This is a genomic window from Roseomonas sp. KE2513 (assembly GCF_016107305.1).
Classification (GTDB): Bacteria; Pseudomonadota; Alphaproteobacteria; order Acetobacterales; family Acetobacteraceae; genus Roseomonas.
The window spans coordinates 1-55,292 of sequence record NZ_RCVR01000028.1 but is presented as its reverse complement, the minus strand read 5'-3'; the positions used below and the strand labels follow the sequence as shown (position 1 = coordinate 55,292).

Genomic DNA, 55,292 nt, shown 5'->3' with positions numbered 1-55,292 from the left:
AGATTGTATGATTGCGTCGAGGAGCCCCAGCGTCACCATGTCGCCGGAGCCGCAGGTGTCACGGACTTGGTCAGCGAACCAGGCCTTGCAGTGATGCACATCGCCCTTGTGGCGAACCTCCAGACCTAAACTGCCGGCCGTCACAATGCTGAACGCCTCCGGTCGGAGCCAAGTCGCGATGTCCATGGGTAGGCGTTCCACCGAGTATTTGAAGATGTGTGCAACTGATAGTGCACGCCGAAACAACATCTGGTCGGCGATGCTCGACGGCTCGAAGTGGATGATCGCTCCGCCATCGGCAGCTTCCTCCATTGCATCGCAGATCGTCGACGACAACCGGTCGGCATAGAAGATGGTGCAGGCGGATAGCGTAGTCCTGGCAGGCTCAAGCTCGCAGCGCGTGATCGGCTGGTAGGTGCCGAAGCGTTCGGACGACTGAGGACACGTGAACGAGAAGCTATGCTCGTTTGAAACGGGATCAAGTAGCTCAACGATGACCGGCGAGCGTACCTCGCCGCGCCGCCAAACTAGGCGGGTGTCAGCACCCGCCAGTCGCAGGTCCTGCTCGAGCCGCGCACCAACGGGATCGGTGCCAAGGCGGAGGAGCGGCGTGACGGAGCGGCCCAGCATCGCAAGCGAGATAAGGACGTTCCCGCAGGACCCGCCGAGCTCTTCGAATAGCGGTTGCGGGCTGCCGACGTGGATGCGATCCAGCGCCACTAAGCCGGTGCCCACCACATGGCCGTGGCGGCGGGATGGGGAGCGCGCGTAGCTGCTCATGCGGGTCTCTTGCCAAGAGAATTGAGGTCGAGGCGACCATGCCCGTTTTCCAACCGCAGTGCGCGCAGAATCCGCAGCAGCGCTGCGGGACCCGAGGGGGTACGACCGAAAAGCGACCAAGAGCCTTGCAAGTGGCCGCAGACGCTATCCACGCTGACACTCGGCGGGCTTGCCAAAAGTTCCGTGTCGTTGCCACCCGGCTCCCCGCTGTCGCCAATGGATAGGACTCGCGCGTCGTCCGACATGGTCACGCGCATATGCGCTATGACCGCAGTCTTGCTGGTCGCGGTGGGCAGCAGGTCGAAACTGTGGTGCGAACTAACCGCCCTCACCCTCCCGTCCGCGACGGCCGGGAGGGTAGTCAACGAGGCGTTGAAAGTCGCTGGCGCCAAGACGTCTGAATGATTGATAGTGATTTGAACGCGGCTTCGCTTGAGCCTCACGCCAGGCCTGAGCAAACACTGGTCTTCGATCCACATTGCCGTCGAGGCTATATCGGGATTGGGATCCGGCTGATCGTTCTCGATATCCACGCTGAGCGGGCGGATGTGCCCTCCATTGTAGTATCCGACCGTTACCAAGGGGTGCAGGCGTTCCGGGAGCGTCTTGCGTAGCGCCTCGCCGGCAGAGCCGCCCCGGCCTGTCGCAAAGCCGATGGCGATCCCAGAGTCCGCTAGCCGCGTTAGCTCTGCGATGATCTGGTCGTCGGGTGGATCGAGGCGCGCCACGGTGGTGACCACTGTCCCGTCGTAATCGAGGACAACGCCGCCGATACGCGCGCCCGAGATTGCGCTTAGCCACTGATCTCGCGCCAGCCCGGCGCTCGTCGTGGGGCAGCTGGGATCATCGTAGAGGTGCACTGCCTCAAGCTTGTGGCGTATCGCCGGGTCGAGGCTATCGGCGAGGCGGGCGAGGCCCGGGTCGCCGTAGATGGCCTCGGCGAACTTCCCCCTACCTGGCTTGCCTGGGTCAGTGCCGGTCGCCTTTCCGAGGCTCTGCACCGTCGTCAGCCCCTCTACCACCGAAATTGCGGTGCGGAAGCGCGTGGCATGGCCGAGATCTATATCGGTGGATCGGATGGAGGAAGGGAGCGCCAATCGTATCGCCTGCCAGATGTCGCGTGACATGGCAGCGGTGACGGCAATGACGAACGTGCTCTCCGGGTGGCGGGCCGCCCAGACGTGGCGGCCGTGAGCGAAGTTGCGGAAGTCAGCTCTTTGGACAGGCGCGATGCCCGTCTCCCAAAGCGATGTCTCGATGAGGGTGGCCAAGGTCCGGCACTGCGGATCATGGAGGACGACTACGGTGTCACCCGAACGGAAGTTGCTGAGCGGGGAGCCCTCAGGAGCGACGGTCGCAGCGACCTCAGCGGCGTAACGGTCGACAACGTCGCGACCAGAGCGCCGGGTTATGACTTCGCAGGCGGCGAGTAGGCAGGTCACCATCGCGACCAAGGAGTGGGTCGCAAGGAACCCGTCCTTCCGGTCTGCGACCGGAGCGACAATGACCTGCACTCGATCAGAGCCGCCGGCGGCCAGCGAGGTTTCGCCTTGCGGGTTGACGGTAAGCAGGCGCACAGCCGCTGCAGCGGACCCTAGCGCTGCCGTGAACGCGCCGGCGATGTCCGGGTTGTTCGCGCCAGCGCTGAACAGCCAGATGTCGAAGCCGGAGAGGTCGTCTTGTGATACGACGAGGTCCATTGGCGTCTGCACGATCGTCGTTCCGTACCCGAGCGTCGAGCGGCACCGGGCGAAGAACTCGGCCGCGATAGCCGATCCTCCCGATCCGACGGCGATCGCAGGCCGACCCGCGCCCGCCAGCAGCGCCGCGTTCACCTCGTCGAACGGGCCGTCAGCGCCGAGGCGTACGGTCATGCTGAGCGTCGCCAGCTTCTCGTCGAAAATCGTCATCGGGTTGATCTTATCAGGAACGGAAAACGATCGGCCATTAGATAAGTCCGCAGGCTCAGCAGGAAGTCAGTCTAATTTCGGCCAAGCCACGCTACTGAGCCCCATGTCAGACAGGCTGGTTCGATGTCTGATTGGCGAGGTTGGCCGGACTTTGAGCGACTCGCTTTCAAGAGCCGCCTTCCACCCTTCTCGGCGGTAGCTGTGGCAGTGGGCGCCGCAGCTAGTGGAGCGAGGTCAGCTAACCTGCCCTACATTCCTGGCCCTGAAGAAGGAGGCTTCGGCGGGGTAGCGGCCTGTTCGATGGCTCGACGGGATGCTTCAGCTTCCACCCGCAGCCCTCGCAGATGCTGCTCAGCCGCTGTCGCCGGCCCGCCACGGAACTCCCGGATTACTGCGTCGAGCGCCTCCGTAAGCCGCGGAAGTTCCGACCTAACGGCTTCGGCCTGCCGCCTCATTCGGAACTCTCGCCCAAGGTCCCGTCCCCGCAGTTCGTCCATCTGTACCCGCTGCTCGAAGCGGATGAAGGTGTCGATTGCCGCCTCCCGAGCCTTGCGAGCCTCTCCCAGAAGATCCACTCCCAGCGGCTTGTAGGGCTTCTGTGAAAGGTCCTCGCCCACCTTGCGCCACAGATCCTGGCTGGTGATCGGCGTGGCATCGCCCAACGCCTTGGTGCGCTTGATGGCCTCGAAGGTAGCAGCCTCGGCCACCATGGTCCAGCTGGTGCCTCGGGCCCGGCTCTCGGCCACATACCCCTTGAAGGCAGTCACGCCGCCCGTCCCCCTGGGCAAAGCGTTTATGTGCTCCTGCGAGGTGATGCCCTGGGCAGCGTCGATGGTCAGGGCATGCCCGTGCCCCAGCAGCAGTCGGCCAGTCGCGTTGTCGCTCAGCCGGCGCCACTCCACAAAGCCCGTGGTGCCGTCCTTGTCGCGGAGCGTCAGACCATCGGCGCGTCGCTCAACGATCGTTACGACATCGCCGTTAGCACCGATGAAGCCGCCCTTCTCGCCGATCGTGGCCCAGGTCCGTCGGAACAGGCGCACCTTGTCGCCGGTCGCCAGGGGTAGGTCGTAGGTCTGCCCACGCTGATCCACCGCGGGTAGCACCTCCTCATCGGAGCCGATCTCGCCCCGTGCCTTCATCCGCGCCCGGACGGCACGGCTGATGTCAGCCACGTCCTCGTTGGTCGGGGCCGAGATGGTGATGCCCAGCTTCGAGCCGCTGGCGGTGAGCACGTCGCGACGCGCCATGTAGAAGTCGGCGATCTGCTCCACGACCTGGTCCTGATCACCGCCGAGCAGCCGTGCCGAGCCGTCGCTCCGCTCGCGCTTCAGGACCAGGGCCTCCTCGGCCTTCCCCTCGCGGAACAGGCCGGCAATGCGCCGATCCTCGGCGCTGGTCTGGCGCACGGTGCTCAGCAGCTCGGTCTGCTCGGACGCTGGCAGGGCCCGGCGCATCAGCTCCACGGCGTCGCCGGCTTCCACCGACTGTGCCTGCTCCCGGTCGCCCAGGACCTTGAGGGTCATCCCGGTTCGGGCCTGTACCTCCAGCAGCGTGAGCATGGCACGGGGGGCGACCTGGCTGATCTCGTCCACCACCAGCACGGTGTTGCGGGTGGGCACGAACTCGCCCGAAGCGATGGAGTCCAACAGGGGTGACATCGCCACGGTGCGGCGGATGCCGGCGTCCTTCAGGGCTTCCGCCTGCCGCCAAGCGGTAGCCGCGCCAATCACCTCCCGGCCGCCCGCCTCGAGGCGGGTGTCGGCGTGCCATGCGGCGACCAGGGGCTGCAGCAGGGTGGTCTTCCCCGAGCCCGCGACGCCGGTGAGCATGGACAGGGCGCCCCCCTGCCCCAGAGCGTAGATCGCGGCACGCTGGGCGGCGCCGTGCTCGGGATCACGGTCGAAGTCCAGGCCGGAGGTCCGAATGGCGGCGGTGATAGCCTCGGCCGACAGAACACCCGAGCGGTCACGAGCGGCGCGGTGAGCCTCGGTCTGCAGGGTGTCCTCGATCCGGACCTGGGCCGAGTTGGTCACTCGCACCTTGTCGCCGGACAAGCCGGTGACCAGGGCGACGTGCTCACCGCGGAGCTGGATGCCCCGCTTCTCGATCAGCCCCACCACAGCGTCGATGTCGTCGGTGCCACCGGAGATGCCGGTGCCGATGAGGCCACGGGCGGCATAGAGGCGCAGTTTGTCATGGTCGATAACCGCAGCGGTGTGGAACTCAGTGGCCAAGTGCTTGGCGGCAAAGGCGTAGGCACGGTCGAAGCGCTCGGCATCGGTCAGCGGAGGATGTTCTACCCCTTCCATGACGGTGGTGTGCTTCCAGCCGATCTCCTCGGCCTGGGCCTTCCAGACCTCCTGATCCGTGGCCTTGCCAGTTTTCGCCAGCCGGGCCGCCAGCCCGGTGACGGCGAGGATCTTGAACTTGCCCTCGGCCGACATGGCATCCCACTCCAGCCCCTGGCTCTCGGCATAGGCCCTGGCCGAGCGCTCGACCTGCCGGCGACCCTTGGAGAACGTGTCGGAAGCCTCCTGAGGGATGGCGTCGAGGACCACGGCCTGCTGCTGGCTGTCGTAGGAGGTCCGGGCGCCGAGGTCGCGCAGGTAATCGGCCAGACGGGCCTGGAAGTAGGCCCCGAATTCGTGGACGCGGGCGTGCAGGCGCTGGGTGTCGAGCGAGCCGACGCGACCCTCCTCGGTGACGACGGCGTTGAACAGGGCGTTGTGGATGTGGGCGTGGGGGTCACCAGCCACCGGGACTTCCGCCAGATAGGTGGCACCCTGGGTGCCATCGCGGACCGTCACGGTGGGTCGGGCAGTGTGGTGGCGGAAGCTGACCCAGCCCACTGCGCCTGGGTCGGCACCCTCAGCTCCTCCTCTACCCTTGCGAGCCCAGCCGAGCTCGCGGGCGACGTAGCGCATCGTGGCATCGTTGGCGCGGTCGATGGCGTGCCAGATGGCAGCCCCCTCGGCCGGAGAGGCGGCGAACTCGGCGGCCAAGGTGATCGACTTATGAGGCGCAAGGGTCAGGTCATAGGCGCTTACCTCGCGCTTCTGGTCCGACCATGCTGCCCCGCTATCGGCCCGCTTGGCCTCGAACAGGCGATCGAGGGCTTCGTCCTTGGGCATGCGGGTGGTGTCGATGCCGAGGGTAGCGGCGATCGAGGCGGGCATGTCGGGACGCCAGACCGCCCGCCCGTCGCGGCCGGTGTAGTAGGCCGTGAGCCGCCCACCCGGGTCCAGGGGTCGGCCGGGGGAAATGGCCGGATCGTGCTGCGTCTCCGGGGTGCCCTCGGTGAAGTAGGCCCGGAGCAGCTTGCCGGCGCTGGCCGCGGCAAGCTTGCGGAAGGTCATCACGAGTGGAGGTCCTTGTCCCGCTGGGCGCGAAGCACGGCGCGGGCCACCTCGGGCGGCAGGTCGGTGCCGAGGGCGAGGGTACGGCCGTCCACGCGGGACAGGACCATGCCGTGCTCCCGAAGCAGGGTGATGATGGCCAGGAGCATCTCGTCCAGCGTCGGCCCCTCCTTCTCGGGCGGGGTGACGGCCTTGGTGAGGGCGGCCAGCTGCTCGCCGATCGCCCTCAGCATGGCGGAGTGGGAGAGAAGAATTTCGCGGATCGACGGATCGTCGCTCTCCGTTCGCGCCGAATGAGGGTGAGTTGAGCCGTCCATGGGGGACCTCCGGGTTGTGGAGGGACCCTCTCACCGGGCGGCGCGAACGGAGAGCGAGAGATGCAAGAAAGACGGCCGGGCCGCAGATCCGCGCACATCGGGTGCAATGGTGTATGGACCCTACCCTTTGACGTCCCACCCCAGTCCTCATCGCGTCCCGTCAGGGTCCCGATCATGTCCCGTGGACGGCCCGCCAGGGTCCCGGTAGCGTCCCGCACGGGTCCCGCAAGGATCCCGGTCGCATCCCACTCAGGTCCCGGTGCGGTCCCGTTCACGTCCCAAGTGCCCCATCGCCGCCCCGCAGCTGAGGCCGCTGGCCATGCGCTAACGCCATGACAGGAGGGGCTATCGACCGCCTCCAGAGAAGGGCCAAGAGCGCCGGGCCGGTCGGCTCGTCGGAGATTTACCAGTATTTGAAGAAGCACCACGCTAGGCTTCTGCCTCTCGTCGAGAAGCGGCAGTGCTCCTGGACAGAGATCGCTGCCGAGATGGGCGTGGACGGACTACGCGGCGCAACAGGCAATGCTCCGGAGCGCAGTGCGGTCCGCAAAGTCTGGGTCCGAGTGTGCCGCGACCTCAGCGACAGCGGCGGTCACGTACCTCCGACAGCCGTAAGTAAGAAGCCAAACCGATCACCGCGGAGGGGCACGATCGAGGCTATCCGCGCGTCGGCAGGGCCACCGGAAGAAGCTGTCAAAGCGCCCACGCCGTTCGCGCCGCTTCCAGCGACACCTTCGAGCCCAGACCGGCGGCCGATGACCCCTCAAGAGGTGAGGGACACCTTCCGCCGTGGACTGGAGAACCGAAGCAGGCCGGTAGGGCCGAGGAGCACATCTTGAACAAGGCAGCCAATCCGAAGAAGGAAGGCACCGAGCCGCTGGCCACTGCAGTTCCGGCTGCTGTGAGCCCGATACAGTCGCTGGTGGTACGTCAAGGACGGGGTAGGCTCGGAGGGTCCACGCTGCTTGAGTACCTCGTCCTCCGAGCGAGGCGCGAGGGTCGTCCCGTTATCGTGGGAGATGGCGACGTCGATCACGCGTCCCTGTCCCAGGTCTTTCCGCCCGGAACCAGCGAAGGTGCCGTCCCACCTGTCAGCGCCCAGCCTGCGGATCTGAAGCAGTGGGTGACCGACCTGATCGGCCGCGCGGTGGACGAGCACTCCTCGCTGGTACTCGACCTCGGCGGCGGCGAAGCGATCCTTCGAGATTACAACGAGGACACGTCACTGGTGGAGTTCTGCGGCGAAGTTGGGATTGAGTCTGTCGGGCTCTTCATGTGTGGCGCGGACCCGGCCGACTTCGATCATGTCGTCGGCATCTGGGACAGCGCTCACTTCCGGCCCCGTCAGTCCATCCTGGTGTTCAACGAGTTCCTTGCTCCCCCAGGCCGCTCAGCGCTCGGCGCCTTCGACTTTGTCACGAAGAGGCCAGAGTTCGAGCGTCTGACGGATGAGGGGATGAACTGTCTCACCATCCCCCGGCTGGTGCCTATGCCGTCGATGCGGAACGCCGGCCTCTCCTTTCACGAAGCGATTGAGGGGAAGCCCGGGCGGAGTGGCAAGCCGCTAGGGCCGATGGAACGGCATCAAGTCCGAAAGTGGGTGGAGCGGCTGGAGGATGGGCTGAGCACGATACAGGCGGAAAGGTGGCTTCCGTGAATGCGGTAACGCCGATCTCCGCCGAGCCAGCGGAGATCAACATCGCCCTCCGGCAGGCGCTTGACGACATGGAGGCGGCGGCTTGGGATGCTGGAGTAAGCCCGGTGGAGCCGCTGGGCGTCCTTTACCGGGCCCAGCGCGCCGTCCTGACAGCGTTCGCCAAGTTGGCAACAGAACAGCAGCGAGCCGTCGAGACCACGATCCAAGACATGCGGGCCGTCATGGATGCGGAGGTGGAGCGGCTACACCGTGCCAACATGCTGGCCGAAGCCACGATCCAGCAGCTCAAGGCGGCCGGCACCGCAGGCGAAGCGGATGCTGAAAAGGTGTTGGCCAGGGTCGTGGAGTTCATCGCGCCGGAGGTCGCGGTCGCTCTGCGAGATACGGTGGTGGTGCGGGAGCACGTCCACAACAAGCGGGCACTTCGTTGGCACTACCTGAAGGGGGCCGGACTGGTCCTAGCGTTTCTCGTAATGGGCTACTCAGTTCACGCTTGGCAAACCTGGGGCGCGACTACTGCGGTTCAGCGTTGCCTCGAAAACGTGGTCCTGGACGCCTCAGGCAAGGGCTACTGCGCGGTGGATCGCATCTTCGCTGATCGGGCACAGCCGCAGCAGGGCGCGGTGGCATCGCAGAGCCGATCTCCAGCTGCTTCGCAGCCGGTACGCTGAGGCATGGAGCCGGTCCCGACAGGGTCCGGCTCCATTCGCGTCGATCGCTGGGAGAGTGGCGGAAGTCGCGAAGGAGGCGACCACAATGACGAAGAACCGAAACAATAGAGTGCTGCGGGAATTACCGGCGTGGGGCTTGGCTCTATCCCTGGGGGTCTTGCCTGCCCTGGCGCTGGCGCAAGCTGGTCCGATCACGATGAACGGGGTTCCAGAGCAGGTGATCCCGAGGGTGTTCGACGTTGGGCTAGGGTCGTTCACGATCGTGCCCGGCACAGGCGTTCCGAACACGACGGTAGGGGGTGGAACCGGCGGCACCGGCGAGACAGGGGGTGGAGTAGAGGCCGGAGCTAGCGTAGCGCTCGACACCATGACGTCGCGCAGTTGGGGTATTGCGGCGAGCGAGGCGGCCACCTCGGTGGGTGTGAACCCATCAGCTCTGGCGGCGACCTGCATGGTGGAGAGCGGATGCCAGAATGTCGCGGCGCGCTCGGGCAGCCAAATCCGAGGTGCATTCCAGATGCTCGATAGTACCTTCGAGAGCGGCCTGACACAGGCAGTCCGGTACAACCCCAACTTGGCCGGCACAGTTCAGCGAGGGGTTGCTGGGTCGATGGACCCTGGGAATCAGGCCATTTCAGCTGCGGCAACACTCCGGACCGACGCCACGAGGCTTCAGGCTGCCGGGGTGAGCAATCCGACAGTTCTTGATGTCCGAGGCGGCTACAATTTCGGGAGCGCGTATACAGTTTCGCTCGCGAGAGCCGACAACTCCGAGCTCATGAGTGGGGTGCTGAGTGGATATACGGCTCAGCAATTGGCTGGAAATGGCGTCACGGCAACCACCACTGTCGGCCAGTGGCGAGCAGCCGTCGCCGCCAAGATGGGCGAAGCAGCCTATCAACCTGTTTTGACCGGCATTTAGGGAACGGAAGACATGAAAACCGCAATCGGCGCAATGGCCGGCACCTTCCTCGTGACACTCACCATCATGGCGGCCGCACAGCCTTCCCGGCCAACTCCGACAGTGACCGGGCACATTCAGGGTTACACCTGCATGATGCTGAATCTGACCAATGAGCAGATGAGAGATTTCGACAACCTCCCGCCTGTCATGGAGCAGCCGTCGCCGACGGCTCAGCGGATCGGGGTGGCATCGGCTAATATGATCGGTGCTACACCTCGCCGAGAAGCGAACGGCTATCTGCAGGTCCTACATCTCGATGGCCGTCCAGGCTGGGTCGAAGCACGCATGCTGAAGCCCTGGGTGAATGCGAGCCAGCCGACAATGCGGTGCATTCCAGCCATGATGTCCGACAACAAGCCCGGCTTCACGTTCCAGCGTCCAAACGGCTGAAGCTGAAATCTGCGGCATCTACGGCCGAATGACAAATTCAGCGTTGCACGCAGCACCTGGAAAGGTCTTGTTTCCGCTCCCCTGCTAAGGTCTCCTCGTCAGTGCTCTACACCGTTGACGAGGAGGATCCTGGTGCTTGCGAAGCTCGTATCTAAAGCTCCGCCCGGGTCACTGTGGTTCGCGGCCGGGGCTGTGTTTTGTGTCCTCGGCGCTCTGCTCGCGTCCGGTCCACAGGCTCACGAGGTTGCCCAGGTCGGGTGGTGTGCAGCAATTGGCTTCGTGGTGCTGATCCTGGCGTTCAGCGACCGGAAGCATCCCGACCGGGGCTGACGATGCGCGGTCCCGGGTGGGCCGCGACAAAGGCCGCAAGCATGGCGAGCCAAGCGGCCACATCCGGGTCGATCGGGCTGCGACCGTTGATCCAACGGCGGATGGTGGTTTGGTGACGGCCAGTGCGTCGGGCCAGCTCGCGCTCAGTCCATCCGAGGGTGATGAGCCAAGCCAATAGGCGGCTGCCCGAGACGGGCGAGTGAGGAAGCGGGGAAGTGTGTTCGCTTTGAACACACTCGCCGACTTCCGCGACGATGAATCGAGAGTCTGACAGAGCATCGGGCATCTGTGAAGGGTGCTCCGGGTCGGCGCGAACGGGATGCGCTTTGAGGAGGACGGCGCGCCAGTTGTCGCCATGCGCCCTGGCGGGGCCGGGTTGCGCCGGGCGCGGCGTCGCGAAGCGGCGTTGCGACCGGGGCGGCCCGGCCCCGCCTGAGGGGGCATGGCCCGCGCGCGAGTGCAGCCTGTGCATCACCGTGGCCCCGAAGGGGCCGCCGCTAAAAAGCCCCGGCGCGAAGCGCCGTCCGCAGATCCGCGGCTGGGCGCTGTGCTGACCTGGTGGAGGCCGGGTGAAGTGCGGGGGGTCCAGGGGGGCAGAGCCCGGAGGGCGGCGCCCCCCTGGCCGGCGTTGGCAAAAAGGCGGGGACCGAAGCCCCCGCCCGGTGTGCCTACTTGTTGAAGGCGTCCATTTCCTCGACGGCGGAGCGGCGGGAAACGGTGCGGGTGTTGTCCGGGCGGCGGGTGTCGTAGGGCTTCCACGTCTCGCCCGTGAGGTGTTCGTAGGCGTCAAGCGCACCCTCGGCGGCGGCCAGGAGGGTTGCGGCCTGGATGCCCATTTCCCCGGCGAACTGGCGGGCGCGAGTGGCGCGGCTATCGAAGCCGGAAACCCCCTCGCGGTCCTCGTCGCGGTCCTCGTTGGCGATCTTGGCGGTAAGGTCGCGGGCCTGCGTCACCTTGTCGCTGTAGAACTTCCCGGCCCCGTAGGCGGAGCCGACGAAGGCGCCGACGATCCGCTGAAGGTGCATCGCCAGGGCGCGCTCGTTGAGGGTGTCGGTGAGGGCAGCGGCGCCGTCGCGGATGCTCTGGTCCGTGGTGGTGCGGACGTGGAGCATGTCCACGCTCTCAAGGGCGAAGGTGCGGGCGAGGTTGTTGGCAAGGCCCTGGTGGGGGCAGAGGGCCACGGCGTCGGCCATGGTGATGGGGCCGCGCTGCTCGGGAGCCGGACGCCGGGCGGGCTGCTGGGCGGGGGTGGAAGCCGGGGCGGCCGGGGCAGCCTTGGCGTCGGGCTTTGCCTTGCCCTTGGCAGCCTTGCGGGGGGCGGCGGCCTTGATGGCCTGACCCATGGTGGTATCGGTGGCGGCGCCCTTGTCGGAAGCGGCGGCGGTGGCGATGTTCTGGATAGCCTGGGACATGATCGAGGTTCCTGTCTCTGGTGAGGCCGGGGGGTGGGGTAGCAGCCCCGCCTTCCGGCCGTTCCCTCTCTCGGGAACAAGAGAACCTTATAAGTATTCGTGGCCGGTGTCCATAGCAATATCTGCCGCCAAGACTGCCGGCTCCAAGTATTAGGTAAATAATCAGACTTTCCTGAGCGCCCAGAGTGCAGAGGGCGGAGCCCTTTGCCCGCCGGCGGCCCACGCGTCCGACGCCCCCCTTCAGGGGGGTTGAGGTCGCGTGGCTCCCAGTAGTGCAGGCGCGCCACCCGGTTTGTGTGGATCAGCCTTTCCCTCGCGCAGCTCTCAGGTAGTAGGAGCGGGTTCCGTCTTGGTGCGCGGGCGTGGGTGGCTGCCCCGCGACGATGGCGTGGCGGGGGCAAAGCGCTGTTGTTGCTGCAAGTATTCGTGCTTAGGAATACTTTGTCTCCCGCGTTCATGCCCAGCGACTACTCGCCATGCCAGCGGCGCGGGGTCGCCACCCTAAGCCGGCGTGCCTGGGCGGGGCCCGGTCCTACTACCGCCCGGAGAGATGGGCGAGGGAAAGGCTGATCCACACACGGCGCGCCGGAGCGGGCCACCCGCACCCCGCGAGCCATCTCAGCGCCAGTCCGTTGCCATCAGCACGCCGTTTGGACCTTGGGCACGCCGAGTGCCTTCCAGACCGCGCGAGGGATCGTGACCCGCAGGGCCGAGACCCCGCTTGGGGGCTCGGGGAGGCCGCTCTTCGCGGCCGAGTAGAGCCCGGTCCCCGCTCTTGCGGGGACGCGCCCAGACCTCGCGGCAGCCCGAAGGTGTTCAGCCGGCAGAGGTGACGAGCCCGCCCGCAGCCTTCCAGCGCCGTTCGCCCACTCCTCTGTGCTCGTCGCAGTACCAGACGCCCGGGGTGCCCTTGATGAGATCACCACCGAACTTGAAGGCGCCCCATCGGCCACATTCGGGGCAGTAGTGCTTGAAGGGCTGGCCCGGCTTGACGCGCACGACGCCGTGCCGCCGCTCGTCGGGCTGGTCGGCGGGCGTGTCCGTCAGGGGTCGGTAGGGAGGGCGGTTCTCATCCACGACAGGCAGTCCTTCGATCCGCGCGAGATCTCGCGCCCGCGGAGAAATAATCGTTCAGCATCAATGATTTATCTTGGAGGAGCTCTGCGGGGTCAATTAGATTCACACCTGTAAGACAGACGACATGGAGGCTACCGTGGCTGGATTGAACAACGTGGTGCAGTTCCCGCTGCGTCGGGTGCTGCCGGAGCAGGTGGCGAAGGCGTTTGAGGGCGTTCCCGACGTGCGGGAGATCGGCAACATCGCCGAGGCCTTCCAGCTCGAGATGGCCTCTCAGGACCTCCGTGACCGGGTGGAGGCGAGCGTGGCGGAGTTCGTGCTGCACAACGTGCCGCCGGAGAAGGGGGCGCGTCGCGAGGCCGCCCTGCGCGACCTGCTGACGACGTACACCGAGCGGGCGGAGACGGCGACCGAGGTGGCGCGCGACGCCTGGGCGACGGCGGAGGCGGCGCAGGAAGGGGTGGTGCTGCGGCAGCAGGAGCAGGGGACGGACGCGGCGCTGGAGATCCTGTCGCAGCGGGCAAACGACCTGACGGAGCAGGCGGCGCAGCTGACGATCACCGCCTACGGCCTCTCGGTGGAGCGTGCCGCGGCGGCCAGGGTGGTGTCGCTGGCACAGCGCGGCGAGGAGTGGAAGCCGACCAGTCTGCGTGAGGCCGAGATCGCAGTGTTCGGCCTCGCGGTGGTGGAAGGCTGAACAGCCTCGACGGATGGCCCGGATCACGCGATCCGGGCCATCAGTGCTCCTGAATGGCTTCGAGGCGGGCGCTCGCCCGACGATCGGCGGCGTCGGCCTCGCGCAGGAGGCGGGCGCTCTGGGCCGCGTTCAGCGGCTCGGCGCCTGCCCCCTCGCGCAATCGCCCGGCCTCGTGTTGCCAGCGACGTATCTCGGCCAGGCACCCGGTCTCGGCGGTGCGCGGGACCGAGGGAGGATGATGAAACACGTCATGCCCTCCGGTGACCGGACGAGCGGGAAAGGCAGCACGCGCGCAAAAGCGTGCCTGCCCTAGTGGGCGAGCGGACCATGGCGAACCTCGGTGTGGAGGATGGAAGCGGCCGGTCGCGCGCTAACAGCGGAGACTGGCCGGTGTGCGTCGCTGTCAGGCGGCGCGCCGCTGCCCCAACCGCGAGAGGCTGGGCAGGGTCGGATAGTGGTTGTCCGGCAGCCCGAAGCCCTCGTCCTCGTGCAGCTGCAGGAGGCGGATAACGACGTTCAGGCGTCGGGCGTCGCGCAGGGAGCGCAGCACCGCCAGGTCGGTTCGGTTGGCGGCGTATACGCTGAGCCAGCGCCCGGTGGCCGGATCTCGCCGGGCGGCGTGGTACTGGCCGTTGAGGAAGCCCTCCACGATCCAGGGCGTGCGGCAGACGGCGGTGCGACCGAAGCGGGCACGCCAGTAGCCGTCATCCTGCAGGTAGAAGATCGAGCCGAGGGCGACGGTGCCGACGCCGAGCGGGTTGTCGCCGCCCTGGCGGCGCTGGGCGTGATACTGGCGCAGCATCAGAAAGGGATCTCGCTGTCGTCGAACACGGGCCGCGGCGGGGGCACGAAGCCCGGCGTGTCCAGTCGGTAGCCGTCGTAGCCGTAGCGTTCACACATGGCGTTGGCGAAGCGGCTGGCAGCGGCACGCGAGGCAAAGCGGTAGGGATGGCAGGAAGTCTTGATGTAGCAGCGACCGTGGAAGCCCTCGAAGCCCTCCTCGTAGACGTCCTCGAAGACGATGGCGGTCAGTGCCGGCGGGCGCGGCAGGGCTACGGAGGCGAGCAGGCTGGTGGACATCGCTAGAGTCCTCGCGTGCCGGGCAGGCCGTCAGGCCGCCCGGTGAGGTGAAAAGGGCAGAAGCGGGGAGCGACCGGCGCCCAGAAGGGCGCCGGAGCGCGAGCGTCAGAACGGCACGTCGTCGTCCAGATCCGCCTTCGGCGCGTCCCAGCCGGAGTTGCCGCCGGCGCCCGCCGCAGCACCCACCCGGGCGCGCTGGCGACCGCGGCCACGGGTGCCGCCCTGCGCCGACGGCTCGCCGCCCTCGGCCGCAGTACCGGCCTCGCCGCGCGCTTCCCGGCTGCCCGAGCCGGCGGGATCGCCCAGCATCTGCAGGGTGCCGTTGAACGGGCGGAGCGCGATCTCGGTGGTGTAGTGGTCCTGGCCGTCGCGCTCCCACTTGCGCGTCTCCAGCTTGCCCTCGACGTAGATGAGGCTGCCCTTCTTCAGGTAGCGCTCGGCGACGGTGCCCAGGCCATCGGTGTAGATGCAGACCCGGTGCCACTCGGTCCGCTCCTGGCGGTTGCCCTCCCGGTCCTTCCAGCTCTCGCTTGTGGCGAGGGAGAAGCTCACCACCTGCCCGCCGTTCTGGAAGTTGCGCACCTCGGGGTCGTTGCCCAGGCGCCCGATCAGCGAAGCCTTGTTGAGCGAACCAGCCATCGTCTTATCCTCTTCATTCATTCCTCCCAAAGAGGCCTCCGGCCCGTGCCGGTCGCCTCTCCTCGGGTGCGGTCGACCAGAGACGCGGTGGCGGGCGGTCCTACCCCTGAGGCATGTGAGGGAGGGGGTTGGAGTTGCGACGCAGCGGGGCATCGCCCCGCGCACGGCGCGGCCCCGGCCCCTGACCGAGAATGCCGAACCGCAGGCGCTTTCCCCGGCTTCGGGGAAAGCGGGGGTAGGAGCGGCCGACACCGTGGCTCAGACCGCAGCACCACGAGGAGATGCGGCCGGTACGGGCAGGCAACCGACACACCTCTCCCCACTCTCGTCCTTCGGACATCTCCCCCTGTTCCTTTCGTGTTTTCTCCTCTCCCCTCCTTCCCCTCCCCTTCCCCCCTCGATCAAGCGGCTTCGGCCGCCGCCTCCGGATCGGGCAGGTCGTCCATGAAGGCCCAATGGAAGGCGGCCAGCGGACCGAGATCGCCCCACTCGACCTCGCCGTCCTCATGTAGGGCCCGGAGCTCGTCGGCTGCCGCAGCGACCCGCGCCTCGATTGGATCCGCCGGGGACTCTGGCAGGGCGACCGGGAAGAAGGGCGAGCGCGCCCCCTGCCCCGGCTCCGCCAACAGGGCCACCTGACGGCGCTGGAAGGCCACCATGCGCCGGGCCAGGAAGGCGTCGGTCTTGCTCTGCCCGGCGAGGAAGGCGGCCCGGCGTGCGGTCTGGCCGTAGGCCTGGCTGTCCACCGAGGCCACGCGCGGGTGGTCGCGCAGGGCGTGCATGGCCTCGGATTTGACCCCGTAGAGATGCAGCCTCGCCGGGGCATCCCCGAGCGCCTGATCCAGCGTGTCGACCACGCGCAGCACCCCGTCGGCGCCGCCGACTTGGGGCCGGCAGACACTGCCGACGCCCAGCACCGGGGCGCGTTCGACGCCCGGCAGGCGATCGAGGCAGCGCAGGTAGTGGTCGGGGCGCCAGCCCTGCACCACGGGGGGCGAGCCGGTCAGCAATGCCGCGGTCCTCCGCCTCACGGAGGCAGCGCATGTAGAGCCGCACCGTGCCGGCGATGCGGTCCAGAACCTCGGCGTCGTTGCGAGCGATTTCTGGCTCGACGCAGAGATCCATGGCGGAGAACCAACGCCAGGGCGCGGCGGCCGCCAGCTCGATGTAGGCAGCCACGGACCAGGGATAGAAGCCGTAGCGGGCCATCGCCACGAAGCCGGCAGAGTCCAGGGCGGCGTCGTGCCCGGCGAGACGCCGCAGCGACCGATGGTCGAAGCCCACCCAGTCGCGGACGCCGATACGATCCGGGCGCCAGATCGAGAAGGCGTTGGCGCTGAGCAGCACCGGCGTCCGCAGGCGCCGGGCAGCAGCGAGGAGAGGCCCGTCCGCGAGGTGCGGCAGGCCGAGCAGGAACTCCGGCACCGTCAAAACAGCGACGGCTGGTCGGAGGCCCAATCCGCGGCACGCGGGCGGGACAGCTCGGCGACCGGCGCCTTCTCGGGCTGGTGGCGGGCCTGTAGGCGGTTCAGCAGGGCCCGCTCACCGGCCTCGGTCTCGCGCGCGAGGGTGGAGCGGAGGCGGGCGACCAGCCCGGCCGAGCGGAGCCGCGCGATCACCGCGCGCTCCAGGTCGGAGAAGGTGAAGGCCGGGCTGCCCCAGCACGGGCGGGCGGTCAGCTCCTCGAGGAAGCGCAGCTTGTTGGCGGTGGGGGTGAAATACTCCGCCCAGAACCCGTGGACGTCGTAGTGCGCGATCATGCCGAAGTGCTGGCACAGCACGCGGTAGAACTTCAGCGTGAAGCGCTTGCGCGGGAAGTCCTCAGCGATGAAGGCAAGCAGCTGATTGCCGAAAGCGGCCTTGGCCGCGCCGTCATCGAACTTGGTGACGGTGAAGTCTTCCGCGCGCAGCGGCGGGTTCTGAAAGCTGGCGACGGCCATGGCGTTCGGGCCTCCGTGAGGGTTTCTTTGAACCCCTCACGGCGGGCGCGGCGTCGGTGGCCGGGGCAAGGGCGCGCGGCTTCGCGCGGGTGGCATCAGCCGCCTTCCCTTGCGGCGGCCGACGAGGCGCGGCAGATTTCCCCTACCCTCTTCTTTCCGGTTCAGGCTGCCTCATCACGGTAGACTGCGATGGCCTGCTCTTCCGGCATGGTGTTGAGCCACGCCTTCACCTTCCACTTCGTCTTCACATCCTCCGATTCTAGAACCTGCTTCAGCTGCTCGGCCGTCAGTACCTTGCTCTGGAAGATCCCGGGCTTCTCCATGTGGGTGTAGAGCTCATGAATCCCCTCATTTTCATTGGCTCAGTTCTGGCCGTGGTTCGCCTGCGTTTCGTAGAACGTCGGTGTTACGGACGGATGGGTGTGGACTGTGGTCGAGGCGACGCGTGCGATCGAGCGTTTGGGCGAGGTTCGTGGTTTTATCAGCGGGCTGTATGGGCCTGACCTGCATGCCAAGCGGGTCGACGCGCTGGCGTGCGCCACGCTCGGGGTGATGACGGGTGCATCGTTGGCGGTGGCGATGATCGGCCAGGCGCTGGCGCAGGCGCGCGGGTTGGTGACCAAGCACGCGGTCAAGCAGGTCGATCGGCTGATGAGCAACGCAGGCATCGACGTGTGGGACAGCTTCGCCCGTTGGGTGCCCCAGCAAATCGGTGCCCGTCCGGATATCCTGGTGGCGATGGATTGGACCGACTTCGACCGTGACGGTCAGTCGACGCTCGTGCTGAGCCGGGTGACGAGCCACGGCCGGGCGGCGCCGCTGATCTGGCTGAGCGTCTGGAAGGAGGAAATCGCGACCCGGCGCAACGATTACGAGGATGCCTGCCTCCGCCGCTTGGCCGAAACCCTGCCCCTGGATTGCCGCGTCACCATCCTGGCTGACCGAGGTTTCGGCGATCAGAAGCTGTTCGCGTTCCTGGGTGAGTTGGGTTTCGGCTACGTCATCCGCTTCCGCGGCAACATCCGCGTGGCCAGCGCTGATGGAGAGACACGTGCTGCGGCCGACTGGGTCGGCAAGAGCGGCCGCGCCCGCACGCTGCGGAACGCCCGGGTGACGGCACAGGGGCAGCAGGTGGGTGTGGTGGTCTGCGTCCATGCCAAGGGCATGAAGGAGCCCTGGTGCCTGGCCGCCAGCGAGCCGGACGCCAAGGCTGCCGTGCTGGTCAACCACTATGCCAAGCGCTGGACGATCGAGCCCAGCTTCCGAGATACCAAGGACCTGCGCTTTGGCATGGGGTTGTCTGCCACCCGCATCAGCGAGCCAACCCGGCGCGACCGGCTGCTGCTGGTCAGCGCATTCGCTATGGCGCTGCTGAGCATGCTGGGTGCCATCGGCGAGAACCTCGGCATGGATCGCCTGCTCAAATCCAACACAAGCAAGACACGCAGCCATTCGTTGTTCCGCCAAGGCTGTATGCTCTACGAACTCATCCCCAACATGCCCGAGCATAGGCTTGTCCCGCTCATGGCAGCCTTCGCCAAAGCCCTCGCGCAGCCCAGCAGCTTCAGTGGCCTACTTGCTCATCCGCAATGAGGGGATGAGTGAGGGTGTAGAGAGCACGGTTCTTGAGCGAACGCTTCAGGTCGCGCCGCACGATCCAGTTGGTCAAGAGGTTGTCCACGATCCACTCGGCATCCTGGACAATCATGCGCGGTGGCCCGCCCGTGGGCGTGCCAATGTCTACCTCCGGCAGAGTCTTTCCGTAGGTATCCAGGCGTGCGCGCAAGGTATTGGGCTGCACGTTCGTCGCACCGCCGGTTCCGTGATTTCGGGCATATCCTTCCTTCTTGCCGTCGATCCAGACGTCAGCGTGGAAGTTACTCGTCTCCTCGCTCAGGGCGGGGCTGTAGGAGACCTTGCGAAGCTCGATCTTCATTGTGGCTTCTCTGCCCCAGAGGCCGCGAGGCGCCGGCCCGGCCGATGGCCGGGGTGGGATCACCCGGCGCCGCGCATCTCCGCCCGTGCGTGACCCGTTGAGGGGACTACACGGATGGGAGAAGTGCGGATGGCCGAGGCGAAGGACGGGAAGGCGATCAAGGTGAACCGGGCGCCGGTGCTGACGCTGTGGGCCGCTGTGGTGGCGGAGCGGCTCGGGCACGACCGGGAGGCGGCGATCACGCTGGGCCGGGCCGTGGCCGGCTCCAGTGCGCGCGTGAAGGCGAAGGCCATCGGCATCGCCGCGGACGCGCACGAGGCCGGTGATCTCCGCGACGAGGCGCGCAAGCAGGGTGAGAGCAAGCAGCGGCCCAAGGCCGTGCATCTGCTTGGCCGCGACGTGCCGGTGGTCGAGGAGAAGGGCGCGCTACGCGCGCTGGACCACGACAAGGCGGCGTCGCCGAAGGCGGCAGCTGGCTACGTCGAGCGGGCTCTCGGCGAGGACCTCGGCGCTGTCAGGCAGGCGATGGAGGATCTGGCGGGCTCGATGGAGCCTGACGAACTGAACCGGCTCGGATTCCGGCTGTACGAGCACTTCCGACCGGAAGTGCCGGCGGGTGCCAAAGGCTGGGGCGCCAAGGGCGTGCTCGACCTCGGCAAGATCCGCTCGGCCGGTAGCTAGTCAGCCACCTGCACGAGGCGCCTAGCTCTGGTCCCAGGCGACAATGGTCAGTCGCTGGTCCGGCGAACAGGCGTCGATCACCGAGGGACGCATGGTGGCGTACCAGGCCTTCACGATCGCGGCGGCGGCCAGGTCTGGAACCGCTCGCACTGCGGGAAGAATATGGCGGGCGTCGGCGCTGTAGATCCTGGGATAGCCGTCGGACCGGAGCAGCACCGCGTCGCCGGTTTTCAGTAGCTCCTCGAATGGGTCGATCCCCATGGCGCCGGTGGTCCAGGTCGCCAGGATGGTGTCCCGGTCGAGGTTGCAGTTCCACTGCTCCGGCGTCTGCGTCGTGACGCTGATCTGCCAGCCTGCCATGCCTGTTTCCTTCTCCATCGCCTGGTCCGGACTGTCGCACGGACGCGGCGGGCTGGCTGCCGAAAGCGCATCCTCGGCGCGGTCCTGCCCGCGAAGCGGTGCAGGATGGTCTGCCAGAAACGGCGGGTGCGGGCCGCCAGGGCGGGGTGCGGCCGCATCACGCGGCGTCCTGCGGCTGGCGCACGGACAGCGCCACGGCCACCGGCCGCACCCAGATCGGCAGGGTCGAGAGCATGAAGCCCTCCCCCGACCAGGCCAGCAGCAGCGTCCGGCCCATGGTCTCGGCGATGGCCTGGGCGGCGTCGGGCGGCACGGCGTTGCCGATGCGCTCGCGCCAGTCGGCGTCGCTCAGCCCATCCAGCTCGGCCTGCTCCTCCGGGTCGATCAGCGACTGCAGGGCGCACAGCTCGGCCGTGGTGAAGGGGCGATGCCACGTCCCGTCCAGTGCCCGGATGCGGGCCACCACCCGGTCCGACGCCCCCGGCAGCGTCGGGCGGGGGTCGGCGACGCTCCAGCGGCCGTTGTCGTAGCCGGCCGCCGCGCTGACCGCGCCCGTGGACTGCTGCCACGGGACCACGCCGTAGTGCCCGGCGCCGTAGTAGTCGTCACCCTTCTCGCGCTCCATGCGCGGCCGGGGGTCGGCCACCGCGAAGGTGCCGTTGGAGGGCAGGCTCTCGCCGGCCACGGTGCCGGAGGTGGCGTCCCAGGGGACGATGCGGAACTCGTTGGAGTGTTTGGCCGGGCCGGTGTGGCGTGGGTCGGCCACGGCGAAGCCGCCGGCCTCGACCGCGGCCTTGCCGATCACCACCTGGGAGGGCTGGTCGAAGCGCTTCACGCCGTACTGGCCGAAGGCGGCCACGCCGTCGGCGCGGCGGGGATCGGCGACGCTGTAGGCGCCGTTGGACGGGCCGGAACGGCCCGCCACGGTGCCGGCCGGCTCCTCCCAGCGGTTCACGCCCAGCACGCCGCCGCGCCACTCCGTGCAGGGGGCGAGCGCATAGTCGCGCAGCAGCCCGTCCTCCACGGCCAGTTTGCCCAGCGAGCGCCAGTCGCTTCCGGCCTCGACGAAGGCGAGGCGCACCCACGTCGCCCAGTGCAGCATCGGCACCCGATGCATCGGCCCCGCCTTCGAATCGCCCGGCAGGGGCATACGGGACAGCACGTCTCCCACCCCGTGCAGCGAGCGCTTCGGCGGCTCGTACAGGAACGGCTTCACCTTGGCCGCGTGTCGGGCGACGAGTAGGAACCTACGGCGCGACTGCGCCAACCCGCCCAACTCTCCGCAATCGTGCGTGGTCTCGGCCACGGCGTAGCCGTAGGCGCGCAGCAGGCCGGAGATCTGGTCCAGCAGGTGCCGGCCACGCGAGGCGATGCGCGGCACGTTCTCCAGCAGAATCAGCTCCACCGGATCGTCGCGGTAGGCTTCCAGCGCCAGCCAGATGCCCCGCAGTGTCAGGCGGTTCAGCGCCTGGTACTTGCGGGTCTTGCTCTTGGTCTCGCTCAGCAGGCCGGAGAAGCCTTTGCAGGGCGGGGAGGTGAACAGGACGTTGGGGCGCTCGTGGCCGAAGGCCGAGCGCACGTCGTCCACGGTGGCCTCGCGCCAACCGGCCGGCGGCTCCTGGCCGTGGAAGTCGCGGTACTGCTCGCGGTCGAACAGGTCCATGCAGGTGCCGGGAACGCCGGCCAGGCGGCCGAAGTCGCGGATCGCCGCGGCGTCGACGTCGATGCCGCCAATGCAGCGAAAGCTGGCGGACAGGTTGCCCACCCGCGAGGTGGCGCGATTGAAGCCGCGGGCTCCCCCGCCGAGGCCGGCGAACAGGTGGGCGTGCAGGATGGTGGCGTGGCCGTGCTCGGAGATCATGGCGCGAGGCTCCAGAAACGCGAACGGCAGGGCCTGGGCCCTGCCGCACGCGACGTCGGTGATGGACTGGGGGGTGTGGGGTGAGGCGCCGCGGCGCCCCGGGTTCAGTGCAGCGTGGGCAGAACCGGCGCCCGCGGGAGCGCAGCCGCGCGGCGCATCCCCTCCTCGGCCAGCTGTCGTGCGATCGGCAACACCGGCGCGAGCCCGGCCATCCGGGGCGTCAGCTCGGCGAGATCCGCGCCGGGGTGCAGCTGCTCGAACGCCTCGACGGCCTCGACCTCGTTGCTGGCCTGCACTGTGCCGGTGACGGCATCGCCGGCCGATGCCGTGCCCCGGTAGCTCCACTCCAGTCGGAGCGGCTCAACCAGCTCGGCCGGCGCGGCGTCGAGGCGCTGCACCGGGGCGACGAAGAGATCCAGTCCCTTGCGGCAGACCAGCACGTCGAGCCGGGTGTGCAGCATCTCGGTCGAGCACGCGCGCGCCTCGGCGAGGTCATCGCCGGCGATGGCCAATGCGTCGAGCAGCGCGGCACGGCTGTTCGGGCTTTCCCGCACGATCAGCTTGTGGACGCAGGCCCAGCGCTGAACGACGCCCGGGTTTGCCTGACGGCGCGGGCCGCTCCCGGACTGCCCGACCGACCAGCCCCAGCCGTGGTCGTCGGCGCTGACCTCGACCACCAGGGCCGGGCGGTCGCTGTGGCGGAAGGCATGGCCAGTGCCGGGGAAGCCCTGGATCGGGCTCCACCTATCGGTCGAAAGGCCGAGATCCTCGGCCGCCGAGCGCAGGGCGCGCTCAACCAGGGTGCTCATGGGGGTCAACTCCCGTAGGGCTGCGGTGTGCCGGGGACGAACCGTCTTTTCCGGTCTTCTCGTCCTCGACCCCTCCCCCGCGGGCGTGCCCGGCACACGGGGGCAAGGGCGAGCGGAGCGAGGGAGCGCAGCGACGCACCCTTGCGGCCGGGGGGCGGGCGCGGCAGGCGCTTCCGGGTCCTTCTCTCCTCCCCGTTTCTCCTGCTCCAGCCCCTCTCCGTGGATCCTTACGTGGCCCGCCAAAGGCGGCGCATGGTCCCGCCGAGATAGGCGAAGGCGAGCATCCCCACGGCCATCAGCACCGCGCCGAAGATCCCGAAGAACCACGCCGTGGTTGTCATCAGGGCGCCTGGATCGGCCAGGTGGTCGCAGATCTCCTCCTCCGAGCGCCACGGACTGGCAGCCGCACCGGCGGCGGGCAGGCCCTGCCGAGGCAGGTTGGCGCAGGCCTCCCGAAGCAGGGACGCGCTCGCACGAACCTGCGCGGCCGCTGCCGAGGTGGTCTCCAGCACAGGCTGAGCCTGCGAGACCGAGGGGAGGCAAAGAGCGGCGAGGACCGGAAGCATGTGGCGGGACACGCGCATGAGGAAGATTCCTTGATGGGGTTGTGCCGCTCTCCATCGGGAAGATCGGCGCGAACGGAAAACCGGAGGGCCGTACCCTCAGGGTTCGCGTCGGCAGACGACGTACTGGGCACCCCCGAACGCCTCGCACCAGGCCGAGCGCGCGGTCTTGTAGCTGTCGTCCATGCCGTCGAAATGGCCGCCCTGGAACGGCATGGCCACAGTCTCGATGGCCTTCTGCTCCGGCCCGCCGTGCCAGCGGACGTAGATCGAGCCGTGGTCGGTGTTGCGCACGGAGAAGCGCACACCCGGGAAAGACTGCCGTAGCTGGACGCGGATGTTGGCAGCCGCCAGCTTGCCGCTGTGCCGGTCGTCACCCTGTCGCAGGCGGGCATGCTCGGGTGCATGGCGCAACCGGTGCAGCTCGGCGGCGTGCGCCTCGTCGGCGGCCGCCTTCTCGGCCGCCCGGCGGGCGTCCTCGGCTTCGGCGTGGACGATCGCCGCAGCAATCTCGGCGGCGTTGCCGCAACTGCCGAGCAGGCGCCAGCCCGAGCCACGTAGGATGGCCTCGGGCAACCGGAGGGTGAAGGAGCCGGACAGGAAGACGATGTCGTAGGTCTGCCGCCCGCCGGTCTGGGCGAGGCCGCCCAGCACTGGGCGCAGCGGAGCAGGCCGGGGATCGGCGTGGACCGCGAACACGAAGCCTTCGCCACGGTCGTTGAGCCTGGTCGAAACACGCGTGCCGATGCCGATCATGACCGGGGCGGTGGTCGCGGGGACCGGGGTAAGGCGGGCATTCGGGAAAGCGAGGACGGTGGTCACGGCGATGATCCTTCTGCTGCGTCTCGCTTATCCGAGACCTCAGCCGAGGGCCGCGCTGACCCGGGCGGGGCAAGGGCGCGCTCGCGCGGGCGTCAGCCCCTGCCCTTGCGGCGGCCGGGGTGGCGCGGCAGGCCCATCCTATCCTCCCCTCTCCCCTCCTTCCTGGGCTATGCTGCCCTCTCCATCAGCCTTCGATGCCGTGACCCTTTCCGAAGCCCTTGCCACCCCGATCGTCGATCTCCGGTCCTTCTGGCTGGAGGCGCGCTGCTGCTGCCGACATCGGTCGCCGATGTGGTTCCACGCCGCGAAACGGCCACGCGACCTGCTGTCCGATTTCGCCTTCGAGTACGCCTGCCCGGAGTGCGGGGTGATGCCGGCGCTCACTCTGCTGCGCTCGGAGCGCACCGGAGCGCCGGCCCAGGGCTGGCGGCTTCATGTGTGCGAGGTGTTCGAGGACTGAGGTTTCGCGCGAGCAGGCTGCACGCTAGAATCCAGCAATGTCAAAGCGCTTCCTCACCGACGTCATCCTCCAGATCACCTGCCCCGAGGAAGCACCATGGCCTTCACCGCCGCCGCCGCGCGCGGCTCGGCCGCCGAGCCGTTCCAGCTCGCCGGCAAGGAACCGATCCACCACACCCCGGGTGCCCAGGACACCCACGACCGCCTGTTCGAGTACGCCGGGGGCCACCTTGGCTTCTACGGCTTCCTGCGCGTGGCCAACGCCCGCATCTTGGGCCGCGTCATGGTCGGCCTGATGGACCTGCCCGATCGCCTCTGGCGAGACGCCTACGACGACGGAGCCCATCCCGGTGACGCCGCGAACGAGGCCATCACCGAGGCCGCCGAGGAGATGGGGGTCGCCTAACCATGAGCGGGCATCCGGCGGGGGACGTGGAAGCGCTGCCCGCCAGGGCCTGATCGCGCACGGTCGTCAGGGCGCACCCGCCCCCTCCTGTGGTCCCACCATGATCTGTGAGCGGAGCCTGCGGAGCGTCCCGGGGCGCTTCAACCTGACGGTGCTCCACGTTGTTTCGCCCCCTTCGGGGTGACGCGCCCCATGCCGCTCCGCCTGTCGTCTCCGCCGATCACGGCAGGACCACACGACGGAGCGACACCATGAAGACCGCGACCTACCTCAAGACCCTGACCCGCAGCGCCGGGCGCACCATCCGCCGCCTGCTGCGGCACCTCACCGGCAAGACCACCATCAACGCCAGTCTGACCCTCTCCATTCCGGGCTTCGTGAAGCTGGAACTCGGCTGGAAGCGCGAGAGCGAGCGCGCCGACGATCGCAAACCCGCCTGACGGCGGGCGCCGCCGGCTTCGGCCGGCGGCAAACCGCGCAATGGATGCGCGATCAGTCGCCCTTGGCGGCCTTCGTCGCCTTGCGCTTGGCCTTCTTGGCCCCGGCGAAGGCCGCCAGCTTGAGCGAGGGCGAGGCTTTGAACTTCACCGTCGCCCCGGCCTTCACCGCCACCTTCTCGCCAGTGCGCGGGTTCAGCGCCGAGCGCTTCGGCGTTTCGCGCACCGTGAAGGAGCCGAAGTCGGGCAGCGAGAAGCGCCCGGTCTCGATGATCTCGGCTTTGATCGCGGCGATGATGTCGGCCGCCAAGCGGCCGGACGTCACGCCGTTCAGGTCACTGGACTGGAGAGAGGGAGCCCGGCCTCCTGGCCGGGCCGCGTCGATTAGGCTGCGTGCGCCGCGGGCACCCCAGCCTCGCCGGGCGGCGGCATGACGCCGGCATCGGGGCTTTCCTCCTCGTCGCCGTCGAGCAGGTGCTCGGGGTTCTCGATCCCCTCCTCGTCCTCGGCACCGTCGTCGTCAGCGGCGTGGCCACCACGCCGCAGTGCAGCCATCTCGGCCTCCCGGGCGCGGTCCGCCTCCGCCTGACGCCGCTCCTCGTCGGTGAGGTCGAACCGCACCAGCGGGTGCAGGAAGGTCCGACCCTTCAGCTGCTCCACGATGGCTGCGCGGGTGGCCTTGCCGGTGGGACGTGGCAGCACGCTGGTGGCGGTGGCGGTGCGCTCGATCGCGGCCTTGCTGAGGTTGCCGAGGAACTCCTCGGTGGCCGTGGTCGGTAGGTAGGCGTCGGCGTCGACCGCGATGCCGGCGACCCGCGCGACCGTGCCGGAGGAGGAGAAGCCGACCCGGCACGACAGCGCCTGGCGCAGCATGCCGCGCGCCGCAGTGCGCAGCGTGGCCGGGTCGGCCGTCAGCACGCCGCCCTCGGTGATCGAGGCGGCCAGCGAGCCGCGCTCGCCGCTGCCGATGTCGTTGCCATGGGCCCCGGAGCGGACGCTGACGTTCTTCCCGGCCAAGGCCAGCACCAGCAGGCCGATCAAGGCGTCGTCACCGATCTCGGCTTCGGCGAAAGCGGTGTGCAGGGCCTCGGTGCGGAGGTCGCCCACCATGGCCTCGCCCTTCTGGGTGAGGTCGGGACGGACAGCCTTGGGCGCTACGTAGTCCTCGCCGGTTCCGCCGCCCGTGGCGGCACGGCGCTGCGCCGGCTCGGGCATCCGGAAAAGAACGGTGTCCACCTCGAAGGTGCGATGGTTGACGTAGTAGCCCACCGTGTCGTTCGGGCCGGGCCTGGAAGAGTAGAGCTGCTGCGCTCGGGGCGGGAGTTGCGGGCGGTGATACTCGTCCATCCCCACCATGACCCCGCCCTCGGGCAGGTTGGCCTCCAACCAGGACCGCTGCGCCTGCAGGAAGGCGTCGGCCTGGGTGGTGAAGCGCGGATCGCTGTCGCCCGGGGCAAAAAGATCATCCTCCCAGACGATGCCGAAGGCTTCCGTCTCGGCCTCGCCGAACTTCGCCAGGGAGAAGGAGACGCGGCGCTTATCCAGCCCGTGCGAGATCATGTGCCAGTTGGCACGCTCGTTCTTCTTCGGCTTCTGCGACTTCCACACCGAGGCCTGCTCCTCGGCCGAGGCGAGGCCGATGGTGCGGAGCTGCTGCTCGGTGGGCATGTCGCCACGGGCCATCTGCGTCAGCATGGCCGGCAGGGTGTGCGTCATGTGGCGCAGCACGTTCACCCGGCGCACCGACATATTCAGCGCGGTGGCGATGGCCTCCGGGGTCCAGTCCTCGCTGACCAGGGCCTCGACCGCGCGCCACTGATCGACCGGGTTCATGCCGGCGCGAACCATGTTCTCGGCGAAGGCGCGCACGCCGTCGGCCCCGGCCACGGCGTCGTCACCGTCCTCGCGGATCAGGACGTGGATGCTCTTCAGCTTGGCCTTGATGGCCACGTCGCGACGACGATGGCCGGCGATCAGCACCACCTCGCCGTCGCGCTCGCGCGCGGTGGGCGGCTGCAGGATGCCGACGGCCTGCACGTTGGCCAGCAGCACGGCGTCGGCCTCCGGCCCGGCCGTGGTGCGGCGGGGGTTCTCGGGGTTGTCGCGCAGCTTCTTCGGGTCGATCTCGATGAGCTTCATAGTCGGGGCTCCCGCTCCGCAGAGGTTCCTGTCTCCCCATTCCTGGGTTGACCCCTCCCCGGCAGCGACCGGACGGGCCACGGCACCACGGCGGGCGAGCGGCCCTGCCCCGGCGCGGGACGCGGCCCGCGTAGCGGGGTGCGGCCTAGCGGGGCCGGGCTGCGTAGGCGGCCGTGGAGCGAAGCGGTGCCGGGGCACGACCGGGTGCGACCGCTTCTCCTCTCTCCTCCCCTCCTCCATCGAACCTCCCTGCTGCGTTGCACAAATTCACTTGCCCGTCCGACGCCGATGCCTATCTTGTGCAGTGCAGCAACCGGCTTGCCGATGCTGAATCTCTTGGACGTTTCCTCCCTAAACTCGGGCGGCACCCTCGGGCGCCGCCCTTCTTTTTGGCCTGATGTCAGGCCGCGGCGGAGAGTGTCTCCTCCTTCCCCGTCTGGGCCAGGGATGCCTCCAGCTCGGCCATCTCGGCGTGCTTGGCGTCGAGGTCGGCCTGGAACTCGAAGCCCTCGCCGAGCCGCGCCTCGTAGGCCGGCAACTGCCGCTCGGCCTCCGTCAGCTTGCGACGGTACTCGGCCAACTCCGCCTCGAAGCGCCCGAGGTCGTATTCCAGCCGCGACACCAGCCCCAGGGCGGTGAGGTCGTCCTCGACCCGCACCTCGTGTTCGCCGCCGGCGCGGGTGAGCAGCAGGTGGATCTCCAGGTCGGCACCCTGGCGGTAGCGGCGGGCTTCCAGCTTCAGCGGGAAGCCGCCGATCTGCCCGAGGTCCCAGTCGCCCTTGCGGCCCTCGAACTGCACGGTGCGGATCACCTTCAGCAGGGCAGCGCCGGCCACCTTGCGCTCCGTGAAACCACGGCCCTCCACCTCCATGCGGAAGTCGTCGCCCCGGGTGGAGACGCGCCGCGCCAGGTCGGCCTCGGTGTCGGCGATGGCCTGGGTGGCCCGCCCGATGGTCGAACGGGCCTCGGCCACCCTACGCCGCACGGCGTGCTGGTCGTCGAAGTGCGCCGCGCGCAGGCGGTCGAGGCGGGCCAACTCGGCTTCCAGCCCGGCCTTCTGCATCAGGCGGGGATCGCCGGAGGCGATGGCCTTGGCCATGGCGAACTGGTTGGCCTGGCTGCCCACGTCCTCCAGACGGCGGATCGAGCGGTCCCCGCCCAGGGCGGCCGCGATGAAGCGGGCCTTGCGCTCGTTGTTCTGCCACATCTGGGCGTCCATCGAGCCCAGCGTGGCGTAGGCGTAGAGGCCGATCTCTTCGTTCTGGTTGCCCTGGCGCTCGATGCGCCCCTCGCGCTGCTCGATCTCCGAGGGCAGCCAGGGCACGTCGAGGTGGTGCAGGGCGGCCAGCCGGCGCTGAGCGTTCACGCCGGTCCCCATGGTGGCGGACGAACCGAGCAGGAAGTCCATCTGGCCGTTGTTCATGGCGTTGAACAGCGACTGCTTGGCCTCGGACTTCTTGTAATCCTGCATGAAGGCGATGCGCTCGGCCGGCACGCCGCGGGCGATCAGCCCCTCGCGGATCCAGCGGTAGGCCGAGAAGCCGCGCGTCGCCAGTGCTCCCTCGGTTCCCAGGTCCGAGAAGATCATCTGCGTGGCGCCGGGCACCAGGTGCGGCGAGCCGTCCGGCTTGCGGAAGCGGCGGTCGCGGGTCTCGGACCAAATGCGGAAGGCGTTGTCGATGAGCAGGTTGAGCTTGTTCTCGGGCTCGTCGTCCTGCTCGGGCACCACGAAGCGCAGGTCGATGGCGGCGTGCCGGCCGTCGGTGATGACGGAGAGCAGGATGTCCTGGCCCTTCTCGGGCTTGCCCTTGCGCGCCTCGATCGCCGCGATCCGCGCCGCTAGGGTGCGCTGGTAGTCCCGGAAAGCCGCGCTCGCCGGGGCGGTGATGATCTGGCGCTTGCCACTGATGATCGACGGCAGCTTGAGGTATTGCCGCAGGTCATCCTTCGACACCACGTCCGCGACGGTGCGGAACATGGCGATCAGGTCGGCGACGTTGACGAACTCGGAGAAGCGTGTGACCGGCTTGTAGTTACCGGAGGGCTGCAGCTCCAGCTCGGTGCGGGTGTCGCCGAAGTTGGAGGCCCAGGCGTCGAACTCCTGGATGCCGCGCTCCTCCAGCATCTCCGGCTGCATGAAGCGCTGCAGCGTGAACATCTCGCCCAGGGTGTTGGTGATCGGCGTGCCGGAGGCGAGGATGAGCGCGCGGCCGGGGTTGATCGTGCCGACGAAGCGCGACTTCACGAACAGGTCCCAGGCGCGCTGCGAGCCGTCCGGGGCGATGCCCTTCAGGCCGCCCATGTTGGTGGCAAAGGACAGCTTACGGAACTCCTGCGCTTCGTCGGCGATCACCTGATCCACGCCCATCTCGGCGATGGTCAGCATGTCGTCCTTGCTGGTGGACAGGCCGTCCAGCTTCTCCTGCATGCCCTCCTTCATGCGCTCGATGCGCTTGCGCGCGATGCGGTCGTCGCCGTCGAGCCGTTCCAGCAGGGCGGAGTAGGCGTCGAGTTGCTGCTGCACGAGGCCGCGCTCGAACTCGGCCGGGGTGGCGATGAACTTGAACGCCGAGTGGGTGATGATGATGCAGTCCCAGTGGGCCGTGGCCGCCCGGGCCAGGAAGCGGCCGCGCTTGTCCTTGCTGAAGTTGGTCTCGTCGGCCACCAGGATGCGGGCGCCCGGGTAGAGCTGCAGGAACTCGCGCGAGGCCTGCGCCAGGCAGTGGCCGGGCACGGTCAGCATGGCCTTGCCGATCAGGCCGAGGCGCTTCTGCTCCATGATCGCCGCGGCGATGGTGAAGGTCTTCCCCGCCCCGACCGCGTGGGCGATGTAGGTCTGGCCGGAGGCGACGATGCGCCAGATGACGCGCTTCTGGTGCGGGCGCAGCCCGATCACCGAGGAGGCGCCGGGCAGCTGCAGGTGCTCGCCGGAGAAGTGCCGCGGCACCAGGCTGTTGAAGGCATCATTATAGTGGCGGACCAGCCGCTCGGCGCGGTCGCTGTCGGTCCACACCCAGCGCTCGAAGGCGCCCTTGATCTTGGCCAGCTTGTCCTTGGCCGCCTCGGTCTCCTGGGCGTTGATCTGGCGGTGCTCGCCGTCGGCGTCGCGCCACACGTCCCAGATCTGCGGGATGGAGGCGTTCAGGGCGTCGTCCAGCAGCTCGCCGGCGTGGCGGCGGTGCGTGCCCCACTCCGAGGTGGCCGAGGCCTCACCGGCGAAGCGGCTGATCTCGATGCTCCAGTGCGCCACCTCCACGGTGTGCCGCACCATCGTCGTCACCCCCATCACCTCGCGGATGAAGTCGGCGATGTCGGTGGCCGGCAGCCACGGCGCGCCGAGCCGGGCGGTGATGTCGGAGGGCCGCAGGTCCTCCGGCTGCACCCGCTCCAGGGCGGCCACGTTGCGGGCGTAGCGCTCGTCCAGCACGGCGGCGGCGCGGGCGGCGGCCAGCTTGCGGCGGACGTGGCCGGACAGGTACTCGTCGGCCGTCTGCCAGGCCTCGAAGCCCTCCGTGGTCAGGCCGGGGTCGAGGAACACGGTAGCGCCCAGCTCGGCCAGCACCGTGGCGCGGTCGCGGCCGATCAGCTCGCCGATGCGGTCGAGATCCACCACGGCCCGCTCGGCCAGGGTCACCGCCAGGGCGTCGGCGGCCGAGACGATCACCGGCTCGGCAGGGGCGTGGATCACCCGGTCGGTGAAGATCGGCCCCTTGGTCGCCTCGCCGCTCTCGAGGTCGTACTCCTCGATCGACGACACCAGCCAGCTATCCGGGTCGTCCAGGAAGGGCTGCAGGTTCGGGCGGCGCACGCTCTCGCCCACCTCGCCCGTGGCCTCGTCGGTCGAGGTCGAGACGCTGGTCAGGTTGATAGGGCCGAAGCTGCGCACGAAGGCGCTGTAAGCGGCGCGCAGCCGCACCTGGGCGGCGCCGAAGGGCTCGTCGCGCTCCTGGGCGCGGATCACCTCGCGCACGGCGTCGCGGACCGGGATAAGGCCGCGGATGATACGCGCGTGCTTGGCGAACAGGCCGACCGTGCCCTTGCCCGACTTCACCGCCACCTCCTCGGCGCGGCCGTCCACCACCTGCAGCAGGGTGCCGCCGTCGCCCAGCAGGTAGCTGCCCTCCTTGACCGTGGCCCCCTCGGCGGCGGTGCCGACCTGCAGGGTCGGCTGGGCCACCCGGACCGGCGCCGTGGCGGCGTGCGGGGGCTGGTGGATGCCCTCGGGCAGCCGGGCGGTGGCCTCGGCGAGCGCCGCCTCCAGGTCTCGGCCGTCGCGGGCGCAGTCGTAGGTCAGGCCGAACTGGCTGCTGGTCCAGCCGTGCCGCCCGAGCACCATCTCCGGGTGCGCCGCGAAGTAGGCGTTGACGTGGATCGCCGCCTCGCCGTCCTCGGCTGGCACCACCTCCTCCAGGTGGGCCCACTCCACCCCATCGGCGGCGGCGCCGCGCTCGCGGCGCTGCAGGAACAGCACGTCCACCACCACGTCGGTGCCGGCGGCGGCGGCGAAGGCGCCGGCCGGCAGGCGGATTGCGCCCACCAGGTCGGCCATCCCCGCGATGTGCTCGCGCGCCTTCGGATCCACCTTGTCCATGGTGCCGTGCGAGGTGACGAAAGCGGCGAGACCGCCGGGCCGGAGGCGCTCCACGGCGCGGGCGATGAAGTAGTCGTGCAGCTTGAGGCCGAGCTTGCCGGCCGCGTCCTTGGCCCGCACCGTGCGGTCGGAGAAGGGCGGGTTGCCGACCGCGAGGTCGAAGCTCTCGACCACCTTGGCGCGGGTGAAGTCCTCGTTGCGGATCCAGGCCTTGGGATACAGCAGCGCCGCGATGCGGGCGGTGATCGGGTCCATCTCAATGCCGGTGACGGCGGAGCAGTCCTCGATCCCTTCGGGGCGCAGGGCCAGGAACTGGCCGGTGCCGCAGCCCGGCTCCAGGATCGAGCCGCGCTGGAAGCCCATGCGAGCCAGTCCAGCCCACACGGCACGCACCACGTACTCCGGCGTGAAGTAGGCGTACTGGGTGCAGCGACTCAACGACGCCAGTTCCGCGGCCGACACGGCCTGCTCCAGCCCGTCACCCTGCTCGGCCCAGCCCTCGCGCCACGCCTCGCCGGGGCGGCGGAACAGGGTGTTGGCGAGGTCGCCGGCGCCGTAGCCAACGAAGCGGGCCAGCACCGCTTGCTCCTCGGCCGTCGCCGGCCGGGTCTCGCCCTCGATCCGCTGCAGCAGGCGGATGGCCCCCAGGTTGTCGGCGGCGCGGGCCTTCCAGCCGGCGGCGAGGCCGCGGTCGCCGGCGAGGCGGAAGTCGCGGGCCACCACGCGCGGGATTGCCGGGGCAATCGGCGCCTCGGGCGCGTCGTCCTCGTCGTCGTCCCCGCCCAGGGCGGGCAGCAGGCCGCCGTTACCACCCCCGAACAGCCCGAAGGGCGAGGTCAGCGCGGTGGTGTCGAACAGGCTCAGCTGGGCGGAAGCGGGGGCGGTCTTGGCCATGGCGCGGGGTTCCCGTGCGCGCACGCGCGAGCGCCCGGCGGCCCATGGGGGGCGGCCGGGTGCGCGTGACGCGATGCTGGTGGTGAGTGGGGACTCTGGTGGGGGCGACGCCCTTGGGGGGCGCCGGTCGAGGCTCAGGCCGGGTCGGGGATCATCCCCTGTTCCGATCCATCTTCTTCCTCGTGACCCCTCCACGCCGGCCGCCCGGTCCGGGGCGGGGCAAGGGCGCCGCGCAGCGGCGGGAGCGGAGCGACTTCACCCTTGCCGCACGCCGGGCCGCGGTGGCAGCGGTTCTCCTTCTCTCCTCTCCGCTCCTGATTCCTCTTTTCCCCCTGAACTCTCCTGATCCGACGTCACACGAACAGGTCCGATTGGACGCTGCGGCGTCCCTCGTGCATCGCCGTGAGCATCAGCCGGTAGGCCTCGGTCGTCTCGGATTGTCGGCGGCGCTTGAGCCCGGCCTTGCTGTCGTTGCCGTCCCAGACGGCGCGCCAGCCGGTGACGCCCTCGCTGGCTTCGCCGATCAGCACGAACCGGGCCCGGCCCTTCACCGGCATCTCGACCTGGATGTGGCCGCGCGCGTGCGTGGGATCGCCCAGTCGGGTGATCCGAGCCTTGAGGCCCCTCCCGGTCAGGGCGGCGAGCATGTTCGGGATGGAGTGCGGGTCGGCCCGTACCGCTGGCGGCGGCGGCACGCGGCGGCGCCGCATCGCCGGGTCTGGGTCGAAGTCCTGCGGTCGGGGTCGCGCGAAGCACGAGGGGTTGGCCACTGGATCCACCCAGAGATCGGCCATGGTGGGCGGCGCGTTGGAGCGCCTCGCCCACTTCGCCTCGGACAGCATCCAGGCCTGCTTGCCCGGGCTGAGCGCGATCCGCTCGGCGCAGGCCTCGAACTGCCGCTTGAGGCGGATCTGCATCTGCCACTCCGCCTCCGGCACCGCCGCGACCGCGCGGGCCAGGGTCTGCAGGCGGTGCTCGAAGTCGTCGCGCGTGACCGGCTCCCGGCCGGGCACGCGGGGGCCGTGCAGGATCTCCCGGCCGCGCTCGCGGAGCTCCGCCCGCGTCATCACCACCTCGACGGCGATGACCTCGTCGGCGAGGAGCGGCCCCTCCACCTCGCCGACCAGCGGCAGGCCGGGGCCGGTGCGGTGCAGGAAGTGCTGCCGGGCGATCAGATTGTAGAGGCCCTCGATCACGCGGCCGTCGCGCAGCGTCAGGCGCAGGCGCGAGCGGTCCTTCTGGCCGTCGATTGGATGCGGGCCCGACTCCGGCAGGACGTCAGGCACGTCCTCCCAGGCCATCACGGCAGCAGCGCCAGCTGCACGGACGGCGCGGCCAAGCCAGGGGACGGAGCGGCCATCGCCACGGCGAGAAGGCGCTGGGGCAGCCGGCACAGGAAGCCGTGCCCGACTGGCCGGAAGACCGGCCCGCGCCGTCCGGCAGGTGTCGACACGACCTCGAACTCGGTCGCGATCACCTTCCCCTTCTGAAAGCCCAGCGGCTCGGTGAGGTGGAGCCGCTGCCCCGGCTGGAAGCGGCGGGCAGCGGCGGCGGCCTCTCGCCGCCCGGCGACGGCGGCGACGACACGCGCCCGCCAGTCGGCCGCGCTGCCCGGGTCCGGGATCTCCTCGACGGGGGAGAGCAGCGCCATGATGCGGGCCGGGCAATCCACCTCGCACGGGCCGCTGCACTCGCTCATCGACTTACGCCCGAAGCCGTCCCGGGCGTTGTTGAACACCAGAATGACGGCCGCGAAGGTGTAGGTCCGGCCGGCGTACTCGCCGGTGCGGTGGCTGTGGCGCACCGCCATGTAGACGGCGCGGCCAATCTGCGAGGCGGCCAGCACTTCGCTGAGGGCAGCGTCGGTCTCGTTGGTGTAGAGCCGGGTGAGGTAGTCGGTCGGCGTCTCGTGGGTGAGCGGACGATCGGCAACGAGCCAGCCCATCGGGGCCTCCTCTTGCGCGGGGTGGGAAGGAATCGGGCAACCGGAAGGCGGCTCAGCGCTCCGAGCGCAGGGCGACCAAGCCGGCCTCGACGCGGAGCGCGACCGCGGTGAGCGGGAAGTCGGTCCAGGCGATGGCCCGGTCGTGCAGCACCCGGCCGCGGCCGTCGCCGCAGGCGAGCGCGGCAGAACGGTCGCGGGACACGCCCAGCGTCCAGATCTGCACCGTCAGGCGGCGGACGGCAGGATCGGCCTGGGCCGCGCAGACCTGATCCAGCAGCCAGAAGCAGCCGGCCTCGTTGGCCAGGTGCATCACGCCCTCGGTGAGCTGCAGCGTTACCCTTGCGTGGTGGTGCCGTCCGGCCGGCTCGGCATCGCAATAGCCGGCGAGGTCCTGGCGCAGCCGCTCGGCGAAGGCGACCTACAGGCCGACGCCAAGCCACTCCACGCGATGTTCGTCGTCGCTGCCCTGGGAAATTGCAGGGGCAGATCGGGAAAGGATGTCGATGCTGGCGCTCACGGCCCGGCTCCTCGGTTCCGGCTTCTTCATTCCGGAGCTTATCCTCCCCGGCGCCGTCACCCGTGCCGGGTGGGGCAAGGGCGCGCGCAGCGCGGGAGGCGGCAGCCGACGCACCCTTGCGGCGCCCGGTCGGCGTGCGGCAGGTCGTTCTTCCTCGTCTCTTCCCCTCTCAGGTCGGACCGGCGGCCTCGCCGAAAGCACCCGGCGGTAGAGTCCACGCCGAGGGTAGGCCGAGGATCGGTAGGTTCCAGGTCTCGCCGAGGGCGAGGGCCACGAGGTCGGGGCGGGCCAGGGCAGCCGGATAGGGTCGGCCGAGGTCGGCCAGGGTGCGGATCGAGCGGGCGCGCTGGATGGTGCGGCCGAAGCGCTCCTCGTAGACCGCGATGCGCTCGAACAGCGTCGGCGCGATCAGCCGGATGGTGGCCCACTGCGCGGCCGAGCCGAAGATGCAGGCCATGCAGGACAGGCGCGACCAGCCCAGCTCGTAGGCCGGGTGCGGCCGTACGCCGTAGCGCTGCAGGGCGTCCCAGACCCGGCCATCGTCCCAGCCATGGACCGGGCGCCAGTGGTCGACGTGGCGCGGCCGGCGCGAGCCGCCGCGCGTGTCGGTGCGGTGCGGCTCGAAGGTGGCGTAGCGCGCCCGCGCCGCGCTCTCCCCCGCCCGCTCGCCGGTCACCACCAGGGTACGGCGGCCGAGGAAGCGGTCCTGCCCAGAGATGGAAGCGGCGCCGACGCCGATCTTGAGCGCCGCCGAGCACCAGCGGACGGACAGGTCGGCCGAGGTCTGGGGAAACAACAGCCGGGTGTTGCGCGGGCCGGCGCCGCCGGTCCGCACCACCCCGTGCGGCGTCTCGAACAGGATCGGCGCCGTCGGTGCATCCTGGCGCAGCATCTCACGCTCGAAGCCGCCCGCGCGCCAGGAGCGGAACAGCGGCAGGCCGAAGGCCTGCGCCTGGGCGGCGACGTAGGCGCCGGTCACCGGCCAGTCCATGAAGGCCGGGCCGCGGCCGTCCACCTCGTGGTGGTGCAGCTCGATGCGCGCCGGATCCACGCCGCGCTCCAGCAGGTCGAGCAGGCACGCCGTGGCGTCCTTGCCACCGGAGGTGAACAGCACGACGTGGTCGTAGGAGCGCAGGTCGGGGACGTCCCCGACCTGGCGCGTCAGCACGGCGGCGCTCACGCCTCCTCGGCGGCCTCGTCGCGCCGCGCCTCCTCGGCCGCGACGCGGGCGTGCTCGGGGTGGAAGCCGAGCAGGTAGTCGGCCATGCGCTGCGCCTCGGCCGCCGCGCGGAAGATCTCGCGTTTATCCTGCTTGAGGGTGCGCAGCCAGGACGCGACGTAGCTGGCGTGGTTGGGGATGTCGCAGGGCAGGCCCAGCTCGGCACCAACGAACACCGACGCTAATTCCGCCCTCAATTCCTCCTGGGCGTAAGCGTGGCTACCAAAGCGGCCGGTCAGGTCGCGGTCCAGGCGGTGCTTGGCACCAGAGGCGTGCGCCAGCTCGTGCAGGCCGGTGGCGCAGTAGCCCTCCGGTGTCGCGAAGGCCGCGCGCGGCGGCATCTGGATGTGGTCGGTGGACGGGCAGTAGTAGGCGCGGTCACCGCCATCGCGGAACACCACGCCGCTGTTGCGCATGATGGTCTCGGCCGCCTCGGGCGTGCGCCAGGAGGCTTCCTCGACGGACGGCGCCTCAAAGGCGGGGATGCCCTCCACCTGGCTGGCGTGGAACACGGTGTAGGCGCGTAGCACCGGCACGGTGCGGGTGCCGCTCTCCCCTTCCCCGCCGGCATCGGGCGCGGCGTCGCCGTCGCGCAGGGTCAGCTTGCGGAAGAAGAACACGCGCGAGCCGCGCTCGCCGCGGCGGACCTGCCAGCCCTTGCCCTCGGCCTGCTTGTAGGTGAGCCAGCGGGGATCGCTGCCGGCGAAGCCCATGCCAGTCATGCCGAGCAGCAGCACATTTATTCCATGATAACGCCGGCCGGTGACGGCGTTGCGCGGCGACAGCGGCCCGGCGCCGGCCTTGTCCTGATCCCAGGGGCGGCGCCACGGCACCGTCCCGACCTCGAGTGCCGCGACCACCTGGTCGGTGATCTCGGCGTAGTGGTCGCGGGGAGCCGGGCGCTCGGACGACTGGCGGCGGGACTGGGCCATTGGTGTTCCCTTTCATTTTCTCAGAACACCTCCCCGCCCCCACGTCCGGGGTGGCCGGGGCAAGGGCGCGCGCAGCGCGGGAGCGCAGCGACGAACCCTTGCGGCGGCCATCCCCGGTGCGGGACGGCTTCTTCTCCCTCCCCTCATCCTGCCTCCGTCAGCTCCTTCTCCTTCCCCTCCTCCGTCTCCGTCGTGATCTCCTCGACCTCCCAGTCGAACACCGGGAAACCGTCGATCTCGGCGGCGTCGCAGTCGAACAGGAGGTACTCGCAGCCGTGCTGGCGGGCCTCCTGAAACAGGGCCCACAGCGTGTCGGAGATCTGCGGCCGTTCCTCGCAGGCAAAAACGAACCAGCCGTAGGGCGTGCTGGCACAGAGCAGCTCGCCGGTATCGCGACCGGCGCAGGCTTCGAGCAGGGCCCTGTCCTTGTTCGTGAGGTGGGCGTTGGACGGGTCGAGAAAGCGGCGGACGACGCTCATCGGACGGCTCCTCACCGGCTCGCGTGGACGGGAATGACGATGGGGCGGGCTGCCGGAGGAATCCGCACGGGCAGCGCGTGTAGCCGGTCCCAGGTCAGCGCCTTGCACGCCCCCATGCGGCCAGTCCGCAGCGCGATGTGCGAGCGCGTATAGTGCGAGCGATGGAAGCCGCCCTGCGCCGGCAGGCGGCAGCGCTCCCCCTCCGGTGCGCCGCAGGTCGGGCAGCCGACGGCGATCGTCGGATCGGTGTCGAAGGTGGCGCTGCAGCGGCTGCAGGCGATCGGCTCGCCCGCGTCGGCGGCGGGGATGCGGGTGAACAGGTCCGGCCCAGGGGGGGCAGCGAGGCGGCGGATTTCCATGGCGGTGTTCCTTTCCGAACACCTCCCCGGCAGCCGTCGCCCCGCGCCGCCGGGGCAAGGGCGCCGCGCAGCGGCGGGCCGTCAGGCCCTCGCCCTTGCGGCGGGGGACGGGGTGCGGCACCCCTCCCCCCCTCCAACTTCTCTCGTTTCCTGCCTTCTCAGGCCGCGAGCGCTGCGGGCGCGGCAGCACCCGAAACCGGTGGACTGACCAGCTTGCGGTAGGTGGCGTCCTCGCGCAGGAAGGCTTGGTGGCCGAAGGTCCCCGCCTTCTCGGCGGCGTCGAAGCCGCGCGGCTTGCGCTGGCCCTTGGCCATGCTGACGGAAATGTCGAAGCTGGCGCCCGGGTTGGCGGACAGCACGTCGCGGCCGAACTCGGCCACGGCGCGGGTGATGCCGCCCAGGCCCTCGACCGCGAGACGGCGCTGCGGGCCGCCGCCGCCTACGCAGAGGCCGATCTACGTCGAGATACAGCCGGCCTCGCGCACGCGGCGGCCGGGATAGGCAGAGAGGATGATGTTGGTGGTGGTCACGGGGTGGTCCCTTTCTGGGTGAGCTCGTTCGCCGAGGCCGGTTCCTTCCGCCTCGACCCTCCCGCCGCGGCCGGACGCGGAACGGCGGGGCAAGGGCGCGGCGCAGCCGCGGGCCGTCAGGCCTTCCCTTGCGGCGCCGGGTCGCCATGCGGCACGGCTTCCTCACCGCTTTCCTCGCCCTCGCCGATCGGGCTTCTCTCCTGTATCTCCCGGGCGTGGTCGGCCTCGGCCTCCAGCCGGCGCATGATGAGGTGGCGAAGTCCTGCATCGGCCTCATCGCGCAGCACGCGATCGAGCAGCGCGGCCGTGGCGCGGCAGGACAGCTCCAAGCCATCCTCGGGACCGAAGCGCTCGGCCATCTGGAAGCTGAGGGCGCCCAGGGCCTCGGCGGCACGGGCCAGGTCGAGCAGATCGGCCGCGCTCCACAGGATCGGCGGCCGGTTCATGCCGCCGCATCCAGGCTCAGGGGCATGATGTTCGGCAATACTGGTGGTCGGGGAACCGGGCGGCGGGGCCGCAACGCCCGGCTCCAGCGGTGCTTGTCGATCAACGGAGCACGGTCGGTGCGCGCCCGCGTCGGGCTGTTCCATGACCGGCCACGAACGTGGGCCTCCCTGATCCAGCCGCAGGCGCGGAGACTGCCGCCCTCCTCATCGGCCCGGGTGTAGGTCACGATGCGCTCGAAGCCGCGGACTTCGGCCTCCCTGGCGGCCCAGCCGTACAGCTGCGAGCAGGCATTCCAGGCCAGGGGGCGCGGGATGTCGCGGCGGATGCACAGCCGGTTCACCTCGACCGTGCCCCGACCCATAAGGCCGCGGGCGACCGGGTTGCCGACCATCACCACACCCAGCAGCGTGGCCCCGTTGTTAATGGCGGCCCCGTAGCGCCAGGCGGTCGGGGCGGCGTTGTGGGTGTGGTGGCGCCGCACGAAGTCGGCCGCGCGAGCGAAGCTCACTGGCCGGATCTCGAGGTTCCAGTCCAGCAGCAGCTGGCCGCAGCCGGTGTCGGCCACCCGGCGCAGGCCGTGGCCGAGCAGAACCTCAGCCCCGAGATGGCGCAGCAGGTCGCGCGCCCACGCCGGGTCCTCGGCCATGCCGGCGCACACCTCCTCATGGGCCGTGAGGCAGCAGGTCTCCAAAAGGAAAGCGTGGTCGGACCACGCCTCCGCCAGTTCCAGCACCGCCGGCTCGCCGCAGTGGCAGCAGGTGGTGGGGGCTTGCCGTGCCACGGCTCAGGCTGCCATCCGGCCACAGCGCGCGGCGCAGTGGCGGTGCAGCTCCCGGACCATCTCGCCGATGCCCGCGACCATCGGGCCGAGGTTCGGTGCCTCGGCCGAGCAGCGGATGCGATGGTGTTCGCCGAAGTAGCTCTCGCCGATACGCGGCTCCAGCAGCACCACGCCGCCCACCTTCAGGACCCGGGCGAGCCGCGTCAGCAGCAGGGCGACGTCCTCGGTGCGGCCCTCCTGATCCTGTAGGCGGTCCATCGCCCGCCGCAGGGCGGGGATCGACTTGCCGTAGCGGCCGAGATCCGCCGCGGTGAAGACGTCGGCGTGCTCGGGGGTGTAGCCGTAGTGGATGCCGTAGGCATCGGTGCTGCGGTCGTCGATCTGACACGTCCAGCGCAGGCCCTCGTGAAGGATCGGGCGGGGCGTGTCGTCCCAGCGTACCAGGGCGTGCAGGTCGCCGTACCGGGCGGGCACCGCCTCGCTCCGCGTATACATGACCAGGGCCTCGATGTGCGCGTAGGCGCCGTCGCGCGAGGCGTGACCGAGGGTGGGCCGCAGCACGAGGAAGTGCGGCAGCTGTGCCGGAGTGGGCATGGCAGTTCCTTTCGGATCGGGATGAGGAGGGCAGTCGGGAGGGCGCGGAGCGCCCGTCAGGTGTCCGGGTCAAGTATTGGGAGAAGCGGCGGCAGGGACTTTGTCAGCAGGGTACGAACCCGCAGTCGCCAGTCGGCGAACCACTGCACGAGGTCGGCGCCCGACACCGGCTCATCCTCGTCGAATGCCTCGGCCTCGAAGGCCAGGGCCTCGTCCAGCAGGCGCTTCATGCCGGGGGAGCGGGCGAGCAGCGCGACGTAGGCCTCGGTCTCACCGATGCCGCGATCGGAGCCGTCATGGACGATGGCGACCTCGACGGGCGGGCTGCAGTCGGTGCGGATCAGGCAGAAGCCGTCCGCTATCACGTCCTCCAGCACCCGGACGGTGAGATGGCCGTCTATCTTGGGCAGGATGACGGGGCTCACCGGCGGGCCTCCTGATGGGCCGGCACCCGGACGGTGGAGGCGTGCTGCGCCAGGAAGCCCGGCAGCACGGCGCCGCCGAGCAGGATGGCGACGATGAGGATCAGGCCGACGGCGGCTTCGATGTCCTGCCGGCGGCCCTTACGCCTGGCCACGCGCTCTGCGAGATCCATGGATCCCATTCCTTCTTCTGAGTCTTCTTCTCGAAGACCCAGCCCGCCGGCCGCCCCGACCGGGGCGAGGCCAGGGCGCCGCGTAGCGGCGGGAGCGCAGCGACGAACCCTTGCCGCGCTCCGGGAGAGGGTGGCAGGGCTCTCCCTCCTCCCTTCCCTATTCCATCCTTCTTCCCCTCTGCTTCCTCCTACTCAGAGGGTTACGCCGCCTTCGCCACTGGCCTGGAGTGCAGGTCGAGGTTCTCGCGTCGGACCAGTTGCCGGTCGATGGGCAGGACAGGCTCACCCAGCTTCCACGCGAGCTTGTCGCGCCAGGTCAGGCGCCGCAGCGGTAGATCGCGCGGCAAGCGCAGCGGCAGGTGCTTACGGGGTCCGTGCGCCCAGTACATGGCCTCGGTGTCGAGGTAGTGCAGGGCCTCGTCGCGCGTGAGGAACACGACACCCTGGTCGAGCAGAACCCGATGGGCGATCGCGGTGGCCGGCGAGGCATTCAGGTCCGCGTCGGTCGGCCGCAGCGCCACGCCGCGCAGGTCGCCGTAGCCCAGGTCCTCCCAACGGTCGGGGTCGTAGTGCCGGCCGACCGTGAGCTGTTTGCTGACACCGTTGCCGTAGCGCGACGGCAGGAAGACGATGGGCACGCTGAGATCTGCCGGACGCGGGGCCGCTTCGGTAACGGGCAGGGGCTCATCCAAGTCGCCGTTCGCCAGCAGTGCCAGGAGCTCGTCACGGCAAGGCAGAACTCCCCTGGGGGAGTTGGCGATCCTGGCCTCCAGGAACAGCAGGGACCCGGGACGGCAGGCAGGGTCCGCGCTCAGCGCCTTCATCATGCTCTCGGCGAGCACCAGGCTTTGGCGGTGCGCCTCCACGGACAAGCCCCTCGCCCGACCAGCAGCTTCGACCACGTTCGTGCCGATCCAGTGCAGGATCTCGTTGCCCATCTCCTCGTGACGACGGGCGAAGCGCGGCCGACCTCGATCGGGGTCGAAGCCGAGTTCGGCGCACAAGTCGCGGTACTCCGGCGTGGTCCAGTCGTAGCTCTGCAGCTTCCTCAACCGGGCGAGCAGCGGGTGCGCGGCGGTCATCTCGTCCATCGGCGAGGCGTACTGAAGGCAGAAATTCGCCAGCACCGGCGAGCCTAGAGCGACGAGGAGCTTGACGGTCACGGTCCAGCGCGAACCCTCGCGGTCGCAGTGGAACCAGGCGACGTCGTCGGCCCCGCCGTCCAGGAAGTCGTCCGCCATCTTCCGGTCCGTCGCGTTGGGCAGCCAGGTCACCAGGTCCGCGATCTGGCGCGAAGCGCCGGACGTCGTGGAAGGCTGCAGCAGCGACGCGCCCCAGCACCCCTGGTCGGGCATCCACGTCGAGATCCACACCCGGCCGAGCCGGGTGGTGTTCAACGCGTAGCGGGCGCGACGGCTCACGCGTGTGTCCTTGTCGTTCACGTAGCTTCTCCGTGGGTTGGTAGACAGGAAGGGCGGTGCGCCCACGAGGCGCGCCCGCTCATGTCGCCGGCCGGGACCGCAGGCCGGCGAGCATCTCGTTGAGGGCGTCCATGCCGGCCTGCCGAGGCGAAGTCCGTGCTGGCCGGCGTGCCTCCGGCCGCAGCCAGCCCTCGTGGCGGTTGTCGGCCGGGATGTCATCGAGGAAGGGCGAGGGGTCGACGTAGCCACGCCGGAACTCGGCGTAGCTGACGGCCACCCGCTCCTTGCCCCGGGTCAGCGCCACGTAGGCGAGGCGCCGCTCCTCGGAGGCCTCGCCGTACTGGCTCGGGAACACGGTGGTGTTCCAGGCTGGCAGAAAGACGTGGGCGAACTCCAGCCCCTTGGCCCGGTGCAGGGTGAGCAGCTGCACCCGCCCGTCCGTGGTCTCGCCCGGGGCGGCGCTGGCCAGGGCGGCGTGCTCCAGCAGCTCGGCCGCCGAGTGGAAGCCGCCGGCCAGCAGCACGAGCTCTGCCAGGTTCTCCAGCCGGCCTTCCACGGTCTCGGCCCGGCTGTCGCGCAGCCACTGCCGGTAGCCGGTGCGATCGAGCAGCATGGACAGGCGGTCGGCGACCGTGGCCCCGGTGTCGGCCGCGACCGAGCGCACGGCATCGGCGAAGGCCCCGGCCGCCCCCCGCACTTTGGGCGGCAGTTCGGCGGTATGGCAGGCGGCTAGCAAGGAGGAGCCCCGCCACTCGGCGTCGCGCTCCAGCAGGTCGAGCGCCTTCGGGCCGATGCCGCGCGGCGGGCTGTTGCAGGCGCGGCGGAAGGCCTCGTCGGACTGGCAGTCGTCCGGGCAGGAGGCGAGGCGCAGCAGCGCCAAGGCATCCTTGACCTCGGCGCGTTGGTAGAAGCCGACGTCGCCGACCAGTACGTAGGGCACCTTGGCCCGCAGCAGCTCCTCCTCGATGCCGCGCGACAGGTGGTTGGCACGGTACAGGATGGCGATGTCCTGCCAGCGCACGCCCTCGGCGCCGCGCTTGCGGATCTCGGCGGCGATGCCGATGGCCTCGGCCTCGTCGTTGCGGAACTTCACGACCTCGATCGGCTGACCCTGCTCGCGGGTGGTGCGCAGCGTCTTGCCCAGCCGGGTCTCGTCGCGGGCGATCACTGCATTGGCCGCGGCCAGGATATGGCCTGTTGACCGGAAGTTCTCCTCCAGCTTGACTACGGCGGCGCCGCGGAAGTCGCGCGTGAAGCGGCGGATGTACTCAATATCAGCCCCGCGCCAGCCGAACACTGCTTGGTCGTCGTCACCCACGGCGAAGATCTCGCCGTGGTCCTTGGCCATCAGCCGGAGCCAGCGGTATTGGGACGCGTTCACGTCCTGGTACTCGTCTGCCAGCAGGCAGGAGAAGCGGCCGGCGAAGCGCAGCCGGCGCTCCTCGTCCTGGCCCATGGCGACGGTGGGCCAGAGCAGCAGGTCGCCGAAGTCGGCGGCGTTGGCCTCGCGCAGGCGGCGCTGATATTCCGGGTAGATACGGGCCGCGGCGCGCAGACCGGAGGCGTCGGCCATTGGACTGGCGGCAATCATCGCCTCAGCCCGGATGACCGCCTCGCTCGGGGTGATGAGGTTATCCTTGAAGCGGCCAATGTGGCCGGCCACGGCCTTCACCGGGTCCTTGCCCATGCCCTCGTCATCGCCGGCTTCGGCGCCCATGGCTTTCATGGTACGCTTGAGCAGGCGCTTGGCATCGTCGGCATCGAGCACGTCGAAGTTCTCGCGCAGCCCGGCCATCTCCGGTTCCTGCCGCAACTGGCGGGCTCCGAGGCCGTGAAAGGTGCCGATCCAGGACGGCGCCGCCTGCCCGCCGAGCAGGGCGACGATGCGCTCGCGCATTTCGCCCGCCGCCTTGTTGGTGAAGGTCACGGCCAGGATGCGCTGGGCCAGGATGCCGCGTTCGGCAATGCGCAAAGCGACGCCGGCGGTCAGGGTCTTGGTCTTACCGGTTCCGGCTCCCGCCAGCACCAGCACCGGCCCGTGCATCCCGGCGGCTTCGCCCTGGGATCGAGTCAGCCCAGCTACCAGCCGGGCACGGTCGGAGGAGATGGCTTCAGATGCGGTCGGCATGGCAGTTCCATCCGTGGCAGATCACCAGAGCGGCCTCGGGGCCGTCGTCGTGGTCGAGGCTGAGCAGAGTGAAGGCGTCGTCCAGCAGCCAGTGGCCGTCCTGGTCGCGCTCGCCCGCGACCACCACGCCGCGGTAGTGGTCGGAGCCGTTGTCGGCCGCGACCAGAACCGGGCGGTCGATCGCGGCATCGCCGGTTGGCGGCACCTTGCAGCGGGCCTGCAGTTTCGGGGGCAGCCGGAAGAAGGCGGCGTGCAGCGCGCGCACCAGATCGTCCGCCTCCGGACTGGGGGCCGTGGCGCTGCCTTCCGTGATGAGGCTCATGCCCCCCTCCCCCGTGTCAGGACGTCGTTCCAGTCGTTCAGCCCGCCGGATGGCAGCAGGCGCTCGCAGGGCACGCCCGCCGCAGCGGCGCGCTCGGCCAGGAAAGCGGCGTAGCGCTCCCCCGGCGGGTCGTTGTCGGTCGCGGTGGAAAGAAGGGCGCCCGGGAGGGTGGCCATCCCGGCGAGCAGCAGGTCCAGGGCATGCACCGACCCCGGCCCCATTCCGCCGGAAGTGGCGACGTACAGGGTGTCGCCCTGCAGTCGCTCGACGGCCGCAAGGCTGAGCGCGTCAATCGGCGCCTCGGCCACGGCCATCCGGCGTGGCCGTACCTCGCGCAAGGCGATCCAGCCGGGCAGCCGGAAAAGGGTCTTGTCCCCCCCCTTGGCGAAGCCACGGAACTCCGGCCCCCGCATGTCGAAGCCAGTCAGCGCGCCTGTCTCGTCGCGGTGAGCAAACCAGGCTGTGCCGTAGGCACCCTCCCGGATAGCGTCGATCGCTACGGCAGCGCGCAGCACCGGGTTGGGCAAACGGCGGACCTCGGCTAGGTAACGCCAGGCCCGCGAGCCCGGCCGCAGCGGCTTCGCCGCCGACCAGCGCTCGGCGGCCGGGGTGCTTCCCTCCCCGCGCGAGCGCACCCGCTCGTACTCGGGGAAGCTGGGCTGCAGCCCGACCATCTCACGCAGCAGCTTGCGAGCGTGCCCGAAGTTCAGGTCCGGGCGCAGGTGCTGCACCAGCCCGAACACGTCGCCTTTGGCGGTGCTGCCGGCGTCCCACCAGCCGTGGCCGCCATGGTTGACGATGATGATCTCGCCCTGGCCGCGCCGGTACTTCAGGCAGTCTCGGGTGCTCTCTGCCTTGTCCAGCCTCCACGGCGGTGGCATGCGCTCCAGCAAGGCGGCGCAGTTCACGCCTTCCCGCAGCCGCTGCAGCTCCTCATCCTGACCACTCATCTTTCGGAATCCTTCTGCTGGATTCCACCCGCCGACCGCGAGGCGGGCGCGGGACAAGGGCGCTGCCGGGGCCGGCCCCGGCGCGGGAGCGCAGCGACGCACCCTTGTCGCGGGTACGCCGCTAGCGGTAGCGGCTTCTCCCCTCCCCTCACGTCTTCCATGCTTCGTGGTCTCCTGAACCAGTCCGGCCCAGAATTGGGGAAAGTGGCGCGAACGGGAAAAAGAGAGTGTTTCCCGTTCGGAAATGCGCCGTTCGCGCCGCTCGGAGCCACCTTCGGGGTCGCCGCGTAGCTGGAGGCGCCTTTGGCCTGCGTCGTCGAGCAAAGCGACAAGGGCATGCGCCGGCGCGTGCGCGAGATCGAGGCCGTGCGCACGTAGAAGCGGGTAGCCGGAGGCGCAGCCGGGCGGCATCCGCCTGACGGGCGGTGGTGTCCTGGGGGCGGCAGCCTCTCCCCCTTTGGTAGCCAACTCAGCTCGGCGGGCAGCCTGAGAAAGACGGCGTGCAGCGCACAAGCTCCTCGCCCTCGCAACTCGGGGTCGCGGTGCTGGTGCCGGCGGCGGCGCTCATGCCGCCCTCCCCTGCTTCAGGACGTCGTTCCAGTCCTACAGGCTACCCGGCGGCAGCAGACGGTGGCAGGCCGCGCCGGCCGCAGTGGCCCGCTCAGCCATGAATGCGGCTAAGCGCTCGCCTGGCTCGTCATTGTCAGTGGCCGAGGCGAGCAGCACGCCCGCGGGGGACGCCATCTCGCCCCGTAGCAGGTCGAGCGCGGACCGTGCCCGGTCCCGTACCGCCGAGGGCCGCCACGAGGAGGGTGTCGCCGGGCAGACGCTCCACGACGGCAAGGACGTCGATCGGTGCCATGGCAAGGCGGCGCGGCATCACGGCGCGTTCGGGTGGCAGCCGGGCAGTCTGAACAGGGACGTGTCGCACCCTTAGCGAAGCCCCGGAACGACATAAGCAGGGAATCTGGTAAGAAAGGGCCCAGCCGCTTCCGCGTCCCCAGCTTATTTTGGTCCCAACGCCGGCTGCCTGCCCTCGCCGAGCCTCTCCCCCAACCGAAGGTTGCCGTTTCTGCGTAGCATGCGCCACGTCGGGGCCTGAAAGGTTGGTGTTCCTGCGTAGGCCAGCTTGAGCCGGGCCAACGCAGCGCAGACTAGGCAACCTTCGCTGACAATCCTGCGCACGGCCGACCCATTGGCGGCCGAAAGGTTGGAGTTCCTGCGCATTTGGGCTTTCGCCGATCCAGGGCCACGCAGACTTGGCAACCTTCACAGACCGATCCTGCTTCGCACCACGGCGTCGGCTCCCTACCAGAGGGGTTCCTACGCTTTTGGGGCGCATAGCGACTCGGAATCACGCAGATTTGGCAACCTTCAGGGCCGCCGCTCTCCCCGGACGTCCTGGTCGGCATCCGGCGCTGCGCAGAAAAGGCAACCTTTCAGGCGCTACTTATCCACGCAGCATCCCTAACCTTGGGCCAAAACGTCCACGCTACCATCCCTTCCGCTGCGCGCAGACGTGGCAACCTTCAAACGGGTGTTTGACGCAGAATTGGCAACCTTCCCCCGGGTTTTCCACGCAGACTTGGCAACCCATACCTATAAAGACTGATAAATTCTTTCCTATAAGAGCGCACCGCCTGCCGGCTATTTCACGGACCAGCACCCGGGAAAGCGGCTTCGGGACGAAAACGAGAGGTTGCCAATTCTGCGCAGCAAGGCTGCCCAAGACCGGCTAAGCGAAATGCAGAAAGGAGAATCGGGATGGCAACGTGGCCGCGACAGCAGCTCGAGCTGACCGGGTTAGAGGAGAGCCTTCGGCTCGCGGAGGCAGAAGGGGCCACTCCTACGGAACGGAAGAGGCTGCGTGAACGGCTTGAAGTCACGCACCAACTGATGGGCGATCTTCCCGCCCTGGAAGACGTTGCCTTCCTTCATTCCGGACTTTGCCAGACATACCTTCCCCACACCCGCCCGAAGGAAAACCACTCCGTCTGGCGGCGAGAAGCGGGCCGGTTCACCCTCATCGTGACGCCGGGTGTCCTAGACGACCGCCCTCGCGATCCGACCAGAAGGACAGGCCCGCGTGAGGCAACCGACCTCTACATCGGCGTCCCTTTTGGGCCCAAGGCACGCCTAATTTTGATCTACCTTCAGACAGAAGGCCGTAAGAGCCGGGTCGTGAACATGGGCCCGTCGATGTCGGCCTGGATCCGCTCACTTGGCCTAGCAGTCACAGGCGGGCAGAAGGGGACCATCAACGCCGTCCGCGAGCAGGTGATGCGGATCGCTCGGTGCAGCTTCACCCTGCAATGGGAAGACAAGGACGCCGCCGGCAACACCACCATGTCAGTCCGGGACCAAAGGATCGTCGAGGGCTTATCCCTCTGGAACGCCGCCTCGGACGCCTCCCAGTGGTCAGCCACGGTTGAACTCGGGCAGCAGTTCTATGAACACCTTAAAGAACACTCGGTGCCGCTGGACAAGCGCGCGATTGCGCACTTGTCGAACAACTCCCTAGGGCTCGATCTCTACACGCTCTTTGCTTACCGCCTGCCTCGCCTTAACCGCGACCTCCATCTAAGCTGGTCGCAGCTTCTGGACCAACTCGGCACATCCGAAAAGCAGACCAAGACGGTTGCGTACCGCATTCGCGAGGCACTTCCTGACGTCATGGCCGGTTACCCTGACGCAAAAGTCGAGGTCACTCGTCATGGACTCCTCCTAAAGCCTTCACTTCCAGCAGTTCCGCGCACGATGGTCCGCGGCGTTGCCCTGATGCCTGGCGGCCGCTCTTAAGACGTCAGAGGCCGCTGGTGCCACCCAGCGGTAGGGAACGACATCAGAGCCGACCAACAGTTGCTAGCCACCGCCTTTTGCCAAAGGGAGCGACGCACAACGTTCAGACTTCATAGAAGCTAAACTGTGCTGGTCAGGCAAACGGTCAGGAATGCTAAACGCCCGTGTACCCACGGGTAGCGATGCGACAGTTCGTTAAGGCTCCTCTACAAGGGGGAGAATCGCACACCGACTCCAACTAGGGTACTCTAAATCGTTGTCGATCCCGGAATTCTTTGACAAGGTTGCATGAAGCCGGCCCGGAGACTTCCCGTGGGCCCGAGTGCCCCCCTACCCTCTCGATCGAAGCCTACCGGCGTTTGCCGTGCGCATTTTTGAGCACTTCAGGCTTGCCTAGACCCGGAGGGCTGATGCGCCACCGCTCATAAAACGACAAGACTGTTCTCCAAATCCTCAGCCTATCCGAGGGCTGTAACTCCCTCACAAACTCATGTCACGGGTTCGAGTGAAGTGGAAAAGCACTAGGCGCTGTCTGCATTTATCGTAGCCAGATCATGGCGCAGGCGAGGTGGACGAAGCCCATGAAGGCGGGAAGGGTCTTCTCGCAGCGCAAGGCGATGCGGCGGAAGCGTTTCAGCCGGTTGAAGAAGCCCTCGATCTGATGGCGTTCCTTGTAGAGCCGCCAGTCGATCGGTGGTTTGTTGGTGCGGCTCGGGTTCGCCTTGATCTGCGCGCAGGCCCTGAGATCGCTGGCGATGAAGGCACGGAGCGGATCGGCGTCGTAGGCGGCATCGGCGATGACGTGACCGACGCCCTGCAGGCCGGCCAGGAGTGCCTTGGCTTGCGGGCAGTCGCCGTGCTGGCCCGGCGTCGGGTGGATGCGGATCGGCAGGCCGAGCGCGTCGACGGCCGCGTGCAGCTTGGTGGTCAGGCCGCCGCGCGAGCGGCCGATCGCGGCAGCCTGAGCCCCCCTTTTGCGCCGGTCGCATCGGCGTGGACCTTGGCGATGGTGCTGTCGATCAGCACGAACTCGAAATCCGGCGTGTCGGCCAGCGCGTGGAACAGCCGCTCCCATACTCCTGCATGCGACCAGCGCCGGAACCGCGCGTGAACCCCACTCCACCTGCCGAACACCTCCGGCAGGTCACGCCAGCGCGCCGCGTTGCCCGCCATCCACAGGATCGCGTCCACGAACAACCGGTTGTCGACCCCGCTGCGCCCCCGTGTCCCGGCCCGGCCAGGAAGGTGGCTCTCGATCCGTCCCCATTGCTCGTCCGTCAGCGTGCGTCTGCTCAAGGCCTGGCTCCCTTGCCAGCCTTGAACCACAACCGCCCCCCACACGAAAACTTCTAAATGCAGACAGCGCCTAGGGTCTGTGACTGGACTGCCTGACAGGCTTTTTCGGCGCTGATCTGGTGCTTGGTCGCACCACCTTGAAGGTCCTCGAGGCTTCAGGACGGCGGATGTATGACCAGGAGAGGCCTGGACGATGCCCAGTGGGTGTCGCTGATGCTGGTGCTGCAGCAGATCCCGCTGGCATGGAAGCGTGCTGAAGCGGCGCTGCGCCGCTTTGTTGAAGCCGCGCTCTGGATTTGCCGGACTGGGGCACCGTGGCGTGACCTGCCGAAGGCGCTGGGCCTCTGGTCCAGCGTTTACCACCGCTGGCGGCGCTGGTGCCTACGCGGCTGGTGGGAGTTGGTCTTCGAAGCGCTCCGCCCGAGCCTGCCCGCAGACGGACTGCTGCTTTTGGATAGCACCACCTGCAAGGCCCACCGCGCCGCGAGTGGTGCCGTGGGCAGCACGGCGGAGACCGAAGCGCTGGGCCGCAGTCGTGGCGGGCTCTGCTCGAAGCTGCACGCCTGCACCGATGGTGCAGGCCACGTTCTCCGACTGATCGCCAGCCCCGGGCACCACGCGGACCTGCGCTACGCCAGCGCACTCGCCTCGGGCATCCCGGCCTGCGACGCCGCGCTCGACCGGGGTTACGTCTCGGCAGCCCTGCGCGCCGCCTTTGCCGCAGAGGGCTGTACCGTCCACACCCCGCCCAAGCGCGGCATGGTCGACCCACCTGCCTACAACCCCGAGCTGTACGCCCGGCGTCACCATGTTGAGAACCTATTCGCCAGCCTCAAGGACTGGGCTCGCATTGCCCTCCGGCGCGACAAGACCCGACGCAGCTGGATGGGCTTCGCCCATCTTGCCGCTACCATGATCAACCTACGCATCGCTCAGTCCAGTCACAGACCCTAGGCACTAGCGGAAGCTGGTAAGCGCTAAAGGAGAGCGGCAGGGTATCGTCGACGACTTTGCAGACTGCCCCTCAGGTCAAAGAACCAGCACCCTCAGCTCCGTCCACGTCACCTAAACGGTTCAGGCTTACGGCAACTTACGCGCTGATGACGGCCGCTTTCTGGCGTGTCTGGCGCACTCCGGAAATGGTCCCAAGGGTCTCCCGGACGGCGGAGAGCCGCTGCTGCACCCGCGAAAGTTCATCCAGTAGCTTGCGTTCACGCCGGGCTAACTGCTGCTCCTCGCCCCGCAGCCTTACAGGATCGGGTGTACCCTCCTCATACTTCATCGCAGCAGGCACCCCCCCTACCCGAACTTCCTCAATAGGGAGCCGCTTGAACTCTTCCACTTCTCGTCGAGTCACAGTCGGCCGCAGAAGCCCTCTGTCCTTGGCAGCCTCAAGGCGGTCCTCCTCATACGTGGTGAGTACATAGGCCGTGGAGAACGATTCCGGGCAGAGCGCGCGGGGCAGCCGGCCAGCATCAATGTCTCGCGCAATGGCGCGGTACATGGACGCAGTGTTCTTAGGTAATCCCAACAGCTTAGGTCCTCCCTCCAGCAGATGGTTCCATTCCTGCTTAGTGAAGACCGTCTCAGCTCGCATCAGGGCTCGCCCCATTTCGATAATAGCATCGAGCTGCCGCTCCGCGCCCCTCTTTAGAGAGTTGCGGAGGATCGTCGCAGCCCGCACCTTGTCGCGGTCCGCAAGCACCGAACTACCCGCGAAGTGCGCTCGAAAGGCGTTGGCGAACGCTTCGTCGGCGACCTCAAGATCGCGTATGCCGTGCGCCTGGCGGTCCGGCGCCGCCAAGGCAACACCCAGCTTACCTTCAAGGTTCACCACTCGGCTCTGTCGAACTGCCGTGCTCATATTCTGGGTCTCCCGGCCGGTCACAGCCCAACCTGACGTCGCACATAATGCCACACGTTTGTGAAGTCGGCACGAGACTTTGCTTTCGGCTTGTCCACCGCAGCAAGTCCCTCCACTGAATGGGAATGTGCGTCAGAAAGATTGCGGACCTCCACCGGGCAGAGGGCGCCGAGCTTGTTCAACTGGCCCCGAGCAGCCTCAAAGAAGACCTCCCTGCGATTTGCACGGTTCATGAAAGTCGCGACTTTGAAGCCCAGCCTGTTGAGCTCGGCGACCCAAGGGCCGGTGGCATCAAGGTCGCTCATTGTCGCCCCGGTAGTGACAACCACCAAATCTGCCGCCTCGCACAAGCCATGCACCTCGGCGATGCAGTCGTCCACAGACGGAAGCATGTCGATGATCGCCACATCGTAGGGCTGGACCGCCGCAAGAACCTTCTGCCAGTTAGCAATCTCCGTAGGCAGGACGTCGAACATCGGCAGGTTGGCTTTGCGATCTGCGGCTGCCTCTCGGCGGGCGAACCACTTGGAAAGCGTCCTCTGTGGGTCGAGGTCGACGCCCACAACGCTGAGTCCTTCCTGGGCAAAGAGCGGCAGGAGATTTTGGGTGAACGTCGTCTTGCCGGTGCCTCCTTTCGGCGACGACATGACGATAATGCGGCAGCGATGCGCGGCAGCTTTTTTGGCCACGCGTGCGGCCGGAGCCGTGACGGACATAGTACAAACCTCCCTACGACAGGCGCACACTGCCGGAAGATCCTCGCGGGCGGCAAGGTGTAACTAACAACGTTCCTTCAGGTTCAACCGGTTGAACCCGAAGCCGGGGGTGTTGCCTCACGTGAAATGTTCCCCTGGGGCGAGGAGCTCCAGGGGCGGGCATGAGGCGGGTGAGCATGGCGACGCGTGACGAGTTGGCGGCGGTGACGGCGGAGCGTTACGCCCGGGCTGGCCGTGGCGAGCGAAGGCGGATCCTCGACGAGTTCACGGCGGTGACCGGGTTCCACCGTCGGCATGCGACCCGGCTGCTGCGGTCGGGGCTACCTCCGAGGGCAGGTGGGCCGAGGCCGGGACAGCGGGTCTATGACGATGCGGTGCGCGAGGCGCTGGTGGTGCTCTGGGAGGCGTCGGATCGGGTCTGCGGCAAGCGGCTGCAACCATTGGTGCCGGTGCTGGTGGAGGCCATGGAGCGGCACGGCCATCTACAACTCGCTCCGGAGGTGCGAGGCAGCCTGCTGGCGATGAGCGCGGCGACGATGGACCGGGCTCTGCGGCAGGCGAGGGATGGGGCAGCTGGGCGGCGTCGGCGCCGGATGGCACCCTCGGCAGCGGTGCGGCGGAGTGTGCCGGTCCGGACCTTCTCCGATTGGGACGATCCGGCGCCCGGGTATGTCGAGGCGGATCTGGTGGCGCATAGCGGTCCGACGGCCAAGGGCAGCTTCGTGCAGACGCTGGTGCTGACCGATATCGCCACGGGCTGGACGGAGTGCGCGCCGCTACTGGTGCGCGAGCAGGGGCGGCTGGTCGAGGTGCTGGGCGAGTTGCGCAAGAGGATGCCATTCGCGCTGCTGGGGTTCGACACGGACAATGACGGCATGTTCATGAACGAGACCGTGCGGGACTACTGCGCGGCGGCGGGGGTGGAGTTCACCCGGTGTCGGCCGTACCGCAAGAACGACCAGGCCTGGGTGGAGCAGAAGAACGGCGCGGTGGTGCGGCGGATCGTGGGGTACCGGCGCTACGAGGGGGTGGAGGCCGCGGCAGCGCTGGCCCAGTTCTACGGCGCGGTGCAGCTGTTCGTAAACTTCTTCCAACCCTCGTTCAAGCTGGCGGAGAAGGCACGCGAGGGGGCGAGGGTGAGGAAGCGCTACCACCCGCCCGCCACTCCCTATCAGCGGCTGGTGGCGGACCCAAGGTCGGGCGAGGAGGTGCGCCTGCGGGTTGCGGCGCTGCATGCGATGCTCGACCCGGTGGGGCTGCTGCGGACGATCCGGACGATGCAGAAGCGCCTGGTGGAGATCGCCGACTGGCCGGTCGCGGGCGAGAGGGCCAAGCCTACGGCGCCGAACCTGGAGGCGTTCCTGTCCGGGCTGCGGACGGCGTGGCAGGAGGGCGAGGTGCGCCCGACCGCTCGGCCCAAGGAGAAGGCCGAGCGGCTGCGGCGTCGCCCTGATCCATTCGCCACCGTGACAGCACTGCTGCAGGGATGGTTCGCGGCCGAGCCCTGGCGGACGTCCCGTGAGTTGCTGGAGCGGCTGCAGGCAGAACAGTCCGGAGGTTTTCCGGCCAAGCAGCTGCAGACCTTGCAGCGGCGATTGAAGGCGTGGCGCCGGGACGAGGCGCACAGGCTGGTATTCGGCACTGTCGCGACCGAGGAAGAGGCGAAAGGTGATGCGGCAAGGGGAAGCGGGCTATGAGGCAACAGCGGCAACTTGGTGAGGCAACGTCAACCGCGTCGGGAGCATTCCTGGGCGAGGCAATACGAAAACCATCCTGATTGTCGCGCTACATGTCGGACGATGCGCCCCGGAGCGGGCACCCCCATAGCATCTACAACGAGGCCCACCCCCCCCCAAAGGCTTGCGGATGCGCTCACCCCGTGAGTTCATCCGCGCCCAGTCTCAATCAGTTCCATGTCCGGTTTGATGGGGGCAACTCCAGCCAGCGTGTCGGGGTCGCCGGCGAGGAGCTCGCGGCCGAGGAGGCTGCACCACGCCTCGAAGCCGCCCCAGGCAGAGCGGTAGGCGCGCCGGATGCCCTCGCCACGGGCACGGGTGGCGTAGACGGCGGCGCGGGCGGAGAGTTCGCGGAGTTCGGTGGCCCGTGCCGCCCCGTCCGGCACCACGAGGTCACCGAGGAGCGTGGTCGAGAGCCGCAGTGCGCCCTTGGGCAGGGGAGGGAGCTCAGAGGTGGCTCGGGGAATCTGGGCAGGTTGGATGG

The 55,292-nt window shown here is 68.8% G+C and carries 58 protein-coding genes (1 of these 58 running past the window's edge); 13 read left to right on the top strand and 45 right to left on the bottom strand.

Annotation, left to right across the window (positions count from 1 at the left end; all coding sequences use genetic code 11):
- From D9599_RS22365 to D9599_RS22350, 4 genes are all read right to left on the bottom strand, one after another.
- Positions 1 to 780 carry the 5' portion of a PfkB family carbohydrate kinase gene (locus D9599_RS22365; protein WP_198383519.1) on the bottom strand. 183 nt of this gene lie to the left of the window's left edge, so 780 of the gene's 963 nt are visible here — the first part of the coding sequence; the start codon lies at positions 778 to 780; its stop codon lies beyond the left edge, outside the window.
- Positions 777 to 2,690: a hypothetical protein gene (locus D9599_RS22360; RefSeq protein ID WP_198383518.1), complete on the bottom strand. Its 1,914-nt coding sequence runs from the start codon at positions 2,688 to 2,690 to the stop codon at positions 777 to 779. Before D9599_RS22360 ends, D9599_RS22365 begins: the two co-directional genes overlap by 4 nt.
- Positions 2,691 to 2,938: 248 nt before the next feature.
- Positions 2,939 to 6,046, bottom strand: a complete 3,108-nt coding sequence (gene mobF, locus D9599_RS22355; protein WP_232480785.1) for a MobF family relaxase — start codon at positions 6,044 to 6,046, stop codon at positions 2,939 to 2,941.
- Positions 6,046 to 6,363: a hypothetical protein gene (locus D9599_RS22350; RefSeq protein WP_198383516.1), complete on the bottom strand. Its 318-nt coding sequence runs from the start codon at positions 6,361 to 6,363 to the stop codon at positions 6,046 to 6,048. The genes mobF and D9599_RS22350 overlap by 1 nt, the downstream gene beginning before the upstream one ends.
- Positions 6,364 to 7,198: 835 nt before the next feature.
- Between D9599_RS22350 and D9599_RS22345 the strand changes: the two genes are divergently transcribed.
- From D9599_RS22345 to D9599_RS22330, 4 genes are all read left to right on the top strand, one after another.
- The gene (locus D9599_RS22345; protein ID WP_198383515.1) at positions 7,199 to 8,020 is read left to right on the top strand and encodes a hypothetical protein; all 822 of its coding nucleotides are present in this window, start codon (positions 7,199 to 7,201) and stop codon (positions 8,018 to 8,020) included.
- Positions 8,017 to 8,691, top strand: a complete 675-nt coding sequence (locus D9599_RS22340) for a hypothetical protein (RefSeq protein ID WP_198383514.1) — start codon at positions 8,017 to 8,019, stop codon at positions 8,689 to 8,691. Before D9599_RS22345 ends, D9599_RS22340 begins: the two co-directional genes overlap by 4 nt.
- Before the next feature lie 85 nt (positions 8,692 to 8,776).
- Positions 8,777 to 9,613 (top strand): hypothetical protein, encoded by an 837-nt coding sequence (locus tag D9599_RS22335; RefSeq protein ID WP_198383513.1) that lies wholly within the window; start codon positions 8,777 to 8,779, stop codon positions 9,611 to 9,613.
- Positions 9,614 to 9,625: 12 nt separating this feature from the next.
- The gene (locus tag D9599_RS22330; protein WP_198383512.1) at positions 9,626 to 10,045 is read left to right on the top strand and encodes a hypothetical protein; all 420 of its coding nucleotides are present in this window, start codon (positions 9,626 to 9,628) and stop codon (positions 10,043 to 10,045) included.
- A 298-nt stretch (positions 10,046 to 10,343) separates the two neighbouring features.
- Here D9599_RS22330 and D9599_RS32475 read toward each other — a convergent pair whose 3' ends face one another.
- The 3 genes from D9599_RS32475 to D9599_RS22315 all read right to left on the bottom strand — a co-directional run bounded on the left by D9599_RS32475 (position 10,344) and on the right by D9599_RS22315 (position 12,864).
- On the bottom strand, positions 10,344 to 10,661 hold the full coding sequence (locus D9599_RS32475) for a helix-turn-helix domain-containing protein (RefSeq protein WP_375373063.1): 318 nt from the start codon (positions 10,659 to 10,661) through the stop codon (positions 10,344 to 10,346).
- Between the two features lie 382 nt (positions 10,662 to 11,043).
- Positions 11,044 to 11,787 carry a hypothetical protein gene (locus D9599_RS22320; RefSeq protein WP_198383510.1) on the bottom strand — a complete coding sequence of 248 codons (744 nt, stop codon included), beginning with the start codon at positions 11,785 to 11,787 and terminating at the stop codon, positions 11,044 to 11,046.
- Between the two features lie 816 nt (positions 11,788 to 12,603).
- Positions 12,604 to 12,864, bottom strand: a complete 261-nt coding sequence (locus D9599_RS22315) for a hypothetical protein (protein WP_198383509.1) — start codon at positions 12,862 to 12,864, stop codon at positions 12,604 to 12,606.
- Positions 12,865 to 13,000: 136 nt separating this feature from the next.
- Here D9599_RS22315 and D9599_RS22310 point away from each other — a divergent pair, with 136 nt between their 5' ends.
- On the top strand, positions 13,001 to 13,561 hold the full coding sequence (locus tag D9599_RS22310; RefSeq protein WP_309228684.1) for a hypothetical protein: 561 nt from the start codon (positions 13,001 to 13,003) through the stop codon (positions 13,559 to 13,561).
- Between the two features lie 40 nt (positions 13,562 to 13,601).
- On the opposite strand, the gene D9599_RS22305 is transcribed toward D9599_RS22310, so the two are convergent.
- The 7 genes from D9599_RS22305 to D9599_RS22275 all read right to left on the bottom strand — a co-directional run bounded on the left by D9599_RS22305 (position 13,602) and on the right by D9599_RS22275 (position 17,543).
- Positions 13,602 to 13,808, bottom strand: a complete 207-nt coding sequence (locus D9599_RS22305) for a hypothetical protein (protein ID WP_198383508.1) — start codon at positions 13,806 to 13,808, stop codon at positions 13,602 to 13,604.
- 156 nt (positions 13,809 to 13,964) lie between these two features.
- Complete coding sequence (locus D9599_RS22300) at positions 13,965 to 14,363, bottom strand: hypothetical protein (RefSeq protein ID WP_198383507.1); 399 nt, start codon at positions 14,361 to 14,363, stop codon at positions 13,965 to 13,967.
- On the bottom strand, positions 14,363 to 14,641 hold the full coding sequence (locus tag D9599_RS22295; RefSeq protein WP_198383506.1) for a hypothetical protein: 279 nt from the start codon (positions 14,639 to 14,641) through the stop codon (positions 14,363 to 14,365). Before D9599_RS22295 ends, D9599_RS22300 begins: the two co-directional genes overlap by 1 nt.
- Positions 14,642 to 14,746: 105 nt before the next feature.
- Entirely contained in the window at positions 14,747 to 15,280 is a 534-nt protein-coding gene (ssb, locus tag D9599_RS22290) for a single-stranded DNA-binding protein (protein ID WP_198383505.1), read from the bottom strand.
- Positions 15,281 to 15,681: 401 nt separating this feature from the next.
- Positions 15,682 to 16,311, bottom strand: coding sequence for a hypothetical protein (locus tag D9599_RS22285; protein WP_198383504.1), 630 nt, complete (start codon positions 16,309 to 16,311; stop codon positions 15,682 to 15,684).
- Between the two features lie 396 nt (positions 16,312 to 16,707).
- Positions 16,708 to 17,220, bottom strand: a complete 513-nt coding sequence (locus D9599_RS22280) for a hypothetical protein (RefSeq protein ID WP_198383503.1) — start codon at positions 17,218 to 17,220, stop codon at positions 16,708 to 16,710.
- Positions 17,221 to 17,381: 161 nt separating this feature from the next.
- Entirely contained in the window at positions 17,382 to 17,543 is a 162-nt protein-coding gene (locus D9599_RS22275; RefSeq protein ID WP_198383502.1) for a hypothetical protein, read from the bottom strand.
- 127 nt (positions 17,544 to 17,670) lie between these two features.
- Here D9599_RS22275 and D9599_RS22270 point away from each other — a divergent pair, with 127 nt between their 5' ends.
- Positions 17,671 to 18,813 (top strand): IS4 family transposase, encoded by a 1,143-nt coding sequence (locus tag D9599_RS22270; protein WP_198383528.1) that lies wholly within the window; start codon positions 17,671 to 17,673, stop codon positions 18,811 to 18,813.
- Here D9599_RS22270 and D9599_RS22265 read toward each other — a convergent pair.
- On the bottom strand, positions 18,785 to 19,156 hold the full coding sequence (locus tag D9599_RS22265) for a hypothetical protein (protein WP_198383501.1): 372 nt from the start codon (positions 19,154 to 19,156) through the stop codon (positions 18,785 to 18,787). The two genes, D9599_RS22270 and D9599_RS22265, sit on opposite strands and share 29 nt — an antisense overlap.
- 129 nt (positions 19,157 to 19,285) lie before the next feature.
- Between D9599_RS22265 and D9599_RS22260 the strand changes: the two genes are divergently transcribed.
- Entirely contained in the window at positions 19,286 to 19,837 is a 552-nt protein-coding gene (locus D9599_RS22260; protein ID WP_198383500.1) for a hypothetical protein, read from the top strand.
- A gap of 21 nt (positions 19,838 to 19,858) precedes the next feature.
- On the opposite strand, the gene D9599_RS22255 is transcribed toward D9599_RS22260, so the two are convergent.
- The 5 genes from D9599_RS22255 to D9599_RS22235 all read right to left on the bottom strand — a co-directional run bounded on the left by D9599_RS22255 (position 19,859) and on the right by D9599_RS22235 (position 24,252).
- Positions 19,859 to 20,197: a hypothetical protein gene (locus D9599_RS22255; RefSeq protein WP_198383499.1), complete on the bottom strand. Its 339-nt coding sequence runs from the start codon at positions 20,195 to 20,197 to the stop codon at positions 19,859 to 19,861.
- Between the two features lie 157 nt (positions 20,198 to 20,354).
- Positions 20,355 to 22,058, bottom strand: coding sequence for a DNA cytosine methyltransferase (locus D9599_RS22250; protein WP_198383498.1), 1,704 nt, complete (start codon positions 22,056 to 22,058; stop codon positions 20,355 to 20,357).
- A 104-nt stretch (positions 22,059 to 22,162) separates the two neighbouring features.
- Positions 22,163 to 22,867 carry a hypothetical protein gene (locus tag D9599_RS22245; RefSeq protein WP_198383497.1) on the bottom strand — a complete coding sequence of 235 codons (705 nt, stop codon included), beginning with the start codon at positions 22,865 to 22,867 and terminating at the stop codon, positions 22,163 to 22,165.
- 227 nt (positions 22,868 to 23,094) lie between these two features.
- On the bottom strand, positions 23,095 to 23,451 hold the full coding sequence (locus D9599_RS22240) for a hypothetical protein (RefSeq protein ID WP_198383496.1): 357 nt from the start codon (positions 23,449 to 23,451) through the stop codon (positions 23,095 to 23,097).
- 78 nt (positions 23,452 to 23,529) lie between these two features.
- A complete protein-coding gene (locus D9599_RS22235) occupies positions 23,530 to 24,252 on the bottom strand; it encodes an LPD29 domain-containing protein (RefSeq protein WP_198383495.1) in 723 nt (240 codons plus the stop codon).
- A 199-nt stretch (positions 24,253 to 24,451) separates the two neighbouring features.
- Between D9599_RS22235 and D9599_RS22230 the strand changes: the two genes are divergently transcribed.
- The 3 genes from D9599_RS22230 (at position 24,452) to D9599_RS22220 (ending at position 25,557) form a co-directional block, all read left to right on the top strand.
- Entirely contained in the window at positions 24,452 to 24,712 is a 261-nt protein-coding gene (locus D9599_RS22230) for a hypothetical protein (RefSeq protein WP_198383494.1), read from the top strand.
- Positions 24,713 to 24,808: 96 nt separating this feature from the next.
- Positions 24,809 to 25,117 carry a hypothetical protein gene (locus D9599_RS22225; protein ID WP_198383493.1) on the top strand — a complete coding sequence of 103 codons (309 nt, stop codon included), beginning with the start codon at positions 24,809 to 24,811 and terminating at the stop codon, positions 25,115 to 25,117.
- 251 nt (positions 25,118 to 25,368) lie between these two features.
- The gene (locus D9599_RS22220; RefSeq protein WP_140883830.1) at positions 25,369 to 25,557 is read left to right on the top strand and encodes a hypothetical protein; all 189 of its coding nucleotides are present in this window, start codon (positions 25,369 to 25,371) and stop codon (positions 25,555 to 25,557) included.
- Between the two features lie 52 nt (positions 25,558 to 25,609).
- Here the strand turns inward: D9599_RS22220 and D9599_RS22215 are convergent, their stop codons facing one another.
- From D9599_RS22215 to D9599_RS22115, 21 genes are all read right to left on the bottom strand, one after another.
- The gene (locus D9599_RS22215) at positions 25,610 to 25,888 is read right to left on the bottom strand and encodes an HU family DNA-binding protein (protein WP_232480787.1); all 279 of its coding nucleotides are present in this window, start codon (positions 25,886 to 25,888) and stop codon (positions 25,610 to 25,612) included.
- A 50-nt stretch (positions 25,889 to 25,938) separates the two neighbouring features.
- Complete coding sequence (locus D9599_RS22210) at positions 25,939 to 27,693, bottom strand: ParB N-terminal domain-containing protein (RefSeq protein WP_198383492.1); 1,755 nt, start codon at positions 27,691 to 27,693, stop codon at positions 25,939 to 25,941.
- Positions 27,694 to 28,093: 400 nt separating this feature from the next.
- Positions 28,094 to 33,178 (bottom strand): N-6 DNA methylase, encoded by a 5,085-nt coding sequence (locus D9599_RS22205; protein WP_198383491.1) that lies wholly within the window; start codon positions 33,176 to 33,178, stop codon positions 28,094 to 28,096.
- Between the two features lie 353 nt (positions 33,179 to 33,531).
- Positions 33,532 to 34,482, bottom strand: a complete 951-nt coding sequence (locus D9599_RS22200; RefSeq protein WP_198383490.1) for a hypothetical protein — start codon at positions 34,480 to 34,482, stop codon at positions 33,532 to 33,534.
- A complete protein-coding gene (locus tag D9599_RS22195; RefSeq protein WP_198383489.1) occupies positions 34,479 to 35,123 on the bottom strand; it encodes a DUF6927 domain-containing protein in 645 nt (214 codons plus the stop codon). The genes D9599_RS22200 and D9599_RS22195 overlap by 4 nt, the downstream gene beginning before the upstream one ends.
- 52 nt (positions 35,124 to 35,175) lie before the next feature.
- Positions 35,176 to 35,523 (bottom strand): DUF6876 family protein, encoded by a 348-nt coding sequence (locus D9599_RS22190; protein ID WP_375373064.1) that lies wholly within the window; start codon positions 35,521 to 35,523, stop codon positions 35,176 to 35,178.
- A gap of 286 nt (positions 35,524 to 35,809) precedes the next feature.
- Positions 35,810 to 36,820 (bottom strand): phosphoadenosine phosphosulfate reductase family protein, encoded by a 1,011-nt coding sequence (locus tag D9599_RS22185; protein ID WP_198383487.1) that lies wholly within the window; start codon positions 36,818 to 36,820, stop codon positions 35,810 to 35,812.
- Entirely contained in the window at positions 36,817 to 37,791 is a 975-nt protein-coding gene (locus tag D9599_RS22180; RefSeq protein ID WP_198383486.1) for an ArdC family protein, read from the bottom strand. Before D9599_RS22180 ends, D9599_RS22185 begins: the two co-directional genes overlap by 4 nt.
- Positions 37,792 to 37,934: 143 nt before the next feature.
- Complete coding sequence (locus D9599_RS22175) at positions 37,935 to 38,270, bottom strand: hypothetical protein (protein ID WP_198383485.1); 336 nt, start codon at positions 38,268 to 38,270, stop codon at positions 37,935 to 37,937.
- An 11-nt stretch (positions 38,271 to 38,281) separates the two neighbouring features.
- Entirely contained in the window at positions 38,282 to 38,629 is a 348-nt protein-coding gene (locus tag D9599_RS22170) for a hypothetical protein (RefSeq protein ID WP_198383484.1), read from the bottom strand.
- Between the two features lie 158 nt (positions 38,630 to 38,787).
- The gene (locus D9599_RS22165; RefSeq protein ID WP_198383483.1) at positions 38,788 to 39,009 is read right to left on the bottom strand and encodes a hypothetical protein; all 222 of its coding nucleotides are present in this window, start codon (positions 39,007 to 39,009) and stop codon (positions 38,788 to 38,790) included.
- Between the two features lie 266 nt (positions 39,010 to 39,275).
- Complete coding sequence (locus D9599_RS22160; RefSeq protein WP_198383482.1) at positions 39,276 to 39,605, bottom strand: hypothetical protein; 330 nt, start codon at positions 39,603 to 39,605, stop codon at positions 39,276 to 39,278.
- On the bottom strand, positions 39,602 to 40,387 hold the full coding sequence (locus tag D9599_RS22155; protein ID WP_198383481.1) for an XF1762 family protein: 786 nt from the start codon (positions 40,385 to 40,387) through the stop codon (positions 39,602 to 39,604). Before D9599_RS22155 ends, D9599_RS22160 begins: the two co-directional genes overlap by 4 nt.
- 3 nt (positions 40,388 to 40,390) lie before the next feature.
- Positions 40,391 to 40,981 carry a hypothetical protein gene (locus D9599_RS22150; protein ID WP_198383480.1) on the bottom strand — a complete coding sequence of 197 codons (591 nt, stop codon included), beginning with the start codon at positions 40,979 to 40,981 and terminating at the stop codon, positions 40,391 to 40,393.
- Between the two features lie 56 nt (positions 40,982 to 41,037).
- Positions 41,038 to 41,406, bottom strand: coding sequence for a hypothetical protein (locus D9599_RS22145; protein ID WP_198383479.1), 369 nt, complete (start codon positions 41,404 to 41,406; stop codon positions 41,038 to 41,040).
- Positions 41,403 to 41,576 carry a hypothetical protein gene (locus D9599_RS22140; RefSeq protein WP_198383478.1) on the bottom strand — a complete coding sequence of 58 codons (174 nt, stop codon included), beginning with the start codon at positions 41,574 to 41,576 and terminating at the stop codon, positions 41,403 to 41,405. The genes D9599_RS22145 and D9599_RS22140 overlap by 4 nt, the downstream gene beginning before the upstream one ends.
- Positions 41,577 to 41,776: 200 nt before the next feature.
- A complete protein-coding gene (locus D9599_RS22135) occupies positions 41,777 to 43,018 on the bottom strand; it encodes a hypothetical protein (protein WP_198383477.1) in 1,242 nt (413 codons plus the stop codon).
- Between the two features lie 58 nt (positions 43,019 to 43,076).
- A complete protein-coding gene (locus D9599_RS22130; protein WP_198383476.1) occupies positions 43,077 to 45,125 on the bottom strand; it encodes an ATP-dependent helicase in 2,049 nt (682 codons plus the stop codon).
- Positions 45,109 to 45,447, bottom strand: coding sequence for a hypothetical protein (locus D9599_RS22125; protein ID WP_198383475.1), 339 nt, complete (start codon positions 45,445 to 45,447; stop codon positions 45,109 to 45,111). Before D9599_RS22125 ends, D9599_RS22130 begins: the two co-directional genes overlap by 17 nt.
- Positions 45,444 to 46,397, bottom strand: coding sequence for a DUF3991 and TOPRIM domain-containing protein (locus D9599_RS22120; RefSeq protein WP_232480784.1), 954 nt, complete (start codon positions 46,395 to 46,397; stop codon positions 45,444 to 45,446). The genes D9599_RS22125 and D9599_RS22120 overlap by 4 nt, the downstream gene beginning before the upstream one ends.
- A 703-nt stretch (positions 46,398 to 47,100) precedes the next feature.
- Complete coding sequence (locus D9599_RS22115) at positions 47,101 to 47,277, bottom strand: hypothetical protein (protein ID WP_198383474.1); 177 nt, start codon at positions 47,275 to 47,277, stop codon at positions 47,101 to 47,103.
- An 884-nt stretch (positions 47,278 to 48,161) separates the two neighbouring features.
- Here D9599_RS22115 and D9599_RS22110 point away from each other — a divergent pair.
- On the top strand, positions 48,162 to 49,196 hold the full coding sequence (locus D9599_RS22110; RefSeq protein WP_198383473.1) for a replication protein RepA: 1,035 nt from the start codon (positions 48,162 to 48,164) through the stop codon (positions 49,194 to 49,196).
- 538 nt (positions 49,197 to 49,734) lie between these two features.
- Here D9599_RS22110 and D9599_RS22105 read toward each other — a convergent pair.
- Positions 49,735 to 50,492, bottom strand: a protein-coding gene (locus D9599_RS22105; RefSeq protein ID WP_198383472.1) for an IS5 family transposase whose coding sequence is annotated in 2 segments (ribosomal slippage) — positions 49,735 to 50,174 and positions 50,174 to 50,492 — 759 coding nt in all. Because the reading frame shifts where the segments join, the coding sequence is not laid out codon by codon here.
- Between the two features lie 171 nt (positions 50,493 to 50,663).
- Here D9599_RS22105 and D9599_RS22100 point away from each other — a divergent pair.
- Positions 50,664 to 51,446: an IS5 family transposase gene (locus tag D9599_RS22100; RefSeq protein WP_198383471.1), complete on the top strand. Its 783-nt coding sequence runs from the start codon at positions 50,664 to 50,666 to the stop codon at positions 51,444 to 51,446.
- A gap of 136 nt (positions 51,447 to 51,582) precedes the next feature.
- Here D9599_RS22100 and D9599_RS22095 read toward each other — a convergent pair whose 3' ends face one another.
- Together D9599_RS22095 and D9599_RS22090 are read right to left on the bottom strand one after the other, a co-directional pair.
- The gene (locus D9599_RS22095; protein ID WP_232480783.1) at positions 51,583 to 52,326 is read right to left on the bottom strand and encodes a hypothetical protein; all 744 of its coding nucleotides are present in this window, start codon (positions 52,324 to 52,326) and stop codon (positions 51,583 to 51,585) included.
- A gap of 50 nt (positions 52,327 to 52,376) precedes the next feature.
- Positions 52,377 to 53,072, bottom strand: coding sequence for a ParA family protein (locus D9599_RS22090; protein WP_198383469.1), 696 nt, complete (start codon positions 53,070 to 53,072; stop codon positions 52,377 to 52,379).
- A 161-nt stretch (positions 53,073 to 53,233) separates the two neighbouring features.
- Here D9599_RS22090 and D9599_RS22085 point away from each other — a divergent pair, with 161 nt between their 5' ends.
- Positions 53,234 to 54,769 carry an ISNCY family transposase gene (locus tag D9599_RS22085; protein WP_198383468.1) on the top strand — a complete coding sequence of 512 codons (1,536 nt, stop codon included), beginning with the start codon at positions 53,234 to 53,236 and terminating at the stop codon, positions 54,767 to 54,769.
- Between the two features lie 188 nt (positions 54,770 to 54,957).
- On the opposite strand, the gene D9599_RS22080 is transcribed toward D9599_RS22085, so the two are convergent.
- The coding region (locus D9599_RS22080; protein ID WP_198383467.1) for a hypothetical protein at positions 54,958 to 55,292 on the bottom strand (335 nt) is incomplete at its 5' end.

Coding starts and splice junctions, on each gene's coding strand:
- D9599_RS22360 (WP_198383518.1), bottom strand. CDS start 2,690: ATGACGATTTTCGACGAGAAGCTGGCGACGCTCAGCATGACCGTACGC.
- mobF (WP_232480785.1), bottom strand. CDS start 6,046: ATGACCTTCCGCAAGCTTGCCGCGGCCAGCGCCGGCAAGCTGCTCCGG.
- D9599_RS22350 (WP_198383516.1), bottom strand. CDS start 6,363: ATGGACGGCTCAACTCACCCTCATTCGGCGCGAACGGAGAGCGACGAT.
- D9599_RS22335 (WP_198383513.1), top strand. CDS start 8,777: ATGACGAAGAACCGAAACAATAGAGTGCTGCGGGAATTACCGGCGTGG.
- D9599_RS22330 (WP_198383512.1), top strand. CDS start 9,626: ATGAAAACCGCAATCGGCGCAATGGCCGGCACCTTCCTCGTGACACTC.
- D9599_RS32475 (WP_375373063.1), bottom strand. CDS start 10,661: ATGCCCGATGCTCTGTCAGACTCTCGATTCATCGTCGCGGAAGTCGGC.
- D9599_RS22320 (WP_198383510.1), bottom strand. CDS start 11,787: ATGTCCCAGGCTATCCAGAACATCGCCACCGCCGCCGCTTCCGACAAG.
- D9599_RS22300 (WP_198383507.1), bottom strand. CDS start 14,363: ATGCTGCGCCAGTATCACGCCCAGCGCCGCCAGGGCGGCGACAACCCG.
- D9599_RS22295 (WP_198383506.1), bottom strand. CDS start 14,641: ATGTCCACCAGCCTGCTCGCCTCCGTAGCCCTGCCGCGCCCGCCGGCA.
- ssb (WP_198383505.1), bottom strand. CDS start 15,280: ATGGCTGGTTCGCTCAACAAGGCTTCGCTGATCGGGCGCCTGGGCAAC.
- D9599_RS22280 (WP_198383503.1), bottom strand. CDS start 17,220: ATGGCCGTCGCCAGCTTTCAGAACCCGCCGCTGCGCGCGGAAGACTTC.
- D9599_RS22275 (WP_198383502.1), bottom strand. CDS start 17,543: ATGGAGAAGCCCGGGATCTTCCAGAGCAAGGTACTGACGGCCGAGCAG.
- D9599_RS22265 (WP_198383501.1), bottom strand. CDS start 19,156: ATGAAGATCGAGCTTCGCAAGGTCTCCTACAGCCCCGCCCTGAGCGAG.
- D9599_RS22260 (WP_198383500.1), top strand. CDS start 19,286: ATGGCCGAGGCGAAGGACGGGAAGGCGATCAAGGTGAACCGGGCGCCG.
- D9599_RS22255 (WP_198383499.1), bottom strand. CDS start 20,197: ATGGCAGGCTGGCAGATCAGCGTCACGACGCAGACGCCGGAGCAGTGG.
- D9599_RS22250 (WP_198383498.1), bottom strand. CDS start 22,058: ATGATCTCCGAGCACGGCCACGCCACCATCCTGCACGCCCACCTGTTC.
- D9599_RS22245 (WP_198383497.1), bottom strand. CDS start 22,867: ATGAGCACCCTGGTTGAGCGCGCCCTGCGCTCGGCGGCCGAGGATCTC.
- D9599_RS22240 (WP_198383496.1), bottom strand. CDS start 23,451: ATGCGCGTGTCCCGCCACATGCTTCCGGTCCTCGCCGCTCTTTGCCTC.
- D9599_RS22225 (WP_198383493.1), top strand. CDS start 24,809: ATGGCCTTCACCGCCGCCGCCGCGCGCGGCTCGGCCGCCGAGCCGTTC.
- D9599_RS22220 (WP_140883830.1), top strand. CDS start 25,369: ATGAAGACCGCGACCTACCTCAAGACCCTGACCCGCAGCGCCGGGCGC.
- D9599_RS22210 (WP_198383492.1), bottom strand. CDS start 27,693: ATGAAGCTCATCGAGATCGACCCGAAGAAGCTGCGCGACAACCCCGAG.
- D9599_RS22205 (WP_198383491.1), bottom strand. CDS start 33,178: ATGGCCAAGACCGCCCCCGCTTCCGCCCAGCTGAGCCTGTTCGACACC.
- D9599_RS22195 (WP_198383489.1), bottom strand. CDS start 35,123: ATGGGCTGGCTCGTTGCCGATCGTCCGCTCACCCACGAGACGCCGACC.
- D9599_RS22180 (WP_198383486.1), bottom strand. CDS start 37,791: ATGGCCCAGTCCCGCCGCCAGTCGTCCGAGCGCCCGGCTCCCCGCGAC.
- D9599_RS22175 (WP_198383485.1), bottom strand. CDS start 38,270: ATGAGCGTCGTCCGCCGCTTTCTCGACCCGTCCAACGCCCACCTCACG.
- D9599_RS22170 (WP_198383484.1), bottom strand. CDS start 38,629: ATGGAAATCCGCCGCCTCGCTGCCCCCCCTGGGCCGGACCTGTTCACC.
- D9599_RS22160 (WP_198383482.1), bottom strand. CDS start 39,605: ATGAACCGGCCGCCGATCCTGTGGAGCGCGGCCGATCTGCTCGACCTG.
- D9599_RS22150 (WP_198383480.1), bottom strand. CDS start 40,981: ATGCCCACTCCGGCACAGCTGCCGCACTTCCTCGTGCTGCGGCCCACC.
- D9599_RS22140 (WP_198383478.1), bottom strand. CDS start 41,576: ATGGATCTCGCAGAGCGCGTGGCCAGGCGTAAGGGCCGCCGGCAGGAC.
- D9599_RS22130 (WP_198383476.1), bottom strand. CDS start 45,125: ATGCCGACCGCATCTGAAGCCATCTCCTCCGACCGTGCCCGGCTGGTA.
- D9599_RS22125 (WP_198383475.1), bottom strand. CDS start 45,447: ATGAGCCTCATCACGGAAGGCAGCGCCACGGCCCCCAGTCCGGAGGCG.
- D9599_RS22120 (WP_232480784.1), bottom strand. CDS start 46,397: ATGAGTGGTCAGGATGAGGAGCTGCAGCGGCTGCGGGAAGGCGTGAAC.
- D9599_RS22115 (WP_198383474.1), bottom strand. CDS start 47,277: ATGCCGCGCCGCCTTGCCATGGCACCGATCGACGTCCTTGCCGTCGTG.
- D9599_RS22110 (WP_198383473.1), top strand. CDS start 48,162: ATGGCAACGTGGCCGCGACAGCAGCTCGAGCTGACCGGGTTAGAGGAG.
- D9599_RS22100 (WP_198383471.1), top strand. CDS start 50,664: ATGACCAGGAGAGGCCTGGACGATGCCCAGTGGGTGTCGCTGATGCTG.
- D9599_RS22090 (WP_198383469.1), bottom strand. CDS start 53,072: ATGTCCGTCACGGCTCCGGCCGCACGCGTGGCCAAAAAAGCTGCCGCG.
- D9599_RS22085 (WP_198383468.1), top strand. CDS start 53,234: ATGAGGCGGGTGAGCATGGCGACGCGTGACGAGTTGGCGGCGGTGACG.